Annotated in this window: 61 protein-coding genes (2 of these 61 running past the window's edge); 39 read left to right on the top strand and 22 right to left on the bottom strand. The window is 31.9% G+C overall.

Annotated features, from left to right (window positions below):
• A protein-coding gene (locus Q9969_RS06425) for a DUF5612 domain-containing protein (RefSeq protein WP_305515547.1) crosses the window boundary here: on the top strand, window positions 1–211 show its 3' portion. The gene continues 449 nt to the left of window position 1, outside the view; 211 of the gene's 660 nt are visible here — the last part of the coding sequence; the start codon falls outside the window, past its left edge; it ends in the stop codon at window positions 209–211.
• Window positions 212–257: 46 nt separating this feature from the next.
• Here the strand turns inward: Q9969_RS06425 and cas4 are convergent, their stop codons facing one another.
• Window positions 258–1055 (bottom strand): CRISPR-associated protein Cas4, encoded by a 798-nt coding sequence (cas4, locus tag Q9969_RS06420; RefSeq protein ID WP_305555553.1) that lies wholly within the window; start codon window positions 1053–1055, stop codon window positions 258–260.
• Window positions 1056–1183: 128 nt separating this feature from the next.
• Complete coding sequence (locus Q9969_RS06415) at window positions 1184–2668, bottom strand: sodium-dependent transporter (protein ID WP_305515542.1); 1485 nt, start codon at window positions 2666–2668, stop codon at window positions 1184–1186.
• A 584-nt stretch (window positions 2669–3252) separates the two neighbouring features.
• Between Q9969_RS06415 and Q9969_RS06410 the strand changes: the two genes are divergently transcribed.
• Complete coding sequence (locus Q9969_RS06410) at window positions 3253–3399, top strand: hypothetical protein (protein WP_305515538.1); 147 nt, start codon at window positions 3253–3255, stop codon at window positions 3397–3399.
• Window positions 3400–3829: 430 nt separating this feature from the next.
• Window positions 3830–4057 (top strand): DUF3800 domain-containing protein, encoded by a 228-nt coding sequence (locus Q9969_RS06405; protein WP_342765958.1) that lies wholly within the window; start codon window positions 3830–3832, stop codon window positions 4055–4057.
• 678 nt (window positions 4058–4735) lie between these two features.
• Here Q9969_RS06405 and Q9969_RS06400 read toward each other — a convergent pair.
• Window positions 4736–5809, bottom strand: a complete 1074-nt coding sequence (locus Q9969_RS06400) for a DNA polymerase subunit beta (RefSeq protein WP_305515028.1) — start codon at window positions 5807–5809, stop codon at window positions 4736–4738.
• A gap of 167 nt (window positions 5810–5976) precedes the next feature.
• Between Q9969_RS06400 and Q9969_RS06395 the strand changes: the two genes are divergently transcribed.
• The 11 genes from Q9969_RS06395 to Q9969_RS06345 all read left to right on the top strand — a co-directional run bounded on the left by Q9969_RS06395 (window position 5977) and on the right by Q9969_RS06345 (window position 14765).
• The gene (locus tag Q9969_RS06395; RefSeq protein WP_305515026.1) at window positions 5977–6570 is read left to right on the top strand and encodes a DUF366 family protein; all 594 of its coding nucleotides are present in this window, start codon (window positions 5977–5979) and stop codon (window positions 6568–6570) included.
• The gene (locus Q9969_RS06390; protein WP_305555550.1) at window positions 6567–7082 is read left to right on the top strand and encodes a 6-carboxytetrahydropterin synthase; all 516 of its coding nucleotides are present in this window, start codon (window positions 6567–6569) and stop codon (window positions 7080–7082) included. Before Q9969_RS06395 ends, Q9969_RS06390 begins: the two co-directional genes overlap by 4 nt.
• A complete protein-coding gene (locus tag Q9969_RS06385; RefSeq protein WP_305515024.1) occupies window positions 7082–7780 on the top strand; it encodes a 7-carboxy-7-deazaguanine synthase QueE in 699 nt (232 codons plus the stop codon). The genes Q9969_RS06390 and Q9969_RS06385 overlap by 1 nt, the downstream gene beginning before the upstream one ends.
• 67 nt (window positions 7781–7847) lie before the next feature.
• Window positions 7848–8783 carry a CBS domain-containing protein gene (locus tag Q9969_RS06380; RefSeq protein WP_305515022.1) on the top strand — a complete coding sequence of 312 codons (936 nt, stop codon included), beginning with the start codon at window positions 7848–7850 and terminating at the stop codon, window positions 8781–8783.
• A gap of 22 nt (window positions 8784–8805) precedes the next feature.
• Window positions 8806–9609: a CBS domain-containing protein gene (locus tag Q9969_RS06375; RefSeq protein ID WP_305515020.1), complete on the top strand. Its 804-nt coding sequence runs from the start codon at window positions 8806–8808 to the stop codon at window positions 9607–9609.
• Between the two features lie 32 nt (window positions 9610–9641).
• Window positions 9642–10448 (top strand): prephenate dehydratase, encoded by an 807-nt coding sequence (gene pheA, locus Q9969_RS06370; protein ID WP_305555743.1) that lies wholly within the window; start codon window positions 9642–9644, stop codon window positions 10446–10448.
• A gap of 59 nt (window positions 10449–10507) precedes the next feature.
• Window positions 10508–11230: an endoglucanase gene (locus tag Q9969_RS06365; RefSeq protein ID WP_305515018.1), complete on the top strand. Its 723-nt coding sequence runs from the start codon at window positions 10508–10510 to the stop codon at window positions 11228–11230.
• 24 nt (window positions 11231–11254) lie between these two features.
• Window positions 11255–11797 (top strand): hypothetical protein, encoded by a 543-nt coding sequence (locus tag Q9969_RS06360; RefSeq protein WP_305515016.1) that lies wholly within the window; start codon window positions 11255–11257, stop codon window positions 11795–11797.
• Between the two features lie 9 nt (window positions 11798–11806).
• Window positions 11807–12319: a flavoprotein gene (locus Q9969_RS06355; protein ID WP_305515014.1), complete on the top strand. Its 513-nt coding sequence runs from the start codon at window positions 11807–11809 to the stop codon at window positions 12317–12319.
• 61 nt (window positions 12320–12380) lie between these two features.
• On the top strand, window positions 12381–12965 hold the full coding sequence (locus Q9969_RS06350) for a phosphopantothenoylcysteine decarboxylase (RefSeq protein ID WP_305555547.1): 585 nt from the start codon (window positions 12381–12383) through the stop codon (window positions 12963–12965).
• A 1572-nt stretch (window positions 12966–14537) separates the two neighbouring features.
• Window positions 14538–14765 (top strand): hypothetical protein, encoded by a 228-nt coding sequence (locus Q9969_RS06345; RefSeq protein ID WP_305555543.1) that lies wholly within the window; start codon window positions 14538–14540, stop codon window positions 14763–14765.
• A gap of 6 nt (window positions 14766–14771) precedes the next feature.
• Here the strand turns inward: Q9969_RS06345 and Q9969_RS06340 are convergent, their stop codons facing one another.
• Window positions 14772–15413, bottom strand: a complete 642-nt coding sequence (locus Q9969_RS06340) for a fibrillarin-like rRNA/tRNA 2'-O-methyltransferase (protein ID WP_305555540.1) — start codon at window positions 15411–15413, stop codon at window positions 14772–14774.
• A 3-nt stretch (window positions 15414–15416) separates the two neighbouring features.
• A complete protein-coding gene (locus Q9969_RS06335; RefSeq protein WP_305555537.1) occupies window positions 15417–16568 on the bottom strand; it encodes an NOP5/NOP56 family protein in 1152 nt (383 codons plus the stop codon).
• A 73-nt stretch (window positions 16569–16641) separates the two neighbouring features.
• Here Q9969_RS06335 and Q9969_RS06330 point away from each other — a divergent pair, with 73 nt between their 5' ends.
• Genes Q9969_RS06330 through Q9969_RS06310 form a run of 5 tightly spaced genes read left to right on the top strand, consistent with a single transcriptional unit; the run spans window position 16642 to window position 21720 of the window.
• Complete coding sequence (locus Q9969_RS06330) at window positions 16642–17175, top strand: glycosyl transferase (RefSeq protein ID WP_305555534.1); 534 nt, start codon at window positions 16642–16644, stop codon at window positions 17173–17175.
• 28 nt (window positions 17176–17203) lie between these two features.
• Entirely contained in the window at window positions 17204–18109 is a 906-nt protein-coding gene (locus Q9969_RS06325) for a dihydroorotate dehydrogenase (RefSeq protein ID WP_305555531.1), read from the top strand.
• Window positions 18102–18899: a dihydroorotate dehydrogenase electron transfer subunit gene (locus Q9969_RS06320; RefSeq protein WP_305555528.1), complete on the top strand. Its 798-nt coding sequence runs from the start codon at window positions 18102–18104 to the stop codon at window positions 18897–18899. The genes Q9969_RS06325 and Q9969_RS06320 overlap by 8 nt, the downstream gene beginning before the upstream one ends.
• 16 nt (window positions 18900–18915) lie before the next feature.
• On the top strand, window positions 18916–19938 hold the full coding sequence (locus Q9969_RS06315; protein ID WP_305555525.1) for an AI-2E family transporter: 1023 nt from the start codon (window positions 18916–18918) through the stop codon (window positions 19936–19938).
• Window positions 19939–21720, top strand: coding sequence for a DNA-directed DNA polymerase (locus Q9969_RS06310; protein ID WP_305555522.1), 1782 nt, complete (start codon window positions 19939–19941; stop codon window positions 21718–21720). It abuts the gene before it with no gap.
• Between the two features lie 27 nt (window positions 21721–21747).
• Here Q9969_RS06310 and Q9969_RS06305 read toward each other — a convergent pair whose 3' ends face one another.
• The 5 genes from Q9969_RS06305 to psmB form a co-directional block, all read right to left on the bottom strand.
• Window positions 21748–24564, bottom strand: a complete 2817-nt coding sequence (locus Q9969_RS06305; protein ID WP_305555519.1) for a hypothetical protein — start codon at window positions 24562–24564, stop codon at window positions 21748–21750.
• 278 nt (window positions 24565–24842) lie between these two features.
• The gene (gene comC / locus Q9969_RS06300) at window positions 24843–25871 is read right to left on the bottom strand and encodes an L-sulfolactate dehydrogenase (RefSeq protein ID WP_305514994.1); all 1029 of its coding nucleotides are present in this window, start codon (window positions 25869–25871) and stop codon (window positions 24843–24845) included.
• 10 nt (window positions 25872–25881) lie between these two features.
• Complete coding sequence (gene purM, locus Q9969_RS06295) at window positions 25882–26901, bottom strand: phosphoribosylformylglycinamidine cyclo-ligase (RefSeq protein ID WP_305514992.1); 1020 nt, start codon at window positions 26899–26901, stop codon at window positions 25882–25884.
• Window positions 26902–26999: 98 nt separating this feature from the next.
• On the bottom strand, window positions 27000–28913 hold the full coding sequence (locus Q9969_RS06290) for a beta-CASP ribonuclease aCPSF1 (protein WP_305514990.1): 1914 nt from the start codon (window positions 28911–28913) through the stop codon (window positions 27000–27002).
• Window positions 28914–29042: 129 nt separating this feature from the next.
• On the bottom strand, window positions 29043–29657 hold the full coding sequence (psmB, locus tag Q9969_RS06285; protein WP_305514984.1) for an archaeal proteasome endopeptidase complex subunit beta: 615 nt from the start codon (window positions 29655–29657) through the stop codon (window positions 29043–29045).
• A gap of 183 nt (window positions 29658–29840) precedes the next feature.
• On the opposite strand from psmB, the gene Q9969_RS06280 reads away from it, so the two are divergent.
• Window positions 29841–30569, top strand: a complete 729-nt coding sequence (locus Q9969_RS06280) for a class I SAM-dependent methyltransferase family protein (RefSeq protein ID WP_305555516.1) — start codon at window positions 29841–29843, stop codon at window positions 30567–30569.
• Here Q9969_RS06280 and cofG read toward each other — a convergent pair.
• The 5 genes from cofG to Q9969_RS06255 form a co-directional block, all read right to left on the bottom strand.
• Entirely contained in the window at window positions 30547–31647 is a 1101-nt protein-coding gene (cofG, locus tag Q9969_RS06275) for a 7,8-didemethyl-8-hydroxy-5-deazariboflavin synthase subunit CofG (RefSeq protein WP_305514980.1), read from the bottom strand. The two genes, Q9969_RS06280 and cofG, sit on opposite strands and share 23 nt — an antisense overlap.
• A complete protein-coding gene (locus Q9969_RS06270) occupies window positions 31647–32087 on the bottom strand; it encodes a DUF2120 family protein (protein ID WP_305514978.1) in 441 nt (146 codons plus the stop codon). The genes cofG and Q9969_RS06270 overlap by 1 nt, the downstream gene beginning before the upstream one ends.
• A gap of 12 nt (window positions 32088–32099) precedes the next feature.
• Window positions 32100–33038, bottom strand: coding sequence for a GTP cyclohydrolase MptA (mptA, locus tag Q9969_RS06265; RefSeq protein WP_305514976.1), 939 nt, complete (start codon window positions 33036–33038; stop codon window positions 32100–32102).
• Between the two features lie 189 nt (window positions 33039–33227).
• Window positions 33228–33704 carry an Lrp/AsnC family transcriptional regulator gene (locus Q9969_RS06260; protein ID WP_305514973.1) on the bottom strand — a complete coding sequence of 159 codons (477 nt, stop codon included), beginning with the start codon at window positions 33702–33704 and terminating at the stop codon, window positions 33228–33230.
• Between the two features lie 229 nt (window positions 33705–33933).
• Window positions 33934–35097: a tRNA (guanine(10)-N(2))-dimethyltransferase gene (locus tag Q9969_RS06255; RefSeq protein ID WP_305514971.1), complete on the bottom strand. Its 1164-nt coding sequence runs from the start codon at window positions 35095–35097 to the stop codon at window positions 33934–33936.
• 88 nt (window positions 35098–35185) lie between these two features.
• On the opposite strand from Q9969_RS06255, the gene Q9969_RS06250 reads away from it, so the two are divergent.
• Window positions 35186–36292 carry a DegT/DnrJ/EryC1/StrS family aminotransferase gene (locus Q9969_RS06250; protein ID WP_305555513.1) on the top strand — a complete coding sequence of 369 codons (1107 nt, stop codon included), beginning with the start codon at window positions 35186–35188 and terminating at the stop codon, window positions 36290–36292.
• A 17-nt stretch (window positions 36293–36309) separates the two neighbouring features.
• Here the strand turns inward: Q9969_RS06250 and Q9969_RS06245 are convergent, their stop codons facing one another.
• A complete protein-coding gene (locus tag Q9969_RS06245) occupies window positions 36310–36615 on the bottom strand; it encodes an MTH1187 family thiamine-binding protein (RefSeq protein ID WP_305514966.1) in 306 nt (101 codons plus the stop codon).
• 52 nt (window positions 36616–36667) lie between these two features.
• Between Q9969_RS06245 and Q9969_RS06240 the strand changes: the two genes are divergently transcribed.
• The gene (locus Q9969_RS06240; protein WP_305514964.1) at window positions 36668–37534 is read left to right on the top strand and encodes a TIGR00269 family protein; all 867 of its coding nucleotides are present in this window, start codon (window positions 36668–36670) and stop codon (window positions 37532–37534) included.
• Between the two features lie 90 nt (window positions 37535–37624).
• On the opposite strand, the gene Q9969_RS06235 is transcribed toward Q9969_RS06240, so the two are convergent.
• From Q9969_RS06235 to comB, 5 genes are all read right to left on the bottom strand, one after another.
• Entirely contained in the window at window positions 37625–38569 is a 945-nt protein-coding gene (locus Q9969_RS06235; RefSeq protein WP_305514963.1) for a calcium/sodium antiporter, read from the bottom strand.
• Between the two features lie 4 nt (window positions 38570–38573).
• Window positions 38574–39896: a hemolysin family protein gene (locus Q9969_RS06230; protein WP_305514961.1), complete on the bottom strand. Its 1323-nt coding sequence runs from the start codon at window positions 39894–39896 to the stop codon at window positions 38574–38576.
• Window positions 39897–39920: 24 nt separating this feature from the next.
• Window positions 39921–40133, bottom strand: a complete 213-nt coding sequence (locus Q9969_RS06225; RefSeq protein WP_305514959.1) for a DUF1922 domain-containing protein — start codon at window positions 40131–40133, stop codon at window positions 39921–39923.
• Between the two features lie 66 nt (window positions 40134–40199).
• The gene (locus tag Q9969_RS06220) at window positions 40200–41378 is read right to left on the bottom strand and encodes a TraB/GumN family protein (protein WP_305514957.1); all 1179 of its coding nucleotides are present in this window, start codon (window positions 41376–41378) and stop codon (window positions 40200–40202) included.
• 148 nt (window positions 41379–41526) lie between these two features.
• Entirely contained in the window at window positions 41527–42207 is a 681-nt protein-coding gene (gene comB, locus Q9969_RS06215) for a 2-phosphosulfolactate phosphatase (protein WP_305514956.1), read from the bottom strand.
• Window positions 42208–42224: 17 nt separating this feature from the next.
• On the opposite strand from comB, the gene Q9969_RS06210 reads away from it, so the two are divergent.
• Both Q9969_RS06210 and Q9969_RS06205 read left to right on the top strand, forming a co-directional pair.
• Window positions 42225–42764 carry a hypothetical protein gene (locus tag Q9969_RS06210; protein WP_305555510.1) on the top strand — a complete coding sequence of 180 codons (540 nt, stop codon included), beginning with the start codon at window positions 42225–42227 and terminating at the stop codon, window positions 42762–42764.
• Window positions 42765–42819: 55 nt separating this feature from the next.
• Window positions 42820–43743: a methanogenesis marker 7 protein gene (locus Q9969_RS06205; RefSeq protein WP_305514951.1), complete on the top strand. Its 924-nt coding sequence runs from the start codon at window positions 42820–42822 to the stop codon at window positions 43741–43743.
• Between the two features lie 11 nt (window positions 43744–43754).
• Here Q9969_RS06205 and mmp10 read toward each other — a convergent pair whose 3' ends face one another.
• Window positions 43755–45005, bottom strand: a complete 1251-nt coding sequence (mmp10, locus tag Q9969_RS06200) for a methyl coenzyme M reductase-arginine methyltransferase Mmp10 (protein ID WP_305514949.1) — start codon at window positions 45003–45005, stop codon at window positions 43755–43757.
• Between the two features lie 484 nt (window positions 45006–45489).
• Between mmp10 and mcrB the strand changes: the two genes are divergently transcribed.
• The 15 genes from mcrB to Q9969_RS06125 all read left to right on the top strand — a co-directional run.
• Window positions 45490–46821, top strand: a complete 1332-nt coding sequence (gene mcrB / locus Q9969_RS06195) for a coenzyme-B sulfoethylthiotransferase subunit beta (RefSeq protein WP_305514947.1) — start codon at window positions 45490–45492, stop codon at window positions 46819–46821.
• A 34-nt stretch (window positions 46822–46855) separates the two neighbouring features.
• Window positions 46856–47311, top strand: coding sequence for a methyl-coenzyme M reductase operon protein D (gene mcrD, locus Q9969_RS06190; RefSeq protein ID WP_305514945.1), 456 nt, complete (start codon window positions 46856–46858; stop codon window positions 47309–47311).
• Window position 47312: 1 nt separating this feature from the next.
• Window positions 47313–47912: a methyl-coenzyme M reductase I operon protein C gene (gene mcrC / locus Q9969_RS06185; protein ID WP_305514943.1), complete on the top strand. Its 600-nt coding sequence runs from the start codon at window positions 47313–47315 to the stop codon at window positions 47910–47912.
• A 2-nt stretch (window positions 47913–47914) separates the two neighbouring features.
• Complete coding sequence (gene mcrG / locus Q9969_RS06180; protein ID WP_305514941.1) at window positions 47915–48673, top strand: coenzyme-B sulfoethylthiotransferase subunit gamma; 759 nt, start codon at window positions 47915–47917, stop codon at window positions 48671–48673.
• A 5-nt stretch (window positions 48674–48678) separates the two neighbouring features.
• On the top strand, window positions 48679–50334 hold the full coding sequence (gene mcrA / locus Q9969_RS06175) for a coenzyme-B sulfoethylthiotransferase subunit alpha (RefSeq protein ID WP_305514939.1): 1656 nt from the start codon (window positions 48679–48681) through the stop codon (window positions 50332–50334).
• Window positions 50335–50570: 236 nt separating this feature from the next.
• Window positions 50571–51449, top strand: coding sequence for a tetrahydromethanopterin S-methyltransferase subunit E (gene mtrE, locus Q9969_RS06170; protein ID WP_305514938.1), 879 nt, complete (start codon window positions 50571–50573; stop codon window positions 51447–51449).
• A 13-nt stretch (window positions 51450–51462) separates the two neighbouring features.
• Window positions 51463–52164 (top strand): tetrahydromethanopterin S-methyltransferase subunit D, encoded by a 702-nt coding sequence (gene mtrD / locus Q9969_RS06165; protein WP_305514936.1) that lies wholly within the window; start codon window positions 51463–51465, stop codon window positions 52162–52164.
• Window positions 52165–52980, top strand: a complete 816-nt coding sequence (gene mtrC, locus Q9969_RS06160) for a tetrahydromethanopterin S-methyltransferase subunit C (protein ID WP_305514934.1) — start codon at window positions 52165–52167, stop codon at window positions 52978–52980.
• 17 nt (window positions 52981–52997) lie between these two features.
• Window positions 52998–53327 carry a tetrahydromethanopterin S-methyltransferase subunit B gene (mtrB, locus tag Q9969_RS06155; protein WP_305514932.1) on the top strand — a complete coding sequence of 110 codons (330 nt, stop codon included), beginning with the start codon at window positions 52998–53000 and terminating at the stop codon, window positions 53325–53327.
• The gene (gene mtrA / locus Q9969_RS06150) at window positions 53328–54041 is read left to right on the top strand and encodes a tetrahydromethanopterin S-methyltransferase subunit A (protein ID WP_305514930.1); all 714 of its coding nucleotides are present in this window, start codon (window positions 53328–53330) and stop codon (window positions 54039–54041) included. It begins immediately after the preceding gene.
• A gap of 13 nt (window positions 54042–54054) precedes the next feature.
• Entirely contained in the window at window positions 54055–54261 is a 207-nt protein-coding gene (locus Q9969_RS06145) for a tetrahydromethanopterin S-methyltransferase subunit F (RefSeq protein WP_305514928.1), read from the top strand.
• Window positions 54262–54272: 11 nt separating this feature from the next.
• Window positions 54273–54512 (top strand): tetrahydromethanopterin S-methyltransferase subunit G, encoded by a 240-nt coding sequence (gene mtrG, locus Q9969_RS06140; protein ID WP_305514926.1) that lies wholly within the window; start codon window positions 54273–54275, stop codon window positions 54510–54512.
• 12 nt (window positions 54513–54524) lie between these two features.
• Window positions 54525–55457, top strand: a complete 933-nt coding sequence (gene mtrH / locus Q9969_RS06135; RefSeq protein WP_305514924.1) for a tetrahydromethanopterin S-methyltransferase subunit H — start codon at window positions 54525–54527, stop codon at window positions 55455–55457.
• A gap of 145 nt (window positions 55458–55602) precedes the next feature.
• Window positions 55603–57072 carry a methanogenesis marker 14 protein gene (locus tag Q9969_RS06130; RefSeq protein WP_305514922.1) on the top strand — a complete coding sequence of 490 codons (1470 nt, stop codon included), beginning with the start codon at window positions 55603–55605 and terminating at the stop codon, window positions 57070–57072.
• 15 nt (window positions 57073–57087) lie between these two features.
• Window positions 57088–57671: the 5' portion of an NTP transferase domain-containing protein gene (locus Q9969_RS06125; protein WP_305514920.1), read on the top strand. 25 nt of this gene lie beyond the right edge of the window; only the first 584 of its 609 coding nucleotides appear in the window; its start codon is at window positions 57088–57090; its stop codon lies beyond the right edge, outside the window.

Raw genomic sequence — 57671 nt, 5'->3', positions numbered from 1 at the left:
AATTATGGGTGGAGAAATCACAGAAGCCGTTCGTAAAGTAAAAGAACAAGGTAATTTAATTGTTATTTGTTTAAATATGCCTGGAAGCGTTACTGAATATGCTGATTTAATCATTACTGATCCTGTTCAGGCTGGTGTTTTAGCTGTAATGTCTATTGCTGATACAGCTGTCTTTGATATAACTCGCTTAGGGAATAATATTAAATTTTAAATTCATATTTATGGACATATAGGGGGATTATTTCTAATCCCCTATCTTATTCATTTTTGTCACAAATATCTTTGTATTTACATTTTTCACATTTTTTCAGATTTATTTTAGTCTTTGGAAGTTTTTTATTATTGATTATCTCTTTAACTTCACGAAGAATGTCAAAATAGCTTTTTCTCAGTTCAACATTCATTATCACCGGACGTCGGTCTCCTATTTTTTCATAATCCACAAAACCAACATATACATCTGTGTTAAATTCTTCTTCAATCAATATTGCATTACTTACGAGTTCAATCGCATCTTGATTCCAAACACCTTTAAGTGGAGGTTTACCGCTTTTTAAAAGTATTGGGTAATATTCGCCATCAATTATTTCTATTTTATCACACATTCCAATTATTCCAAGACTTGTGTTTTTAATTAAAAAGGAATACATGCAATTTGGAAAAAACATATCAATTATTTCATATGCATGTTTATCAAGAATGGTCATTGATTGTTTTACTCTTAGAGCCATTGTTTTAATTTTAAAATATGTATTGTCAATAATTTCATTAATCTGTGATGATTCAAGATTTAAATTCATTGATTTTATTGAAGTTGCAGTGCTTTTGATGTACGAATCAATATTTTCAGATAAAATGCTTTCAATTTCACTAATTGTCATGTCTTTTTTGATTTTGCGCATGTTTTTCTCAATTAAATCTTGAATATCAATTTTAAGCTTTTTAATTTCAATTATAAGGCGATAATCTTTGTTTTCTTTAGTATCTATGTGGTTTTGGTGGTATAACTTCAAAGGACAGTACATATATTGTTTTATTGAAGATACTTTTATCATTTTATAACCTCTTAAAATCTTTATAATTAGTATTACTATAATGATATTTAAAATAAGAAGTTATAAACGAAGTAAATTGTTTAAAATAAAATAAAAAAAGTAAATAGTTAATAATTTAACTATTTAAATCAATTTTCTGGATTAAAGAAATTTTTGTTACGGGCAGGTAATTTTGCAAAGACAATTGGCACAACAATTAATATAACAGACAATATTGCCATGATTGTCAAACTGCTACTATCTGCGGTAGTTATTGTTGAATAAACTCCTTGAATCCAAAGGCCTAATATACAAATAGGTAATATGTATTTAATTACAGCTTTCCAAGTTTTACCAACTTTAATTCTTGAATTATCATTTAAGGTTTTAATTAACTCATCAAACTTGTAAATCCAACCGAATATAATACATTCAATGAGTATTGCGAATAATAATGCGAAATTATTTAAGAATGCATCGAATACTCCTAAAATAAGACTTCCTGCTCCTGTTGCAAATATTGTTGAAATTAGAAATCCAATAATACAAACTATGGTTGCAGTCTTTTTACGTTCAATAAGGAATTTTTCTGAAACTGAGTAACATACTCCTTCAAGAAGTGCCATTGCAGAGGTAAGTCCTGCAAATAAAATGCATAAAAAGAATAATGGCCCAATTAAAGATGCCCATGGTCCCATAATATTGAATACTTGTGGGAAAACTACAAATGCAAGTCCGGTTCCTTCGGTAACAAGTTTATTAAATGGAATTCCAGTACTCATTGCCATGAATCCTAAAATTGAAAAGATTCCAATTGAATTAAATATTTCAAATCCGGAGTTTGAAAAGGCAACAACTACTGCATTATCAACTAATTTTGAGCCTGATGGCAAGTAACTAGCATAAGTTAGAGCTATTGCCATACCTAAACTTAAGGAAAATACAATTTGTCCAAATGCGGCCAACCATACATTCAGGTTAGTAAGGGCGGACCAGTCAGGTGTAAATATCTGAGTATAACCTATTGACGCTCCAGGCAATGTTAAAGAGAATGCTACAATTATAACTACAATTGCACATAAAATTGGAAGTAATATCTTACTTACATTGCCAATTCCTTCGTTCAAATCTCTTTTAAGAATAAACCATAATAAAAACCAAATAACAAATATTGAAGCTAACACAGTTGGAACAATAGTAGTTATTCCAGCAATTGTATCGGTTGCCTGCAATACATTACTTGAGAAGTATACATCAGGATTTGATCCCCATGCTTTTGTTAAACTTAATACAACATAAATTAAATCCCATCCCACTACACAAACGTAATAGGTGGTTATTAAAAACACAATTAATAAAACGAACCATGCTACTGGCTCTAATTTTTCTTTAATGAAATATAATATCTGTGCTAATGATTTTTTAAACTTGAATCCAACAGCGTATTCAACAAGAACGAATGAGATTCCTAAAAGGAATAATGATATGATATAAGGAATCATAAAGGATCCTCCACCATTGGAGTATAATACATTTGGGAAACGCCAAATGTTTCCAAGTCCAACAGCAGAGCCAATCATCGCCATGACAAATGTGATATTGCTATTCCATTCTGATTTTTTAGTTTCTGTCATTTTATCACATTAAATTAATACATTTATATTTACTTTTGAAGTTTATATATTATTTGTATTGATTTTGGCAATTTTGATTTGTATTTATTTAAAAATTATTGAATATTTTATTAATTGGATATTTTTTTAATTGGATAATATTCGTTTGAAAAAAATGGAATTAGCTAAATTGTAAACTGTTTAAAAAATAGAAATAAAATTAATGCTCCGACAATTTGGGAGGGGAATTTGGTTTTAAGCAGGAATTTCTTTAAGTCTAGATATGAACCGTATAATATTTAACTAATGATTTATATGTCTATATCGCCTTATCAGTTATGATATCTGGAAGGATCCTAAGTTTATACGATTTTGTATGGAGAATGGAATAAAAGAATCGACTCAACGAAGTATTTGGTATGTCTAAATCGATATGTTGGGTACCATCAAAAAACTCTTGAAACCTTGCTTGAAGAAGCTGAGCAAGAAATTGCAGATTAGATCTTAAGAGGATGATAGATTTTTCTAGTTATCTCTTCATGGTGTAGGTAATGCTTTTAACTTAATAGGATGAAATTACAAGATTTCTTTCTAATGTTAATGATATGAGAGCAGAAATTGATAATGTTTCTAGAATAAATGATATTGCTAAAATCCAAGATTATATTGTTGGTAATGAATTATTGAATGAATATGGTTTATCCTTGGACATCATTAGCTTATACAAAAAAATATTAGGAAAGATAATTTGAAGGGGTCACTAATGATTATATTGAAGATTTGATTAATGTTGCATATAATCGTACAGTTCATATGCTGAAACTAATTTTGTGCTGAAATTTATAATGGTGAGTTGTGGGATGAAATTAATCAAAAAATAGGCGGATATATGGATTTTTGTTGAATATTTCATTTAGATTCTCTGATTCTCAGAAAAAGAAACTTAATTTGGAGTTGTGAAATTATGCTGAAAAACTATGGTGGGATAATGATGATAATGTTGATGAAATTAAAGTTCATGTAGATAGATTAGTAAAAAAAGCTAGAACCATACATAAGAAAAGAATTGATAAATCCAAGGAACTCAATGGAAATAGAACGCCCAAACCATATAATAGCTAATAATATGATTATAAGTTTATGATACAATAGCTTCAGAATTATCAAAAGAATTAAAAATAAATAATAATCGTAGATAAGTGTAAATCAAAAGAAAAATATGTGGATAACTTCAACAACATGTTTTTACCTATCTTAGACAATGTTGATGGCTATAATGTTGATATTAAACATGAAGATTCTGTAAATCATAAGGGGCTTCAAATTGTAGATATTATTGTATGGCCTGTATTTCAAAGCATAGAATTTGATGATTTTTTATTTATTGATTTACTTGATGATGTATTATAAAAAGAGTATTTGAAGATTGAAGAACCTCCTTGCAGTATAATGTCGTCGCCTGTGGCGACGAAGCTAAAGGAGGCTAAACCTCTTGGAGGCTTTTACCTTCTGAATCTTTCACTTAATGTTTTATGTATGCATCACTATTTAAATGTTTCCACAATTTCTATTTTGTCTCTTTCAAAAACTTGTGGGATAAATAGTTTTTTCGATTAATCTATTCATTTAAAATTTTCAAAATAATTGGTTAATTAGCTTTAAATTATGAAAATAACTCCAAAGAAAAAGTTTTTAATAAAAAACTTGCAGATACTTAAATCACCTAGTTTTTGAAAGAGCCTCTATTTTTTTTGTAATAATAATAGAATTAACATTATAATCAATTTATAATAGCTTATTTAAAATTAAAGTAATCAATAGATATTATATATGATGAATATTGTTGATGATGAAATATGCCGTTAAATTAATCGATTAAGTGCCTTTAATAATAAAATAATTAGTTATAATTATTATTCACATCAGATGAAATCTTTAAGATAAATATAACTTCTATTTCACTATCCCTAGTATTTCTAAGCCTAACCAATTTTGAGTAGGAGTTTGGTTTTTTTTTTAGTTTGTTCGTATGCTCTTGATTTGCTTATTTGAATAATAGCATTAAAACTCAGTCAAATATTGCATGGTTCACTTTGGAATTTCCTTGAGTTTCAAATATTCATCAATAGCTTCTCTAGTAGTTCCAACAACTAATCTGTAATGGTCAAATTCACCATTGACAATTACTTTTTCTATTTTGCCTTCAGCTATTACATGCTCCCCATCTATTACTTCGCCTGCATAAGTGTGTGTAAATGATACTACTTCAGTTAAAGGTACATCTACACCATCAAGGATTTCTACATTGTCAATCGTGTAAAGTGAAGGATTGTCGAATGCTCCAAGAGCACTTACAATATCACATTCAATTTGAGATGTCCCTTGAGGTTCATATACAGTATCTCCCCAAGCACCTTCAATTTCATCATAATCTCTAGTGGCTAAAATGTCAAACAATGTTCCGTTTATGGTTCCACGATTTGCTTTTCTATTTTCATACCATCTAAATTCTTCTTTTGTAAGACTTTCATCGCTCATTCTTTTGTTATATACAAAATCCCAGTAATCATCAGTGATGCCTTGTACAGTAATGTACTTGTCAATTTCTTTGATATAAACTTCTTTTCCTCTATGTTCTTTAAAAGCAGTTATTGCACGTCTGTGGTTATCTAGACCGTATACAACAAAGTCCAGGTCACTCACATCACTTTTTTGAAGGCCTGGCAAAATGGAACCTGAAATTCCTAAATGGTCATATGGAATATCAGCCATAAAATGGAAAAAGTCAGCAACATCCATTAATTTGGCAATTAATTCAGGATTCTTAATTTCTCCTCCTTTTTCAAAAGTATCCTTAAGACCCAATAATCTCATTTCAGGTTTAATGATTCTTTCAACTTTATCCAATGGCACTCCCATCATTTCAACATTAGTTACATCACTGAAGTATAAATAATCAGGATGATTTTCTCTAAGATAAGTGTAAGCTTCAGCTGAGCCTACTTTTCTATATCTTTTACCGTTTTTTTCACGATCCCCTTCAGGGTCTGGAATATATCTTAGAAAGGATATTATTCTGTCTTCTGGGTGAAGGTAGTTAGTTGATGCGAAATATAAATCGTCGGCAGTATGGATAAAATCTCTTGTTCTTACTTGTTGCATAATATCTCCTATGTGTATAATTTATAATATCTATTAAATTTAGTTTTTGATTTGGGGATAAAGGGATTTTTTATTTCAAAGGTACAAGTTACATACATAATTTTTTAATATCTTTAAATAAATATTAATAAGTAATTAAGTAAATTAAAAATCATAAAGGTATTATTATGACTATTAACCATAAACATATTGATGAAATATTTGAATATGATGGAAGCCAAATTGATCCGTCCTGGGCATTTCAGGAGTTTGGAATATATGGATCTTCAATCATAACCTGGATTGGTCCGGTTAATATTGCCCCTGATAATTTAAAGGACTTTGCTGATGTAGGTCTTGAAATCAAATCAAATTACATGGTCAATTTCATTTGCGAATTCTTTGACCAGCAACCAACTAACATGAGGGTTGCTTATTTAAGACAAAGGCTTCTTGTATTGATTTTCAGAGAGATATTAACTGAATATGGTGTTCCAACCAAAAGAGAAGGTGATGATATTTTCGTGGACAACAGAAAGCTGTCTATTTCAATAGCCAGTGTTTCTCTAAGCTCCGCCAAAATCCATTTTGCCTTAAACCTAGAAGATAAAGGAACTCCAGATGATGTAGATACAATCGGGCTTTATGATATTAAAGTTAATGGCAAACAAATATTCACAAAAGAAAATGTTAAAGAATTAATCGATACTACAGTAAATAGATTCATTGATGAATTGGAAACAATTGAAAATGATATAAGTAAAACAAAGGTGTTAGTATGAAAATTTTAGTCAATGGTGTTCAGTCAAATTTAAGATTTTCCTCAGCTCATGTAATTCCAGGGCATGAATCCTGCGGATTTATTCATGGACACTCTTATTTTGTTGATGTTGAAATAGAAGGTGAAAGAACAGGAAAATTCGAATTTGTAGTTGATTTTAAAGATGTTAAAAGTTATACAAAAGCTATTTGTGATGAACTAGATCACAGATTACTAATTCCAGTTTACAATGATTTAATAGAATTCAAAGATTTTGATAAGAAAAAAGATTCAATTTTTAATTTGAAAAAGCAGAACTCTGTTTCTTTTAAAATTGATGGTAAGGGATATACTATTCCTTGTGAGGATTGTGTGTTTTTACCTCTTCCATATTCTTCTGCTGAAGAATTATCTAAGTTTTTCGCTGAATCCTTAGCTAAAAAACTAGCTGAAAGCTATGATAATCTTGAATATATAGCAATCTGTGTAAATGAAGGAATTGGACAAGGTGCTGAATATAGGAAAGAGTTATAATGAAAGCTCCAATCATTGAAATATTTTCATCCTTTCAAGGTGAAGGTCTTTTAATAGGTGAAAGGCAAATTTTTGTTAGATTTGCAGGATGTAATTTGAACTGCAACTACTGTGATACTGAAGATAGTAAATCGGAGTCTGTTGGTAAATTAATGACTCCTGATGAAGTGGTTTCACAAATTAATAAGATTTTAACTCCTGACTGTAAGACTATTTCATTTACAGGAGGGGAACCTGCACTTTATGCAGAATTTATAAATGCCGTATCACATAGGACTGATTTGAATATTATGCTTGAAACTAATGGAACAATGTCAGATAAAATTGACTCTATTGAAAAATTGGACGTAGTTTCATTAGATATTAAGCTACCTGAGCATTTTGATGGGGATTTTGATGAAAGTATTTTTTTAAATGAAATTAAATCACTAAATTTATTAATTTCAAAATCTATAAGTGTATATTGTAAAGTAGTTATATTGCCATCAACAAAAATAAAGTCATTTGAAGAGGTAGTTGAAAAATTATCGCAAAATATTTCAAACAAAAACAATCTTAAAATAATTATCCAACCTTCTAGTCCTATAGGGGAATGGAAAGACATTAATTCTAAATTATTTGTTTTTTCCGAAGTTGTTGGGCAATATTTTGAAGTTTCCACCATTCCTCAAATTCATAAAATTTTGAATATTGAGTAATTTTGTTTTTAATATTATTGAGATTTTATTTTATTGATGTGTAATTGTAAATAATAGAGGTGTGCAAATGAAAGATAAAACATCTATTAATAGAAAATCAAACACAGGCGCAGTTGAACGTGAAACTAAAGTTCATGATAGGGAAGGGGACATCATGGCTATTGCAACTAGGGAGGTAATTTCCATTCCTCCTTCAAAAAGTATCAAAGATACTGCTAAAGTAATGATGGAACATGAATTTAGAAGATTGCCAATCACTGACCCAGGTTCTGGCAAATTATTAGGTATTGTGACTGTAATGGATATATTAGATTTCTTTGGTGGAGGGAAAAAATTTAACATTATTGAGAAAAAATACGAAGATAACTTCTTGGCAGCAATTAATGAACCTGTTAAAGAAATTATGACTCGTGATTTAATAACAGTATCTAGTAAAGCTTCACTTGGTGAAACTTTAGATGTAATGTTAGATAATCAATTAGGAGCCATTCCTATTTTAGACCATGAGGAAAAACTTGCAGGTATTGTAACCGAAAGAGATATTGCATTATCCTTGGCAGGTGTTGCAGGTAAAGAAACTGTACAGGACTATATGAGTCCTAAAGTTTTCACAACAACTCCAGGAACACCTTTGGAAGGTGCATGTAAAATCATGGTAAGAAATGGTTTAAGAAGAATTCCTGTTGTTGGTGGTGAAGCAGATATTTCTAAAGCAGCTAAAAAATTATTAGGAATCTTGACTTCTACCGATGTTATAAAATTCTTAAATGCAAAAGAATTATTTGATCATTTGAATTCCAATTTAGCAACTGATGTATTAGAAACCGTAATTTCAGACATCATGGTTAAAGATCCAATTACTGTAGAACCTACTATGAGTATTGGCGAGTTATGTGAACTTTTTGCTGAAAAAAATATAGGTGGAGTTCCTGTTGTTAAAAATGACCAAATCATGGGAATTATTACTGAAAGAGATATATTAAACGCAGTTAAAAGATATTAAACTTATAATAGGAGATGATAATATGCAAATTAAGAATTTGATGTCTGAGGATATTATTACCATAGACAAAGATCAAAATCTTTCTGATGCTTTGAAGTTATTACGTAAACATAATATTTCACGTTTGCCGGTAACCAATAATAAAGAATTAGTAGGTATTATTTCTGAAAGGGATATTGCTAATAGTCTTGGTTCCTCAAAATATGAAAGTATGCCTGCATCAAGACTTCATATTTCATCCATAATGGTTAAAGAAGTATTTACAGTTCCTCAAACAATGAAATTAGACGAAGTAGCAAGATTAATGTTAGATAATGGTATTGGTTCTGTTCCAGTCATTGATGAAGATGACAAAATGGTTGGAATCGTATCCAAGGCGGATTTTGTTACTCTTGCAGTGGGAATCGCTTTTGATAAAATTGTTGTTAAAGAAATCATGACTAAAGATTTGGTTGAGGTTTCATCAACTGAAAGACTTGTTCATGCCAGAAGACAAATGATTGAATCCCATGTAGGCAGACTCCCAGTTGTCGATGATGGAGGGCTTGTAGGTATTGTCACATCTAAAGATTTAATGAGAGCATTCATTGACTTTAGAAAGAAAGTACCTGAAAAATATCAAAAATCTCAAATTAAAGAGGTTTTGGTAGGCGATGTCATGTCATCTAATCCAAAATTCACTTCAAAAGAAGCTACAATTTCTGAAGTGGCTAAAATCATGATTGAAACTGGTTTCAATGGTTTACCGGTTGTTGATGATGACGAAATCGTTGGTATTATAACACAGACTGATATTTTAAGACTGATTGAAAAATTAGAATCTTAAACTATCTTTTTTTTTTAAAATGGGGGGGAGTGATTATTACATTAATTTCATTTCTAGGTCCCAAAGGAACATTTACCCATCAAGCGGCTAATATGCTAAGCGATGATTTAATTCCCTATTGCACTATTTCTGCGGTGATGGAAAGTGTTTCAAATAATGAAACTAAATATGGTGTTGTTCCTATTGAAAACTCTATTGAAGGTCCAGTTGGAGAAACTTTAGATTCATTGGCTCATAAATTTGATTTAAAAATATGTGGGGAACTTATTATTCCCATTAATCAAAACTTAATTGTTAATCCTGGTTGCAGTATGGAAGATATTGAAAATATTTATTCTCATGCACAAGCAATAGCCCAATGCAGGGAATTTATCCGGGAAAGTAAAATACGACCTCATTATGCAGTCAGCACGGCAAATGCTGCAAAAAGTATTATTGGAGATATATCTAAAGCGGCCATTGGGAATGTAAAAGCTGCAGAGTTGTATGATTTAGAAATTCTTAAAACAAATATTCAAGATACAGATAATAATGAAACAAGATTCATTGTTGTTTCAAATGATGATCATGAGCCTACAGGCAGAGATAAGACATCAATAATCTTTTCCATATATGAAGACCGTCCTGGCGGATTATATAATATTTTAGGAATTTTCCAAAAAAATAATATTAACTTAACAAAAATTGAATCTAGGCCATCTAGAAAAGGTTTAGGCAAATATTTATTTTTTGTTGACTTTATAGGTCATAAGAATGAGGATTTGATTAAAGGTATTTTTGAAGAAATTGAGGATAATACTTATTTTTTAAAAGTTTTAGGTTCATATCCGGAATTTTAAGTAACATTTAAATTGATGTTTAAATATAACTTACAGTATAATAATTCAGGGGGGTAGGCATGTCAGATGATAGAGATAAACTTCTTCAAATAATGAGCAGTTTGGATGCAGATTATAAATCTGGTAAGCTTTCTGGTGAAAAATATAGATATTTCCGTTCTAAATATGAAGATAAACTTAATTCTATTGATGCAGTCGAAGCTACTAAAAGAATAAGGTCTATGCAAGGAAAATCTGCTCCTAAAACTAATAAAAGAAGAAATAAAAAACCTACCACAGATAAAAAAAAGCAAGAGCAAGATTTAGTTCAAAAATATATTATAAATCCTAAAAAAGATGATGTTAAATATAATAAGAAGAAATCATCAAGAAATAGTAGCACTTTTAAATTAATAGCGGTAATTGTACTTGTTGTTGCATTTACTGCAGGCGTTGCTTATGGTATTTTTAATTTAGATACTGAATCAGTGTCTAATACTAGTGTCGTTGCTGTTGTTGAAGATACAGCATTCCCTGAAATTGTATCTGTTGTAAATACTACAAATGTCACTGATACTTCAAATTATTCTTATGTAGACGATACGAATGATGAGAATACTAATGGAGATGTTGAAACCACGACAGAACAACCAACCGAAAAAACTACTGATAATACTCAAGGAACAGATGGCAGTGGAAGTTCTGAGTCTGGAGGTAGTTCCTCTAATGGTGGAGGTTCTGAGTCTGGAGGTAGTTCCTCTAATGGTGGAGGTTCTGAGTCTGAAGGAGGTAATGGGGAATAATTCTCAATGTAACAGGTGATTTTTATGAATGATAAAATTTTAAAAGGAAGTATCATAGCAGTAATCCTTATATTGTTTTTAATTGCTAGTGTTAGTGCTGGTAATAATTCTAATAGTAAAACTACTATTCAAACATTATCTAAAGGAGGTTTAACTATAAATTATCCTTCAGATTGGGGTTATTCTCAAGCAAATTCAAATTATACTATCATGTCTATTTCAAAATTAAACTCAATTGACTCTGCAGGTGTTGGCCAAGTCAATATTAATTTTGAGAAAAAACCACTTGATGAGGATTTTAATCAATTTATTAACTCAACTTATAAATCTATGGAGTCTGATTCATCGTTTACTTTAGTTTCATCTGGAAGCTCTGTTATTGGAGATAGGCAATCTTATGAATATGTTTACATTTCCAATGAGAATGGTGTTGAAAGAGAACATAAAGCAGTCTGGTTTGAAAAAGGGGGCCAAGCTTATGCCATCTTATACAGTGCACCAACAGATCAATTTGAAGCTAGTTTATATGTATTTGATTATATTTTATCAGATATTAAAATAACTTAAGGTGGTTTAATGATTATTTTATGTGTTACTGGCAGTATTGCAGCTACCGAATCAATTAAATTGGCACGCGAGTTTAGAAGAAATGATATTGATGTTAAATGTTTCATGAGTGAATCTGCATGTGAAATCATCCATCCCAATGCAATGGAATTTGCAACAGGGCATGGTGTAGTTACTAAATTAACTGGCAAAATTGAGCATGTTAAATATTCTCAGGAAGATTTAATATTAGTTGCTCCAGCTACAGCAAACACTATTTCTAAATTTGCTCACAAAATTGCTGACAATCCCATATCTACTCTTTTAATCACTGCTCAGGGACACGACACCCCAATTCTATTTGTACCATCAATGCATGATTCAATGTATGAGGCAATTAAAGAAAATATTGATAAAATCAAACAAGAGGGTTCTGCATCTTTTATAAATCCCAGAATGGATGAAGGAAAAGCTAAATTCCCATTAAAAGATGATATTGTTCTTGAATCATTAAGAACTATTAATTTAAACAAAAAGGATTGATATTATTAAAGGTAAAAAGATTTTAATAAGTTTTGGAGGGACTTATGAACCTATTGATTCTGTGAGGGGCATTACAAATAAATCCTCTGGCAAAATGGGTTTGGCTCTTGCTCGTGAAGCGTATATTCGTGGAGCGGATTTAACCTTGGTTGTAGCTCATGTTAGCGTCGACATTCCTTCTGTTTTTAATGTTATTCAAGTTGAAACCAGCAGTGAAATGAATGATGAGATTTTGAAATTGATACCTTCTCATGATATTTTCATATCTGCTGCTGCAGTTTCCGATTTTGAATTTAGACAAGAGTCTGATAAAAAAATTGATTCTTCAAGTTCGTTATTTTTAAATTTAAAGCCAACAACTAAAATTATCCGCCAAATTAAAAAGATTAATCCTGATATATTTTTAGTTGGATTTAAGGCGGAGTTTAATATCTCACGGGAGGAAATTATTGAGTGCGCTAGAAGACAAATGGTTAATGCTGGAACTGACTTAGTAATAGCTAATGACATTTCAAAAGATAATTGTCAGTTCGGATCAGATAATAATGAGGTTTTAATTGTTGATGATGAGGTTTTAACAATACCTTTGGCTTCTAAAATGGAGATTGCAAAAAGTATTTTTGATGTAATCTCGCAAAAGATCTAAGTTTACATGCATGTCATGGTTAAAACTTATTTTTTATAATCGATAATTTTATAATTAGTATTTTTCAACTCATTATTTTATAATTAACAATGTTTCTATTAAAATTATGCATCATTATTTTTATATTATTGATGCAAATTTAAATCGTTTTGAGATTATATGAGATAATTTTGGTATAACTAAATTGATTTGTGAAAGGTTTATTTTTTGATTATATTTTTATATCAATTTGATTTTTAAAATGTAATTTTATATTTTGTTTAAAAGTATGACTGTCAACTATTTTCTAACATTTTAATCTTTTGATAAATTCAACAAATATGTAGGCAATAATAAGCATGTTAAAGTAATACTTTTTAGATTGAAAACATAAAATCAGTTCTTTGAAAAAAAGTTTTTTTAAAATAAGTATTTTTTTAAAATAAGTTCATTCCTTTAGGTATTAGTTAAATGGAGTGATTAATAGAGTGAATTAACCTAAAGGACTTTTTAATGAACTTTTATGTAATTTGCATTAGCATTTATTATGTTTAATTTTATAGTATAAAAAGCTATTGGAGTAATAATTATTAGTTTATATAATTCATTGATTGTAAAGTATTTTTAATAAAATTCTTGCCAAAAAATCTATCACAAACCTATTATAAAATCAAAAATATAAATGTGAAATTATAAATGACGAGCAAATATCTGATGAAATTCACTGTGGGAATAATTATTCAAAGGCAACATGAAAATAATACAAAAAGAAGTGAAGATTTACACTTCCTACATGGAGAAATCTTTATATGAATTCGTCCTAAAATCCGAGGGGGAGGAAAATAAAAGAATAAAATGGAAGTCATGTTCATTAAGAAGAATACTAATATGTTATAGAGGATATATATTAAATAACTATTATTATATTTCATTTTGAACCTTCTCCAGTCCTATCTTAAATATCTATAAATATTAGAATATTGGGTTTTACAATATTCCTAAATTAAACCACAAATCTATTAAAAAATTCAAATAATTGAATTTTTGTGATTTGCCAGATAAAGAAATTATCAGAGAATTAATAAACATTTAATGTCCTTTAATTAGGACTGTAATTCTTTTTATAGCTTCTAATGGTTACGCCATTCAGAGGACTGCCAATTTAATCATAGGTGATTATATTAATAGTATTCGGGATTTTACTGATAAGACAAACGTATCTGAAGCAATAAACGATATTATTAAAAGAAACTGATATTGTTCCAACTTGGAATATCTGAAAAAAAAAAGACTAATAAATATTATACAACTTATTCAAGTTCCAAATCAGTAACAACAATTAATTCTTACTTAATATTAATATATGGAGATTTTATTAATGAATTAAGGTTATTTAAGTACAGTATGGACTATATTCAATTAAGATTCATAGGGTAAATAATGTATTAAATTTAGGTAAAGTTGAAGGTAATAACTATAAAATCCATATGCTTCGTAAATTACATGCATATGCATTATAATGGTGGCATGAGTTTAAATAATGTAAATGATTTGTAAGGTAAAGCAAAGAGCGAAACAAATCAGGTTTGCTTCATGTTAAATCCTGATGATTTAAAATACGAATATGTCAAACATTTGCCTGCTGTTACAATAAAGATGCTGAAAAGTTTCAGTCAAGTCTCCCAAGTTCCTTCAATGGAAAATGAAAATCAAATATTAAAATCTGAATTAGATAATTTTAAATCACAGGTAGCAGACTTTGCATGCTCAAGTGTCCCATCCGACTTCTATCAGGATCTAATTCACTTGAAAATTAAGTAGTTTTTATTAAAAATTTTTTTCTACCAATAATGCGATATGGTCTTTTTCATAAGGTTCCAATTTTACTTTTTCAATAATTTTAAAACCTTTCTCTTTTAATTTCTTTTCTTCTTCTTTAAAGATCTTTTTAGGCTTTTGCACTACATCAATACTTCTAGCTTTAATGGTAATAATGCCCATTCCATTATCTTTTAAAAATAAATTCATGTTTTTCATAAACAAGTCAGTTTGTGTAGGTTGAGCAACATCACAATACACTAAATCAACATTTTCCACATAGTTCAGATATCCTTTAGGTTTTGTTGCATCTCCTAAAATTGGAGCAATATTAGGTCGTTGACGTGAAAGCCGAACTAATTTTTTAGCTGTATTGGGTGAAAATTCGATTGCATATATTTTTCCAGTAATTGCAAGATCTGAAATATGCGATACGGTTGTTCCAGTTGAAGCACCAAGGTATAAGACTTTTGAAGTATCCTCAAGCTCTAAATTTGATAATCCATTTAGAAGTGCCGCTGCCAATTTGGAACGTCTAGGATTCCAAATTCTATATTCTTCCTCTTCTTTAATCAATTCTTCTCCATAAACGGATATTCCTGGAGTTAAATTTTTAGTTGCAACATTTCCATCTTTAAAATAAACTTGCATGCTCTACCTCCTATTCCTTTTCTTTTTACCTTTTCTCTTCATATTTTTAGATTTTGACTTTTCTTCTTTTCTTTTTTTAGTAGTTTTAGTTGGAAATGGATTATCTTTTTCTATTTGTTCACTTTTGTTTTTAAATTCTTCTGCAGCATTTTCATCAAATGTTTTAGTGAAAACATCACGTCTGACAGCTAAGGATATCATGCCTGCAAGTGTTCTTGCGATTTTCCCACGATTCCACCATTTGGCTCCACGAACTTGGGGGTGCTGATAGATTAAACCATATTTTGGAGGATTGTCACCACTCTTTAAGTGTCTGAATAATGCTTTTTCAGCACCCATTATTTGAACAGTACTTGATGGATAAATTGCAAGACGTTTTATCCCTCCTGCATGTGAAATTAACTTTGCACCTAGTGTGGATCCAACTAACAATCTTAAATTCGGTGCAATTGACTCCATTTTGCTGTCAATATAATTTTCAATATTTTTCCTTGATTTTTGAAGTTCAAAAATGGAGTTGGCATAATTGTTCATTATATCCAAATCAATTGGATTAATATCCTCTTCTAAATCAATAATGTCTTGTGGGAATGCATCAGGTTTTGTTTTTATGATTTCTTCTTTTGTTTTATTTTGTGAAATTAATTTAATGTAAGTTTCATTATTTTTAACAACGTCCATTTCAGGGAAGTATAGTGCATACCATTCTCTTATTGTTTCAGTTAACTTGGAGATGGCATCATCAATTTCTTCAATAGAGTTAACCGCTTGAATTAAATGTTTGTCTCCCCCTGCGGATTCTTTTTTAATTTTATAAATCGCAAATTTTCGGTAAATCTTACTTATATCATCACTATTTAATCCAAATTTATCATAATTGCTTCTTAGATAATTTCCAGCCTGATTTGGTGTTTTAATAGTAACTTTATCATTGTTATAATCAGATAACCTTTTATTTGACTCGATGATTATTCCATCATAATCGCCGCTGACTTCGTCAATAATCTCCAATTCCTCAGTTACAATTTGTTTGTCATTAATTTCAGCTAATTTATTAATTATTTCATCTTCTTGAAATAATTTCTCAGAAATCAATTCATTTTCGCTATTAAAAGCAAAATATCCTTTAACACAGTAAGTTATATAGCATTCCATAAGGTAATTTATTCATTTTATTTTTAATAAGTATTTTTATAATGAATTGTAAAGTATTAATTAGGTTATAATTATGTCAAAAGAAAGTTTTAGAGATTTAAAAAATGAAATTGAACTTCAAAATGCAGAAATTGATGAGATGTCAATGGAGCTAGAAAGCAAAAATGAGGAAATCAACAAATTAAAATTATATTCTACTAAATTGAAATATGAGAACAAAAACTTGGAGGATAAACTCGATTCAAAAATTGACTATGATAAAGCAAGATTTAAAGAACTTGATGATTTAAATGAAAAAATCCTGGAAAAGGAAGCTAACATTGAAGAAAAACAGGAACAGGTTAGATATCTCAGATCTTTAATTGATGATTATAAATCCCAAATCAAGTCAAATTCCGAAGAGTTTGAAATGCAACTTAGAAAAATCTCTAAACATTATGAAGTCCTACTGGCTCAAAAAGACTTAATTGTTGAAAAACAAGACAAAATAATCAATAACCTTTCAAAAACAAATGATGAATTATTTAAATCCAATAAAACTAATGCTGTTGGTTTGAAGTTACAAAATGAGAAATATCAAGAAATCATTGATAGATTAACAAAATAGTTAAGTAATTAATTACAAAGTTGATAGTATGTTAAAAACAAATATTTGTGGAGTGGAATTTCAAAATCCGTTGATGTTGGCAGCAGGAATTATGGGCAGTAATGCCTCATCAATGAATTGGATTTTAAAATCCGGTGCTGGAGGAGTAGTATCTAAATCATTTTCCCTAAATCCTCATCCAGGTTATGTCAATCCTACTACTGTTGCAGTTGAAGGAGGAATAATAAATGCTATCGGACTTTCAAATCCGGGAGTTGAAAATTTTAAAGAGGAATTGCTCAAAATCGAAAGGGAAGGCAATGTTTTGATTGCATCAATTTATGGTGCAACTCCTGATGAATTTTCCCAACTTGTATGTGAAGTTCAAGGTCTTGTTGACATGATCGAGTTAAATATTTCATGTCCTCATGCAATGGAAGGTTATGGAGCTTCTATTGGTCAAAGTTGTGATTTGTCTCATACTATTGTTGCAGCAGCAAAAGATGTGGCTGAAGTGCCAATCATTGCAAAATTAACTCCTAATGTAACGGATATAACAGAAATTGCAAAGACTTGTGAAGATGCAGGTGCAGATTGCCTGTCATTAATCAATACCTTAGGTCCTGGAATGAAAATCAATATTGATGTTGCAAAACCGGTATTGTCTAATAAATTTGGGGGAATGAGCGGCAAAGCAATAAAACCTATAGCTATTAGAAATGTTTATTCGGTTTATGAATCAGTTGACATACCGCTGATTGGTGTTGGTGGTGCATATACTTTTGAAGATGTTGTAGAATTTATATTTGCAGGTGCAAGTGCAGTTCAAATCGGTACTGCAATTATGGATGAAGGTGTAGATGTATTTAGCAAAATAAATATTGGTTTGGAGAAATTCATGGAAGATGGGGGTTACTCTTCTATTGATGAAATGGTGGGGATTGCACATGATTAATGAACCAAAGATAGTTGAAATAATCGAGATTATCACTGAAACTCCTACAATTAAAACTTTTAAATTTAACTGGGACTTTGAAACACTTGGCCGCCCAAATCCTGGTGAATTCTTAATGATTTGGAATTTTAATAATGAAAAACCAATGTCTATCTCACAAATTAATAATGATGAACTGTTTATAACTGTAAAAAACATTGGAAAATTCACATCCCAATTACATGACCTTGATGTGGGTGATAAAATAGGTGTTAGGGGCAGCTACGGTAGCGGTTTTAACAATTCACTTATAGGAAAAAAAATAATAGCTATTGGGGGAGGTGTTGGAATGGCTCCAATCAATGCTATTGTTCGTAATTTGGCTCAAAATAATGATGTTGATGTAATTTCAGCTGCTCAAACCAAAGAGGAATTATTATTCGTTGATTCATTAGCTGAATTAGGAGTTAATGTTCATCCATGTACTGATGATGGAAGTTTCGGATTTAAAGGATTTGCAACTGATTGCCTTAGTGATTTACTTGAAGATGCAACTTATGATTTTGCATTTGTTTGTGGGCCTGAGGTCATGATGAAAGGGATATTTGATATTCTTGAAGCATCTAACATACCTGGGCAATATTCTCTTGAAAGATATATGAAATGTGCACTAGGTGTTTGTGGCCAATGCTGTGTTGATAGTGAAGGTTGGAGAATTTGCGTAGAAGGACCGGTTTTCAATCAAAATCAACTAAAACAAATCACTGAATTTGGAAAATATAGAAGAGACGCCTCTGGTGTAAAATACTAATTTGGGATTTGATAAAATGGGAATAAATATTAAAGATAACCTAACTCCACCAATACTTTTGGTAATATTTCTGTTGACTATTTCGCTGATATTTATATTTCCTGTTTTAAACATGATTGTATTGGGTATGATTCTTGCTTATGGGGTGCGCCATGTAGCTCGTAAAATTCAATCGAAGATAAGATTTGAATCTGTTTCAATTTTACTTTCAATGGTTCTTATTTTAATGCCGCTGATACTGTTAATCATATATATTTCTATGGAATTGTCTGGCATAATCTCTGGATTTTTAGCATCTAACTCATATTCAGATATTAATTCGTCTTTAACTTCTATTGCCTCATATATTCCTTTAGAATTTGATGTTAATTCAATGTCTGCCTCAATCAACTCCTCATTACACGAAATTGGAAGTTATATTTTAAATCATCTTGTTAATTTCTTAAGTAGTTTAATGAACATTACATTGAATTTGTTCATATTGGTATGTTCAGTATTTTACTTTGCTCGTGATGGGGATAAATGCTTAAAATTCGTCCGATCCTTTGTTCCAGCAGATTCAATTCACTTTTTCGACAGAACTGTAGATGCTATTAAAGGTGTTTTAAGAAGTATATTCTATGGACACTTTTTAACTTCTGTAATTATAGGAATATTTGGAGCTATTGGTTATTCAATTCTCGGCTATCCATATGGGATATTTTTAGGAGTGATTACTGGTATTTTACAACTCATTCCAGTTTTTGGACCATGGCCGATTTATTGGGGATTGTTTTTTGCAGATATCCTTGGCGGAAATTATCCAAGAGCACTAACTGTCTTATTGTTCGGATTTTTCTTAAGTACCGTAGATATGTATATCAGACCTGCTCTATCAAGTCGTTATGCTGATATTCACCCATTAATTCTACTTATTGGATTTTTATCAGGTCCGTTAGTATATGGAATTGTCGGATTCATTGTCGGGCCTTTAGTTTTAGGAATTACATATGCCGTTTTAGATAATTATAGGCATGAATATCTCATGGAGGATGAATAAATGCAGAGAAATGTTGTAATTTTAGATATTGATTATGTTACTTATGAAGGCAAACCTGTAATACGATTATTTTCAAAAGAAGGGGATAAAAACATAATTTTGATTGATGATACGTTTGAACCATATTTGTATGTTGTATCAGATAATATTGAAGATTGCATATCTGAAATTAAAGAAAATTTAGATGTTGTCAATGTTGAGAAAGTTGTTAAAAAAGATTTTCAAGTCGAATCTGAATTTGTAAAAGTTATATTCAAACATCCTCAGGAATTAGCTAAAAACAGGGATGCCTTAAGAGATTTGAATAATGTAATCCAAATTAGAGAATTTGATATTCCATTTTATAGAAGATATCTTATGGACAGAGATGTAATACCAATGACAGAGGTAATTGCAATTGGAGATAAAATTGATACTTTCCTCGACCTTGATTCTACAAAACAAGATTTTGAAATAATCAAATTGACTGAAAAATTGGAACGTATGCCGGATTATCCTCAAAATTTCAGAATATTGAGTTTTGATTTGGAAGTTAGAAACCCTCACGGCATGCCTGATTCAGCCAAAGATGAAATCATCATGATTGGTGTGGCTAGTAATTTTGGCATAAATCAGGTAATATCCACTAAAACAAACTCTAAAGTTAGGGGGGACTTTGTAAACCAAAAAAATTCTGAAAAGGAAATGATTGAAGAGTTTGTTAAAATAATTAAAGAGAATAATGTTGATATTATTGTGGGGTATAACTCAGATAATTTTGATTTTCCATACTTAAAAGATCGTGCAAAGATATTAAATGTTGATTTGGACATCGGAATGAATGATTCTGAAGTTAAATTTATTAGAAGAGGATATGCAAATGCAGCTTCATTTAAAGGTTTGATTCATGTAGATTTATATCTTGTAATGAGAAGGTACATGACTCTTGATAGATACACTTTAGAAAGAGTTTATTATGAGTTATTTGGGGTGGAGAAAATCGATGTTCCAGGAGACCGTATTTGGGAGTTCTGGGACAATGGTGGTGAAAAACTAGACACGCTATTTGATTACTCTTTAGATGATGTTGTATCAACTTTAAAAATAGCGGAACAGACATTACCTCTTAATTTAGAACTTACTCGTATTATTGGACAACCTTTATTTGATGTATCTCGTATGGCAACCGGTCAGCAGGCAGAATGGTTTTTAGTAAAACAGGCTTATTTTGATGATGAGGTGGTTCCAAACAAACAAGGATCTAACTTTGCAGACCGTGCTTCAGCTGAGGATAATGAAGGTGGATATGTAAGGGAACCTGAAAAGGGTTTGCATGAAAATCTTGTTCAATTTGATTTTAGAAGCCTATATCCAAGTATTATTATTTCAAAAAACATTTCTCCCGATGTTATGACTTTAGGGGAAGTTGAAAACGAAGAAGATTATAATATTTCTCCCGAACATGGAGTTAAATTTAAAAAATCACCACAGGGATTTATTCCATCAGTCATTGATAAAATCCTGCAAGAAAGATTCCGTATTAAACGTGAAATGAAGGCATCTGATGATGAAACTGAAAGAAAAGCGTTAAATGTACAACAACAAGCTATTAAAAGATTGGCAAATACTATGTATGGTATTTATGGGTTTCCAAGATTTAGATGGTATTCATTTGATTGTGCAAAAGCTATTACTTCTTGGGGAAGGCAATATATTAAATCATCAATAAAAAAAGCAGAAGATTATGGTTTTTATGCAATATATGCGGATACTGATGGTTTTTATGCGAAATATAAAAAATAAAAAAAGTTTAAGAGAAATTTAATTCTCTTATTTTTTGATTTTAATGGTTGATTTTGCTGTTTTGGCAACACAATACTTGTTAGCGGAATTAACTACAACTTTATGTTTACCAACTTTTAATTTTCCAACATTAAGGTTAGCAATTCCTTTTGCGTTAGTTTTTAGAGTGTAAGTTTTATATTTTTTACCAGTATAAACTTTAACTTTAACTGCAACCTTGGAAATTACTTTTTTAGTCTTTTTATTGATAACTTTTACTTTAAAGTATTTTTCACTACCCTTTTTAGCGCTTATTTTTTTAACAACTAATTTAGTTGGTGCCTTTTTAATTACTATTTTGGAAATAATTTTTTTAGCTTTATAATTTTTGTTATCAGCGCCACTTATAACAACATAATAGGTTCCCGGTCTTAAATTATCAAGGGATAATTTAATTTTACCATTGGCTCCGGTGTAACCGTTATAGTTGTAATATTTAGATGAAGTAATAAAGACTTTAATGTTAACCTTTGCATTATAGATTCCTTTTTTATTTTTAGTGTTACTTAATTTAATGTTAAAGTATTTGCCACCTTTATAGTAATCTGTTACTTTTGGTGCTTTGATTTTTGCACTAGCTTTTTTAACTGTAATAGTTTTAGTAATTTGATTACTTTGGTATCTAGCATCTGCTGATGTTACAATAATTTTATGGTTTCCAACATCTAAAGATGCACTAAATAAAATTTGACCATTACTATTAGTTTTGAAAAGATAATCAGTGTAGTTTTTAGAAGTTGAGTATAATCTAACAAATACGTAAGCTCCACTTATGCCTTTGCCGTTTTTAGTAACTTTAATTGTATAAGTAGGGCCACTGTTATAGTAAATTTTAACATTTTTACCACTAATTACAACCGGAATCTTTTTAATGGTCATGGTGGATTTTATAGAAGCATTTACAACATTTTTAGTGTCATTTGTAGATGCAGTTAAACTATAAGTTCCTCCAACAACTCCTTTAACAGAAATATGTGCCTTTCCATTTACATTAGTTGAAACATAGAAGTAGTTTTTACTAATTTTAGGGAAGTGTAATTTGAGGATTATTCCGTTCATTGCTTCTCCACTTTCTGAATTAGTTACAGTAAAGGTTAAGTTTTTATTACTTCCATAATACTCATTATAGTTATCCATTTTTATGGTAACCTTAGCTTTAGTAATAGTTAAATTAGTTGTTACTTTTGTTGATACTAAACTGTCGGATGTAGTTAACTCAACAGTATGATTTCCAACATTTAATCTATTCATAGCTAAATTGTTATTATTTTGATCAAACTCATATAAGTTGCTATTTTTAAAGGAAGCAGTATTGTTTTCATCAATAGTTGCACTGAATCCGGCTTTAATCCTTCCAGTTGTGGTTAAACTTAATTTTTTTCCTTTAAGGGATATGGTACTATTGTCAAGGTCTACTAATTTGAAAGTGAAATTACCGGATAAGTACTGGTTTTCAGCTTTGATTATTTCAATTTTAACATTGTAGATTCTTTTCATAGTAATTTTTTTAGTTGCATTCACGTCTCCATTATTATAAATAATGGTTAGGTTTCCACTAGTAATATTGTCTCCATCGTATGTAAATGTGATAGTTCCATTTTCAACACTTAAAATTGTTGCGTTGACAGTTTTTGTTAAATTGCCGTCTTTATAGGTAATTGTTAAATTAATATTGGTTTTATTAATTTCAAAAATATCTACACCATTGGTAATATTAAGCACAATTGTACCATTTTTGGTGGAGTTGACTTTAACAGTTTTATCTTTTGTATTTATTACAACACTGCCACGAACATTAATATTAATAGTTTTTGTAGATGCGTTATAGTTTTCATTACCAGTATAAATAATTGTTACGGGATAAATTCCTTTAGTCAATTTAGTAATTGTTAAAATATTTGTTGTACTATTATAACTATAATTTTTCACACCAGTTATTGTAAAATTATTTTTAGTAATGTTGCTAATAGGAGCATTATTCACATCTAAAACAACAACACTAATGTTTATTACTTCATTTTCATTAGCATCAACATCTGAAGCATTAATTAAAGTGGTGTATTTTATTGCAACTTCTTTAATAATGCTTTTATTTCCTTCAGTATAATTAACGATTAAGGTAGAAGGAATCTTATTTTCAAGGTTGCTAATACTGATTATATGATTTGTTGCTACCTCGTTCCAATCAATTGGAACTGTGGCATTAATATCATTATATTTTAAGATAACTTTAGTATTTGAGTCATTTAAAAGATGGGTGTTGTCATGAACTCCATCAGTTAGGTTAATTGGAACATCTACACTATTTCCATCACTATTGATGCCTGAAGGCATAATTAAAGTATTATTTCCAAATATGGAAAGAATTATTTTACTTGTAGAATTGTTATATACAGCATTACCTAAATACCATATATCTAAAGTATGATTTCCAATAGCTAATTTGTCAATAAGGGTTATTCCTGTCGTATTATTATATGTGAATTTTATTGATTTTCCGTTTTCAAGAACAGTTAAGTTACTTGCAGAAATATTCAAGGTATTAGATTCATTATATTTTACTTCTACAGGAATCACTACACTCTCGTTGTCTTTATATTCTTGATTTTCACAAACAACTTCAGTATTTATTTTTTCTTGCGTGGATCCATTGCCATTATCGGCAAGGACAACACTATCGTCTGCACTAGCTAGTTGACTGTCGCTATCTGCAGTGACATTTTCACTAGCACAAACAGATCCGATACTTATTAATAGGAAGATTGTCATCGCTATTAATAACAGATAAGAGTTTTTAAATTTCATAAATTTATTATCCTCCTTTTAATGAAAATCATATTATTTGAAAAGTTTACGATTTTCAATACTAAATTATTATTATTTTTTTACATTTATACTTTTGGCTTTTTTCATCATTTTTTTAATATTTTTAAATTTAATTTTAGTTTTAAAATAGTTAAGATAAAGGGTATAACAAGTATTTAACTGTTTTAAAAAAAGAATTTTTGAAGATTTAAAATAGTTAAGATGAAGTGCATAATAAGTATTTATTTGTTTTAAAAAAGAATTTTTGAAGAATAATCTTATTCTTCAACATATGAATCTATGTCAATATCTAACTTGTCACAGATTCCTTTTAATTGATTGTATAAATTTTCATCAATTGCAACGCCATTAGCTTCAGCTTCAGCAATTCTTTTAACTTCTAAATCTCCTGGAATAGCTACACTTTCCCCAGTTTCTCTAACTTGTGATATAAAGTCTTCGGTGTTTGCTTTAAATTCATCAAAGTCACCAAATTTAGAAGGATCAATTACAATATATAAATCTCCTTTAGTACAGTCTTTATCCGGTGAAGCAGTACCTGTAACTCCACGACCGTAACCTGCCTGTACTAATGGGCCGGTTAAAATTTCAATTAATAGTGATAATGCATATCCTTTGAATCCGCCAAATGGTAAGATAGATCCTTCAAGTGCAGCTTCAGGGTCATTTGTTGGGTTTCCATCTTTATCCAATGCCCAGCCATCAGGCAAATCAAGGCCTTTTCTTTTTGATTCAATTATTTTTCCACGGGCAGTAATTGAAGTTGCCATATCTACAGTGATGTAGGAATCAGATGGAATGCCTAATGCAATCGGATTGGTTCCAATTAATGCTTCCTTACCGCCTAATGGTGCAATAGCAGGATCAGTATTTGCAATAACTATTCCAATACAGTTTTCACGTAATGCTAAATCGGAGTAAAATCCAGTAACGCCAAAGTGGTTAGAATTGTGAACTCCAACACAAGCAATACCTACTTCTTTAGCTTTTTTAATAGCTATTTGCATTGCTTTATAAGATACTGCTTGTCCAAATCCACAATTTCCATTAATTAATGCCATGGCAGGAGTTTCTTTTTCAATAGTAATATTGTCTTTCAAGTTAATTGTGTTTGCTTTAATGCTGGTAAGATATTGTGGAAATCTTCCAAGTCCATGTGATGTAAATCCTTTTAAGTCAGCATCCAATGTCGCTTCTGCCACTAATTCTTGATCTTCCTTGCTAGCTCCAAGCTTAGCTAATATTTCTTTTACAAGAGCCATTTCATTATCTTTCATTATCTTCATTTACACACCTTCAGTACTCAATAACAGATTTCTCAAAAGCTTTAACTGTAATTTTTTCATCATCAGTTACTTTACCGATAATTTGACATTTACAGTGTTCTCTTAAAGTTTCCATAATTTTATCAGCTTCTGTCTCATCACTAATTACAACAAAACCCACACCCATGTTGAAAACTTTGTACATTTCTTTGATGTCCACGTTTTGTTCATAAATAAGTTTAAATATTTCCGGAACTTCTGGAAGGTTGGTAATTTCATATCCCACACCTTTTTTCAAACGTCTAAGGTTGGTGAAACCTCCTCCGGTAATATGGGCAAGCCCATTAATATTATATTCTTTTTCAAATAATGCAACAATAGGTTTAACATATAATTCAGTTGGCCTTATTAATTCTTCACCAATTGTAGTTTCGCCATTTGGCATTTCATCGTCTATGCTAAATTTAGCATCATCAAATAATGCTTTTCTTGCAAGACTATATCCATTAGAATGAATTCCATTACTTTCAATGCCAATTAAAACATTTCCTGGTTCAATATTTTCACCGGTAATGATTTTATCGATATCAACAAATCCGATACCAGTTCCTGCAAGGTCGAAATCTTTGATTATTTCTGGAAGTGAAGCTGTTTCACCACCAATAATTGCGATTTTAGATTCCTTAGCGCCTGTTACTAAACCTTCAGCGATTTCAGCGGCTCTTTCAGGGTCTGGTTTTTCAACAGCAAGGTAATCTACTAAAGCTATAGGTTCAGCTCCAACACATAAAATATCGTTAACAACCATAGCAATACAATCAATACCTACTGTATCATATTTGTTCATCATTTCAGCAATTAAAATTTTACTTCCAACACCATCAGTACTCATAGCGATAGCTTTATCTCCTAATTTTACTAAAGCTGCATAATGACCACTGTCAGTAATAATATCTCTGCATTCTAATGTTGATTTAAGTTTGTCTGCTAATTTTGAAACAGTAACTGCTTCCAAATCAATATCAACACCAGATTCTGAATAAGTAACCATGATTACACCAATTTAAAAATAAAATTAAATGTTGCAATGTTATTACAACACATTAATGTTAATAATAATACTTTGTTTTATTTAGTATTTAATAATTTTTAATGAATTCTTACACAATCTAAATTAATTGGGGTTTTAGTTTCAATCTTATAACTTCTATGGATTGAAGATGCCAAGTCCACTGCTTTATAGGGGTCTCCATGACAAGTAATGACTTTTTCAGGTCTTGGATTGAGTCTTTTAACATATTCCATTAATTGTCTTCTGTTGGAGTGACCACTGAATCCATTAATAGTTTTAACTTCCATTTTAACACAGAATTGCCTAGTTCTTCCATCATCATCTTCAAGAGGAATTTCCTTCCAACCTTTTTGAACTCTTCTACCCATTGATCCTTCAGACTGGTATCCTACGAAGATTATTGAATTTTTTTCATCTTCACATAACCACTTGAAGTATTCTACTGAGTTTCCTCCAGTTAACATACCTGAAGTTGATAGGATAATCGCAGGCTGTTTTGATTCAACAATTTCTTTTCTTTGATTATGATTTTGAACTTTTTCAAACATGTCTGAGACAAATGGATTTCTTCCCATGTGGAAAATTTGGTCTCTTAAATCTTTGCTTAAGTATTCTGGTCTTGCAGTATGGATTGCTGTAGCTTCCCAAATCATTCCATCAATGTAAATTGGTACTTCATCAATCATTCCATGTCTCATGTACTCTTCAAGCACGACCATTAATTCCTGTGCTCTTCCCACAGCAAATACTGGAACTAATATTTTTCCGCCACGTTTAAGGGTTTTGTAGATGGTTTTCATCATTTCTTTTTCAGCATTGTTTCTGGAAGGTTGCACATCTTCTTTTCCACCATATGTACTTTCCATAATGACAGTTTCAGCACGTGGGAAACGGATATTTGCAGGTTCAAGTAATCTTGATGGTTCATATTTGAAATCTCCAGTATATACTAAATTGTGAGCTCCATCTCCAATGTGCATATGGGACATTGCTGAACCTAAGATGTGTCCTGCATTATGCAATGTTAATCTTATGTCTGGTGAAATGTCGGTTACTTCACCATAATCTAAGGTAATTGTATTTTTAATTTGTTGTTTTACATGTTTTGATGTAAATGGAAGTGGATTACCTTCTCTGTGGGCAATATCCAAGTGATCAAATTGTAAAAGTGTAGTCAAGTCTCTTGTTGGTGTTGTACAGTAAACCGGTCCATCATATCCATAATGGAAAAGATATGGTACAAAACCACAGTGATCTAAGTGAGCGTGAGATATAATAACCGCATCCAATTCTTCAATTGAAAATTCAGGAGCATTCAAATAGGGGAATGCATTTTTATTATCTGATGCGGCAACATTAACACCACAATCAAGTAAAACTCGACTGTTGGGTGTTTGTAATAACATTGAAGAACGTCCTACTTCTTTAAATCCTCCCATGGAAGTTACTCTTGCCCAATCATTAGGGAACTTACTTCCTTGGTGGATTTGACGTCCTAATTTTTGTAATAATTTTTTTCTTTCTTTACTGCTATTCTTTTTAATAGTTCTAATTTTTCCAATAATGTCTGAACTAATTGGAGGGGTTCTTAATATTTTAGGTGCCCATCCAGTATTTTTAACGATATTTCTTGAAGTAGCTCCGTATTTTCCAATGACAAGCCCTGGTTTTTTAGCAGTAATAACAACCTCACCAGTTACTGTATCAAAGTAAACATCAGTAATTTCAGCTCCATCTGGAACTATTTCATGAATTTTATTTATAGTTGGTTCTGGTTCAAGTAAAGCACTTTTGTCAGATCTAATAATAATTCTTTTTCTTAGTTCTTTTGCAAGTGATCTTATAAGATCACCATTTTCAGTAATAATTTCTGGATTCTTAGTGTAAACTACTACTTCAGGTCCTTCAAATTCCACTTTCGAGACCTGAATTTCATCGGGTAGTTTTGATAAAATCTCTTTTTTAATATCATCTAAAATATCTGAAGTCATATAATCCCTTCAAAAAAAAGTTTGTGTAGAAAAATAGTTTATGGAAGCATTTAAGTCATAATCAGTTAAATTCCATAAACTATCTACACTATTATATAAAAAATAGTTAGTTATGAAAAATTAGTTTACTTATATTTTTTCAAGAATTTCATTAATTTTTTCATTATCTAACATTTCAAAGCCGTTTTTATCCACTTTAGCGACTAGATATCCGTTTCCAGAATAAGTGTCACGTTCAGCAGCAGCTCTAATAGCTCTTATGGCTATTTCTATTCCTTCATCAGTTGTTAAGTCATCTCTAAATCTGTCTTCAAGAACTCCGTAAGCTACGATAGAACCTGATCCAGTTGAGATATAATCATCTTTAATCATACCGCCTGCTGGGTCAAGTGAGTAAAGAGATGGTTCTTCCTCATCCATTCCACCAAGTAATGTTTGAACATACATTGGTCCTGAACGTAAGATATTTGCAGTTAATGATGCAGCTGCTTTAACACTGATAGTGTCATTGTTTCTCATTTGATATAATGATACTTCTGCTTCAATAACTTTCATTAAACTTTGTGCATCTCCAACAGAACCAGCTATGGTTGTTACAATGTGATCATCAATTTTAAATATTTTTTCTGCTACTTTGTGAGCTACAAGGTTTCCCATACTAGCTCTTCTTTCACTTGCAAATACAACCCCATCGTTACAAGTAATTCCAACGGTTGTTGTACCTTCCAGTATTTTATCATCCATTTAAATACACCTCGTATAAGTATTTAAAATATTTTATTTCAACTACTCATAGGTTAATATAACAAAATATAAATTAATTTTTCTAAATTAATTTTATTTAAAATCAGAATCAATAATTAGTATAAACTAACAATACTATATTAGTTATTTCAATATATAAAGTTTTCTTTTTAGGTGGAGTTAATGAAGTATAAAAAAATTGGAGATATCTTAATTTTGGATAATAATTATTCGGATAATAATTTTGATGAATTATCAAAAAAATATAACGTTAAAACTATAATGAAGATTAATCATATTCAAGGAACTAAAAGAGAACCAGTTCATCAAATTCTTTATGGTAGTAGCACTGAAACAATTAATAAAGAAAATGGATGTCTTTTCAAACTGGATTTGTCAGAAGTAATGTGGTCAAAAGGAAATAATAATGAACGTTTAAGAATTGCTAAATTAGTGGAGGATAATGAAAAAGTAATTGACATGTTTGCTGGTATTGGATACTTTACTATTCCAATTGGTGTTCATGCAAATGCATCTAGTGTAATTGCAATTGAAATAAACCCTAATTCCTATCAGTTTTTATGTGAAAACATTAAGTTAAATAAACTAAATAATGTAATTCCTGTTCTTGGGGATTGTAAGGATATTGCTCCAGAATTTAAGGCGGATCGAATTATCATGGGTTATGTAAAAACAACTCATCATTACTTAAAAGTGGCTATTGATAGTTTGAATGAAGGTGGAATCCTGCATTATCATGAAACTGTTCCTGAAAAATTAATTAAAACAAGGCCGATTGAAAGGATAATTTCAAAGGCTAATGGTCGGGAAGTAGAGTTATTAAAAATAAACAAAATTAAAAAGTATGCTCCTGGAGTGGAACATGTGGTTATTGATGCTCGGATATATTGACGATCTTTTCCAAGATAAAATTGTTTAACCATTCGGAATTGATGTATTTTTCATAAACGCATAATCTTTCGGTTAATTTAAATCCTGCATCTTCAGTTAAGTTTTGAAGTTCATCAATTCCTGGCCATGGGGATGTGATATTTACAAAGTCAGGACTTACAGGTGAAATCCCTCCCCAATCATCAGCACCGCATAATAGGAAGATTTGTGCAGTATAATTGTTTAAATTGGGAGGAACTTGTATGCTGACATTGGTATTGCTAAATACTAATGTTCCTGCAATCACAGTTCTAATCATATCTAAAAAGCTTGGTTCTGGCCAATTTTCCATTTCAATGCCTGATATCGGTGTGAAATTTTGAATAATGACCTCTTGAATATGGCCATATTTGTCATATAACTCTCTAATTGCAATTAAAGAGTCAGCTATTTCTTCAGCGGTTTCTCCAATTCCAATTAAAATCCCTGTGGTATATGGAATTTTAAGTTTTCCTGCATTTTCAATGGTTTTTAATCTAATTTTCGGATTTTTTCCAGGACTTTTATTATGTGCAGGCAATTCCAATAATCTAGAAGATGCATTTTCAAGCATCAAACCCATGGAAGCATTAACATCTTTAAGCTTTTTCAAATCTTCATAACTGTAATTTCCGCCATTGGTATGGGGGAGTAATGTTGTTTCATCTAAAGTCATTTGACAGATGTCAACAACATAATCAACCATGTTCTCATAGCCATATTCAGTTAATTTGATTTTAACAATTTCTTCTTCATCTGCATCTTCACCAAAAGCAAACATTGCCTCTTTACAACCATATTGTTCAGCTTCTTTTAAACTTTTCAACACTTCTTCTTTGCTTTTAAGGATAATGGCATTTGAATCAGCAGGATTCTTTTTAAAATTACAATATCCGCAATCATTTCTGCAGATTTCAGTTAATGGTATAAAAATATTTTTAGAATAAGTAATGAGATTATTCTCCCTATATTTCACAGTTTCAGCCATATATCTTATAATATCACTGTCTGTTGCGGTCAATACTTGGAGAATATCTTCTTTAGTTAAATTTGATTTCATTAGTCTTCACGTTCGGAAACAGTTACTTCCACATAAAGCGGAGGTATCTCATTTTTATCTTCCCAAATTGCAATGACTACATCAAAATTTGGAAGTTCAAATACTTTATATTCAACAACAAGGCCCATTGATTCAAACTGCTCTTTCATTTTAATGAATCCCTTGTTGTCTATATCATTTGTGGTTGCCTCGTTTGAAGTAATGTTTTTATCACTAACTTTAAGAATTTCCGATATTTCTTCTGAATTTGCATCTAATTCAGTTCCACCAATGATTTTACCGATTTCACTGAGTTTTGATTCAAATTTATCAAGAGGTATGACTTTTCTAGATTTCCCTCTAACAATCAATATCCTTTCATTATCAATTGCCGGTCTTGATCCTTTAAATGAATCAAAAAATCCCATCACTTCTCCTGCAATTTCATAAGTTTTTTTCATTAAATCAAATCCTTAGATGTTCAATTCTTCTTTTAGTTCTCCAAGGGTTGTTACCTTTTCTGCAAATGCATTATGTCTGTGAATACTTTCTTGATTTTCTTGACGTGCAGTAATTAATGTATCATCTGGGAAGTCATCATATTTTTTAACAATTTTTTCCATCATGTTTCTAACACAGTCTTCAACAAAAACAGGTTTTTTATGTGCATTGATTACAGTTGCGTTTTCGTCAGGTCTTTTAAGTAATTCACATACTTGGGAACTCATTGAATTTTCAATAATTTCAATTAAATCTTCTGCTTTAACAGTTTTATCTTCAGGAACTTCAATTAATAAGGTGCCTATTCCTCTTTGATTGTGAGAAGCGAAAGTAACTGTGTCTAATACTTTTTGAGTAGTTTCTTCATCTAAAAATTCTAATAATTTATTTTTGTCTGATTCTTTCACAGATTCTTGTGCACATGGACAAACGGTCATTCCAATAAGTTCGGCACCAACACTTTTTCTAATCTCTATGTTGCCTTTATTGTCCCTATATCCTACAGCTTTTGCTTTTAATTGAGCCATTTCCTGGGTTTTATTTTTGGTAACTGGTGATTCTTTCATGAACATGAAATCGGTTGTCATTGAAATTTCAACACGTTTTGCATATTCGTGTTTTGACATCATTTTACCTACTATTTTTGCACATAATGATTCAACATCAACTGAGGAGTCTTTAGATACAGTTTCTAGAACTTCACTAATGGCTTCCGGGTTTCTAGACATATGTACTCCTTTTTGATTACTTGGTAAGTCTACAAAAGCATCAAAGGTAGGTAATAAAATTATAGGTCTTTTATTTGTTCTTTTTAGTTGTAACAATTTTTTAACTCCAGTTACACCTACTCTGGTTAATTTTATAGGTATGTTAGGAGTGTCGTCTTGAGTATCGGGTAAGCAAACTGCCAATTTAATAACCTCATTTCTTAATTAAGTATTAATAAATTTAGTTCTTTTTATTTATATAGTTGCATGATTTGGTATATGCATTGTAACAATTAATATAATATTGTAATATATTTTAAGTAGTATTCTTTTAGAAATTTGAAAATAAAAATAATAAAAAAAGTAAAATTAGTTAACTAATTTTTTAAGAATTTATAAAATATTGGAAGATCCCATATCTTCTTTGATTACATCAAGAACAGTTTGAGTGTAGGTTCTTTCTATAATCGGATCTTTTAATAACTCCTTAATAAATGAATTTAATTCATTTGTGTTTCTGAATTTTGCAATTAAAAATGCATCATATTCTCCAGTAACATCATAAATTCCAACCACATTTTTATTAAAGAAAGTTTTTTCTTCCCAGTTTTTAAGTTTTCCACCTTTAACTCTAACTCCGATAATGGTGGTTAAAACAAAACCTAATTTCTCATGGTCAATAACTGGTGAGAACTTTTTAATTACTCCAGATTTAACCATTTTATCAATACGATTGTGGACAGTGCCTACAGAAACATCTAAACTGCGAGATATTTGTCTATAGGAAGTTCTTACATCTTCATTAATGATTTTTAATATGTTAACATCAGTTTTGTCAAGTTTTACAATATTATCTTTAGTTTTCACCATTCGATATCTCCTTATATTATTTTTAAAATGATTGGTTAATTTTAACCTATATTATAATACTAACTTTTTTATTATATTTAAAAGTTTTTGTATTTTATTTATTTTTTTAATTAATTTTTTAATAAATCTAATTATAAATGGGGTTATATCTTTTGTTTTTATAATATTTGAGTAATATGTAGTTTAGGTTTATTTTTTTAGCTTTTTCTATTTGATTTTTATAATACTGTTATATATTATTTAATTTAATTAAAATATTTTTTATATCTTCAATGCTACATTCACTTTTAATTCCTAATGGGTTATAATGAGTTTTTATAGCTTTAAACCCATGTTTTTCAAGTTCTTCTAAAATCAAATCAAATTTGGGCGCGCTAACTTTTAAATTTTTACATATTTTGTGCACATCATAAAAAGTCACAGGAGCACCGGCTTCACCAATGCATTTATTTAATAATTTCAATGTTTCTTTTTCAGTATTGATCTTTTTATTTTCAACTTCATCAATCATTTCTTGAATAAATTTTAGATTTTGAATGTCCCCTAGCCATAATGGGCCTGCTTGAGTTAATTTTTCACCACAAATTGGACAAACATCATCAATAGGGCTGGCCAATCCATTGCTGGTTTGTCTGTAAAGGCAATGTTTACAATGGACAATGTATCCGATATTTTTAAGAGATTCATCAGTTTTTTTAGAACCTTTTTTAACTTCAATGTATAGTCTCATATAATGTTCGGTACTATGGGACATTTTAACTTCAATAAATTTGGCGTATTTTGAAAGGGTTAAAGCCACAAACCCTGCTAAGATTCTAATTCCAGTTTCATGACAATATTCACTTTTGTAAGGCTTTGAATTATATTTACGAATGCAAGGTTCTTCATATGTTCCGCATAATGCAGAGGTGTCAGTTGCGGTGATACATAACAATGAATTTCTACGGGCACAGTACCCTGCTGAGTCTAGAAAAGGAGAAGGAGTTCCAAAAGGATCAATATCTATAACATCGAATTCGCCGCGTTTCATTCTTAAAAACATGCTAGCATCGTGCTGATAAATTTTAACATCCTCTAAATTATTCAATTCGATGTTATGCCTTTCATAATGATTTGCGGTTTCACTTATGTCATTTATAGAAACCTCGCCGACGCCATCAATTTCATTTTTATATCTAATGCCTCTAATTCCGCTTCCTCCAAATAAATCACATATATTTATTTCCCTTTGTTGCTCTTTTTGAAATACTTGGAGTGCAAGGATAGATAAATCTCTATTTAATTCCATATGAGGATTATAAAAAACTGGTGCAGCTGATGAAACTTTATCAAATTCTGGAAATTCAATTGTGGTAAATCCTTCTTCAATGCGTCTTGTTTTATATTCGTCCATTACTTCTCACTCATAATTTTTTTATTAAGTAATATTTTAAATATTATTAAATTTAAACATTAGTATAGTAAATCTATTGGTGATAAAATTGTCAGATATTAGAGTTCCTATTGCTAAACCAATAATCGGAGAAGAAGAAATAGAAAATGTAGTTGAAGTTTTAAAATCAGGTATGATTGCTCAAGGTCCAAAAGTTGAAGAATTTGAGCAAAAATTTGCTGATTGGGTAGGTGCAGAGTATGGAATTGCTGTTAACTCAGGAACTGCTGCTTTACACACTGCATTACTAGCATGCGATATTGGAGAAGGCGATGAGGTTATTACAACACCATTTACATTTATTGCAAGTGGTAATTCCATAGTGTATACTGGGGCAAAACCGGTATTTGCCGATATTGATTTAAAAAATTATACAATAAATCCTGATGAAATTGAAAAATCAATAACAGAGAATACTAAAGCTATTTTGCCAGTTCAATTATATGGTCAATCTGCAAACATGGATAGAATTAATGAAATAGCTGAAAAATATGGATTAATTGTTATTGAAGATGCTGCCCAAGCTCATGGAGCAACTTGCAACGGTAAAAAAATAGGCAGTCTGGGGGATATGTCTTGCTTTAGTTTTTACCCAACAAAAAACATGACCACTTCCGAAGGCGGAATAATTACAACAGATGATGAAGATTTAGCAGAAAATGCAAGAATATACAGGGCACACGGAGCTAGTGTTAGATATCATCATGATGCAATAGGATACAATTTTAGAATGACTGATATTTCCGCAGCGATAGGTCTTGCACAATTGGAAAAAATAGATGATTTTAATGATAAAAGAATTGCCAATGCGGCATATTTAAATGAAGGTTTAAAAGATGTTGATGGAATAGTTACTCCATACTGTGCTTATGATTCTAAACATGTATATCATCAATACACAATTAGGGTTGAAAAAGGAGACCGTGATGATTGGGTTGATATAATCAATGATTGTGGTGTCGGAACGGGTATTCATTATCCAATTCCATTATACAATCAGCCAATTTACAAAGCATTAGGTTATACTGGGCATTGTCCAAATGCAGAACTTGCAGCAGACAATGTAATTTCACTTCCAGTACATCCATCATTAACAAAGGAAGATTTGGATCTTGTAATTGGAGCTGTTAAAACAGCTTCTAAGGAGTTAGATTGAATTCTAACTTTATTTTTTTATTTTAACATTTCATTAACGGTATCAACTTTAGCATCTAAAGTTCTATTTTCTAAGTCTCTTCTATCGTCTACTTTTATAACGGTATATACTCTGCCAATGTCTAATTCAAAGATGGCTTCTTGAGCATTAGCTATTGCTTCATATAATTGGGTTAAATTTTCTGCTTCTATTTGTGTTCCCATTCCAGTTAATTGATAACTTAAACCGGAATCTTTTATTGATTGAACAGCTGCAGTTACATAATCTTTACATTCAGTAGTTTCAGTGCCTACAGGCAATATTGCAAAATCGCATGTAATCATTTTTTTCACCTAGTAAAATTATTTATTTATCTTTGTATAAATTAATTTAGTAATGGTGAAATTAGACAAAGATGAATTTAATGAATATATTTTCACAAGAATTAATAATTTAATCCGTGATCATGAATTAATTAAAGAGGACGAGTTAATCGCTGTGGCATTATCTGGTGGTAAAGATAGTGTATTAACATTACACGCACTTAAAAATTATCAAAACTTTTTAGATTTTGATTTAGTGGCTATTAGTGTCGATGAGGGTATTAAAGGTTATCGCCAACACGGCATCAATTCAGCTATTCAAAATGCCAGGGAGTTGGATGTTAAGCTTGTTCAAAAATCATTTAAGGATGAGGAGGGGTTTGCGCTTGATGATATTTATGCTGATTTTAAAAGCGCATGTATTCCCTGTGGAGTGTTTAGAAGAAATATTTTAAATAAAACCGCTTATGAAATAGGTGCTTGTAAAATAGCAACTGGACATAATTTAGATGATGAAATTCAATCTTTTTTAATGAGCTTTGCTCGTGGTGATACAATTAAATTCTCAAAATTCGGTCCTGAACTTGATGTAATTCATCCAAAGCTTATTCCAAGAATTAAACCTTTGTGGAATACTCCTGAAAAAGAAGTTGGGATGTGGGCGGTAATGAACAACATTGATATTCATCTTGATGAATGTCCTTATTCGCATTTATCTCTAAGAGCTAAAATTAAGGCATTTTTAAACGAAAGTGAAGATAAATGCCCAGGCATTAAGAATAATGTGATGGAGTCATTTAAACAGATTTTAACATTTGAAAATGATATCAGCACAAAGCTCAATGAATGCGAAGTTTGTGGGGAGCCTACTTCTTCTAATGTTTGTAAAGCTTGTGAACTAAAAGATTTAATAAATAATGCATATTCTACTAATGATTAAATGCACATAGTTTTATGAATAAATAGAATGCGGTGGTTTTAAGTTACTTTTTTTAAGTAACTTTCGAGTCCTTTTTCCACATATTAAAATTCAATTTCTTATTATAGAAAATGCCATGTATATAACAAATAATGCAACTAAAATAATACCTTCTTTTTTGTCGTATTTTTCCTGAGTTTTACCAAATATGAAACATAATATGGTTACTGCAATCATAAACCCGATATCTGTTAACATGCTCTGATCTACGGGTATGTTGGTTATAGCACTACTTGCACCAAGTATGAATAGGATATTAAATGTGTTTGAACCTATAACATTGCCGATTACTAATTGGTTTTCCCCTTTCTTTAAAGCAGTAACTGATGTGACAAGTTCAGGTAAAGATGTACCGATAGCTACAATAGTTAAACCTACTAGTGTTTCACTCATTCCAAATGCCATTGCTATGGTTGAAGCATTATCTACAACCAAATCTCCACCAAGAACAATACCTACAAGTCCAATAATTATAAAAATTATACTTTTTTGAAGTGTTAATTTAGGTTTTTCCACAACATTGGCTTCCGCTGACTGTCTTGCTACATGAACGGTGTGGGTAAGATAAACAATTAAGATAATGAGCAATACAATTCCTTCAAGATGTGTAAGATTTCCGCCGATAAATATTAATGCTTCAAGTAATAATGTTATGCCTATAAGGAAAGGCAAATCTTTATTTAAAACACTTCTTTCCATTAACAAGTCGCCAAGTAATGCACATATTCCAATGACGATTAAAATATTAAATATATTGCTTCCAACAATGTTGCTCACAGCCATTGCATTATTTCCAGTTAGGGAGGAAGTAATGGAAACTGCAGCTTCAGGAGTACTGGTTCCAAATGCCACGATGGTCAAACCAACAATGATGGCAGGGATTTTTAAAATAGAAGCAATGCTGCTTGCTCCATCAACGAAAATATCGGAACCTTTAATTAAAAATATGAATCCCGCAAGTAACAGTAGGATATTGACAATAATAAATGCATCCATTTTTTCACTCCTCAGTTTCAGTTACTTCTTTGGATCCAAGATCGGTTACAAGAACTTTATCAATTTGGTGTCCATCAATGTCTATAATTTCAAAGATAAACCTTTCACATTCATATTTGTCCTCTTCATTAGGAACGGTACCGCTAATACTTAAAATAAAACCTGCTAAAGTGGTATAGTTGTCTTCTTCTTCATCAGGCAATTTATCTTTAAATTCAAATAATTCTTTAAATTTATCAATAGGGTATCTTCCATCGATTAACCAAGTTCCATCCTCCCTTTGGATTGCTTCAGGTTCATCTTCTTCATCAATACTTGGAATGTCTCCAACAATGCCTTCAAGTAAATCGTTTAAAGTAATTAAACCTTCTACACTGCCGAATTCATCAATAACAAGGGACATATGAACATATTCTTGGTTTTCTTTAAATTCCTTTAATAATTCTAATGTTTGCAAATGCTCAGAAACTACTAATGGTTCTTTAACGATTTTTTCCACATCAAATTCTTCTTCACTAAACATTACTGAGAGAATATCCTTTGCCTGAACAACTCCAATGAAATCGTCTAATTCCCCTTTGGCAATTGGAAAAATTGATCTTTTACTTTCAATAATTTTGACTTTATTCACGTCATGGTCATCTTCAAGATCAATCCAAATAATCTCATTACGTGGGGTCATTATACTTTCAACTTTCTGGTCATCAAGTTTGAAAACTCTTTTGATGATGTCCTCTTCCGCCTCTTCAATTGTACCATCTTCTCTTCCTTCTTTAATCATTAATTCGATTTCTTCTTCAGTAACAATGTCATCATTTCTATTTTCAATTCTCATTAACCATAATAGAAAACTACTTGACTTTGCAAGAATAAAACTTATTGGTCTTGAAACTTCTGTAAGAACTAACATAGATTTAGCAACTTTTAGAGAAACCTTTTCGGGATCATTTAATGCTATAACCTTTGGTACAATTTCCCCAATAACTAATGTTAAATATGTGCTCACTATTACCACTACAATTACACTTATGGCTTCGCTATATGGTATAAATGAAATTGCAGCTGCAAGTGGTTCTGATAAAGTTGCTCCACCAAATGCTCCTGTTAAAACAGCAGTAAGGGATATTCCTATTTGAACAGTGGATAAAAATTCGTTGGCATCTTCACCTAATTCTGCAACAATTTTTGCATTTTTATTTCCTTCATCGATATATTTTTGTAATTTTGCTTTTCTAACTGATACAACAGCAAGTTCCGCCATTGATAAGTATCCGTTAATTATTATTAAAATTAATATGACAATTATTTCGAGTGTCGTCCCAATCATTTTTAACAAACCATTAAAACTAATTTATAAATCACTGGCACGTTTAAAACCAGTGTTTCCATATATTTTATCTTGCATTTCCTGAACTGCAAGTGAAGCTTCTTCTCTTGTAGCTACTTTTTGAAAAATACGTCTGGATTTAATATTTAGGGTTTTTCCACAAATACATTTGCGTGTAGCCACTCCTTCTTTAGCATATAATGCTCTTCCACAGTCGCAACGAAATATAAAATACATGATTTTTTCCTTAAAAAGTAATAGTAATTATAAATATCTTTAAATATATGTTATATATATTTTCACCTAGAGTCCGAAGATTTTCATAAATAGTGGTATGAAAACCTTTGATGGTAAAATCACTAATGTAGCAATACTGACTCCTAAGTTAGTTCCAACAACAACAAGCAATATTCTAAATATATTGTTATCCCATAAATCTCTGAAACTTTCCACGCGGGCTAAATTCTTCACGTCCCTTTGTCTGACTTTTCTAAATTTTGCTTCACATAGTCCTGAAAACCAACCTGCTGCAAGTAACGGGTGGATAATTGTTAATGGCGCTACAAGCCCTCCAACAATTGCAGATTGAATTTTTGAACCTGAAAGGATTGATCCTATAAATCCCATAATCATACTGATAATTATAAAGTCATATATATTCCAAGTGATATTTATCCCGCTAAAATATGCCAGAAAAAATATCACAACAAATAGTAAAGGAATCATTGCTAATAGTATTTTTCCCCATGGAATTCCTTTTTTGTTTTCAATAACCTCTAGGTCTTTTAGATTAGGTAATGTTTCAGGATTATCTAAATATCTTTCAATTCCAGGTTTATGCCCTGCTCCAACAACTGCAATAACATGGTCCTGAGGTATTCTCATTATGCTACCTGCAAGATATGCGTCTCTTTCATGAACAAGAACTTCGTGAACACTAGGAGCTTCATCTTTGAATACCTCCATTAATTCATCTAAATTGTCCGGATTTTTCAACTCTTCAATATCAATGTCTTCCTCTTCGCCATGTCCAAAAACTGAAGCAATTAAGCTAAATAAGAATTTAGCTTTTTCAACAAAACTCATTCTGTTTAAAGCTCTCTGTAATGTAACGTTAACGTCTCTATCAATTAAAGCTATTGGAATTCCTAAATCTTCACCGGCTTCAATAGCACCAATCATTTCAGAACCTGGAGCGACATCTACATCTGCCCCTATTTTTGATTGGAAGTAACTTAAAAGTGCACTTGTGAAAAATAATGAGACTTTATTTTCCTTGATGATTTTAGTCACGGGAATTGTATCATCATGTTCAATACCCATCATTTCTTGTTTTAATCTAGTGTATCGACCTTTATCAAGTTCAATTGCCACTACATCAGGATGGTGCTCATAGATAGCATCTTTCACTTCATTGACACTTTCTTCAGATACATGAGCAGTACCTATTATTTTTAAACATTCTCTTTTCAAAAAAAACACTTCTTTATAATCTTATCTTAATATTATTATGAAGTTTATATATATAAACTTAATTAGTTGCATTGAATCAGATATCTTTTGACATATTTCAATAAATATTACTGCTATAATTCCAATTCTATTAGCGCATTGATTTTTAACTTGGCATCTATAAGATTAATTCGTTATTATCATATATTGCAACATTATTACTTATATTTCTCAAACAACAAAGTTCAACATCATATTTATAATTTAACTCAATTAATCTTTTGCCTGATCTGGAATTAAAAAATGCTTCTTTTACAGATTCATAATCTCTACTAGCTAAAATTGCAGCTTTTGCATATTCACTTAGCTCACTATCATCTAAATTTTTGCTTATCCAGCATAATATTTCACCAGATGCAAGAAAATCTTCAATTGCAAAGTCTCCTTTAACTCCTGCCATAACCACATCAATATGGTCACAAGCAAGCTCAGTACTTTTCAGAGCAACTGCTTTTGCATTAATCATACATCCGACTAATACTTTTGAGGTCATATTCTCAAGTATTCGAGTTCCATTGCTTGTTGTTAAAATAAGAGTATCTTGCGGTGTTTTCAAATCTTTAATTCCCCAAGGTGTATTTCCAATATCGAAACCTTCAATTTTAGCTCCGTCACGTTCTCCAGCTAAGACTCCGCCCAGTTTATCTTTCAAATTAAAAGCTTCATCTGGGCTGAAACACGGAATCACTCTTTTAAAATTATTTAAAGCAAGGGTAATTGTTGTACTGGCACGTAAAACATCAACCATAATTGAAATATCGCTGCTGATGCTTTCCTCAAAACTTAATGTCACTTTCATGAAGTAATTTATATTGAATGTTATTAATAATATGTATTATGAGAATTGTCACAACACCGATGTGTGAAGAAATTGTAAGATTGGCAGGCATTTCAGATTATGTTATCAATAAATTTCCATCTAAAGAAGATGGGGATTTGGCGATTTTACTTTCTGAGAGTAAAGTGGATATGGAATCATTGCCGATTAAGATCAATACCTCTTCACAAATTTTTGACAGCATTAAAAAAGTTTCTAAACTAACAGATTGTGAATTAAGCAATGAGGATATACTTAAGTTTTTTAAAAACTATGAACTGTGCAATAAATATTTATTTTCTAGTTTTAAAAGAGATATTAATGTTAAAGTTTATTCTGAATTTTTAAAAGATATTGTTTTAGATGTAGGGTTTTGTATAGTTTCAGTTGATTATGATTATGTAATCTATCCGGATTATTTAAAAAATAAGGTAATTGAAAGTGAAAATTTAGTTGAAATTCCCTCTCACAATGATATTTCAAAAAATCCATTTAAAAAAGCGGAATCACGGTATGCTATTTTAGAAAATTTAATATAATATATTAATTAAAGTCTATTATATCATATAATTGCATTTTTTGAGAGTTGTTAGGATGTATGAAACATTAACATTCACTGGTGGAATTCACAAAAGTGAAGAAATAAAAGAATTAATCGAAGACTTAGGAGGATTTATTCTTCAAGACAATATTCAACAAATGGAATTGGTCTTAAACATGGCTGTTCCTTTAGGTGATGTTGATAAAATTGAGGAAAAATCAAATGAATTATTAGCAAAACTATCTGTCGCCCCTATGGCAGGTTCCGAGATTGCTATTGTTTCACCAACTTTAGCTAGACATCATTTGCCTCATGCAGCATGTGATATTTCTGAATATTTACGGGAATTCGGTGCTAAAGATAATATGATTGGTCTTGCTCGTGGTGATGGTAAAGGAACATCAGGCATTACTGAAGAGGAAAAAGAATTGATTGGTGAACATGATATTGCTGTTTTCGCATTAGGCAGTTTTGAAAATTGCATTAAAGAAAAATCGTTTTTATATGATGATATTGATGTTCCGGTGATTGTAACTGGAGCGCCGGATATTGATGTCAATGAACTTCCAGGTGCTGATGCATATGTTGGTGGTCTTGGTAGAATTCCAAGGAGACTTAGAAGAGGGTCAGATGTACGTGCACTTGATAATTTAGTGGAGACTATCGAAAGAATACTAAATGAAAAAAAACGTGAAATGGCTCTTGATGCGCCATTAGTGCCATCTATTGTTGTTAAAAATGCAATTGAAAATCAAGTTAGAGAAATTGAGGATGTTATTTCTCCAACACCGGTAACTTCACAATTAGATGGTGTTCGTGTAAAATTAGATTATGATACCTATGCTGATGTAATTGCTAATGTGGTGATTGATGGTAAAAAGTTATCTGAATTTGCTGAGATTAAAAAATCAAAAATGTATGATTATATTTTAGTAAAGATCAACAGTGAGAGTTCTATTGTAGAGAATTCTAACTAATTTTTCTTTTTTTAAAATATCCTTCTCATTCCAAAGAAGTTAATTGCATCTACTAAATCATTAAAAGATTCTAATTCTCTCTCAATGACATTTTCGTCAGTCATATCAATACTTAATTCTCCATCAGCACTTAATGTATCCGGACCACGACCGACAATCCTATCCACGCCATCGGCACTTAAAATTCTCTCAGCATCAAGTTGATGTACAAATGATCTTCCGGGCAATATGACTGCATTTTTTATTTCGCTTAAATCTAGTTTTTCTAAATCTTCTTTTGTAATTAAACATGCAATTTCCTTTTCAACCGCAACAATATTGACATTGTCCGATTCAAGTTTGTCAAATATTTTAGTAATAAACGGTTCGGCTATTTTTGAAGTTATTAATGTTGCATCTCCAGTAATGGGTTTTATGAATTGTAAAAAGACTTCATTTTCATCTTTTGCAATTGCAAATGGACCTCCAGTTTCAGGGTCGCACAATGGTGTTCCACTAACTCTAAATTTATATTCTGAGTTAATTTGTTTAACAAGTTCTGCAAAATCTTCAACAGGTTGTGATTCAATTCCTTTTATAATAGGTTCATTGCCTAATATTAATCCTTCATTGAATGTATTTGCAAATCTCATTAAAAGCATTCCTTTTGCACCCCATTCTTCTAAAGAATTACAGGTTTCTCTTAAAACATCTCCATCATTAACGCCAGGAATTATTACTGATGCTCCAGTCAAATCAATGTTTTCACAAAATATTCGGCATGCTTTAAGTGCTTCTTGAGGACTTGGATCTTTAACCCATTGTTTTCTAAGCTGTGGGTTAGATGAAAAGATAGTAAATGAAACTTCATTTACACCATTATTAATTAATCTGGTAGCTACTTCGCAGTCAGTTATTCCTTTTCCACATGTGTATCCCAAAACAGAGGGGATTGAAATTTGATTTAAACTAGAGGTTAAACTTTCAAGATAGGGATAACAACTTATATCTCCTCCACCGCTAATATATGCACTTATATCTCCATCCCTAACCATATTCATCATTAATGCTGTTTGAACTTCGTTCATAACTTCAAATGGTGCTTTAAATGCTCCCTGGGATTCTGCAACTCCTTTGGTGCAACGTTCACAACCTATTTTATTGGGGGGACAATGTGCACAGCCAAAAGTTTTCATTTCTTTTACCTTTCTGAAGTAACAGTATTTGCAAAATCCGTTACAATCTCTTCCAGGTATGCCCCCAACATCTGCTACGATTTGCATATTTGTTTATTTGTAATTTCATTTTATTTATAAATTAATGATTTTTTTTAACCTAAATTTTGTATTACTTTTAGTAATATTTATTACTAAAAATTTTGAAAGTAATAATCGATATTTTTAATTTATTTTAAATAATAATGTTTATATATGCTTATTATTTTTAAAAAATAGTTTATTTTAATTTATTTTAACTTTTTCAGTTAAATATATCTCTCAACTGATTTTAACTAACTTTAATTATTAGTGAAAATTATTACTTTTATAGTAATTTATCTTAAAACTAAAATGTTTTATTATACTTAATAAACTTTTCTAAAATATCTTATAAGCAATCTTTATATTATATCTTTGATAAAATAAAATTTGTATACCATATGGCTGGCTATTGCAAAAACTTGCTTTGTGGCTCAAACTCAATTTGGTAAAAAAGATTACCATTGAGAGTGGTATATTAGTTAAACTCTATTTATTTAGGAGGGAAAAAATGGCAAAGTTTGATGATAAAATCGATTTATTCGATGATAGAGGCAATGAAATTGCATCTGACATACCAATCGAAGCTATCAGTCCATTAAGAAACCCTGCAATTCAAAGCATCGTTAAAGGTGTAAAAAGAACTGTTGCAGTAAACTTAGAAGGACTAGAAAAATCTGTTAAAACAGCATCTGTTGGTGGAGACAAATCTAGAATTTTAGGAAGAGAATTAGATCTCACTATTGTAGAAAACGCAGAAGCAATTGCAGACAAAATTAAAGAAATTATTCAAATTTCTGAAGACGATGACACTACTGTAGAACCTATTTCCGGAGGAAAAAGGTTATTAGTACAAGTACCAACTCAAAGAATTGATGTTGCTGCTGAATACTCTGTAGCTCCATTATCCACTGCTTCCGCTTTAGTACAATCTGTTATTGATGTTTGTGATGTAAGCATTTATGATGCTAACTTTGTAAAAGCTGCAGTATTAGGTAGATATCCACAATCTGTAGACTACAAAGGATCTAACATTGCAACCATGTTGGATATTCCACAAAAACTTGAAGGTGCAGGTTATGCTTTAAGAGGTGTAAAAGCAAATGATTTCGCTGCTGCTACTTTGAAAAACACTTTCCAAGCTACCGCATTAGCATCCATTTTTGAACAAACTGCTATGTTTGAAATGGCTGATGCTTTAGGTTCTTATGAAAGATTACATTTATTAGGTTTAGCTTACCAAGGTTTAAACGCAGACAATTTAGTAATGGATTTAGTTAAAGATAATGCAGTTGACGGTACTGTTGGTAGTATTGTACATGAAACCATCTCACGTGCCGAAGCAGACGGCATTATTGCTCCTCAAACTGAATTAACTGACTTTAATATCTACAACACTGGTGATGCAGCTAAATGGAACGCTTATGTTGCTGCTGGTGCTGTTGCAGCTACTATGGTTAATGTAGGTGCTGCTCGTGCTGCTCAAGGTATCCCATCTACTTTATTATACTTCAATGATAACATTGAATTCGCTACTGGGTTACCTGGTCTCGATTATGGTAGGGCAGAAGGTGTAGCTGTAGGATTCTCCTTCTTCAGTCACTCTATTTATGGTGGTGGAGGCCCTGGTCTCTTCAACGGTAACCACGTTGTAACTAGACACAGTAAAGGATTTACAATTCCATGTGTAGCTGCTGCTATGTCCTTAGATGCAGGAACACAACTCTTTTCACCAGAAGCAACTTCTGGTTTAATTAAAGAAGTATACAGTCAAATTGATGAATTTAGAGAACCTATTAACGCTGTTGCAATTGCAGCTGAAGAAATTAAAGGTGACATCTAATTAATTTAAATAAATCTAATTTGAAGGTCTTATAATGGATATTGAAATCTTTCCTCACAGAGTTTTAGGAAGTGACACAACTGAAAAGTTGTTAAATGACTTAGAATCCCTCGAAGATGTTAAAAGAACTGTTATTCATGGTCCTAGATTTCCAAAAGGTGAAGCAACTTTACCTGAAAAATATAGGGAACGTAGGGTCATCACAGTCAATGGTGAGGATGTAGTTCTACAAGTTAAAACAGCTAGAATATTTATTGAATTAACATTGGAATCTACAATAGATGAAATTGAGGAAATCTGTAAAAAACACATCCCATATGGATTTGATATTAATCAAGATAGGATTAATTATATTAGAAAAGAAAAAACAGTTTCTGATAGAATCAAGTATGGTAATGCAGAGTTGCCAGATGAATTAGTTGGAATGACAGATCAATATTCAACTTTTGAAGATCATGTGAATATTATAAAAAAGGATGACTTAGATTAATATGATAGGAAGATGTACTCACGTAGTGGATTGTAGGGAAGCAAGCGGAATGGGTAAAGGTGGAAGCCTCGCTCAAAGAGGTACTTTTGCTGAATGTGGTACTGATGTATGTGCAGTTGCTATGTCCCCTGGACGTAGACACATTACCAAACCTGTTTGTGAAATCACTTTTGGATTGCGTGAATCAAATGTTTTAACAAGCACTATGGTTTTAAATGCTGGTGCTGGTGTTCCGCATGATGCTCCTGCAACTGGTGGAACTTTGTTCGGACTTACTGATAAGGAAGTAGAACAAATGTACAATTTTAAATTGCTTGTTATCCACTTAGGCGGAGTTGCAAATCATATTACTTACAAAGCAAGATTAATCCTAAGGAACGTCAATAAACATTGTGTTATTATATGTGAATCACCAGTCGATTGTGAAGATTTTGCTAAAATTGGAGTAAAGACTTCTAAAGTCATGCCAAAAGATGGTGAAATTAAAACTGAAGGCATTATTGATGATATTGTTACTGGAGTTATCCGAGGTGAAACAATTTCACAAGAAAAATTAGATGAAATTATTAGAAAAGTTAAATTAGCATTAGGAGATGCATAATTATGGTACAAATTTATCCAGGTACTTCTCAGGTTGCTCAGAATAGAAGAAATTTCTGTAACCCAGAACATGAATTAGAAAAATTAAGAGAAATCTCTGATGAAGACGTAGTAAAAATATTAGGTCACAGAGCTCCAGGTGAAGAATACAAATCTGTTCACCCACCATTAGATGAAATGGATGAGCCTGACGACATTGTAAGAGAATTAGTAACCCCTATCGATGGTGCAAAAGCAGGAGACAGAATTAGGTACATTCAATTCGTAGACTCCATGTACTTTGCTCCAGCTCAACCTTTCTTAAGAGCAAGATCCTACTTATCCAGATTTAGAGGAATCGATACAGGTACATTATCCGGAAGACAAGTAGTTGAAGCAAGAGAAAGAGATATTGAAAGAATCTCCAAATACCTCTTAGAAACTGAATACTTTGATACTGCAAGAACTGGTATTAGAGGTGCAGGTGTACACGGTCACTCTTTAAGATTAGATGAAAACGGTTTGATGTTTGATATGCTCAGAAGACAAGTATTCAACAAAGAAACTGGTAATGTTGAAATGGTTAAAGACCAAATCGGTGTTGAATTGGATGAACCTGTTGTCTTAGGGGAACCATTAGATGAAGAAACATTAAAAGGAAAAACCACTATTTACAGAATAGATGGTGAAGCATACAAAGAGGATGTAGAAGCTGTTAAAGTTTGTCAAAACATTCACGTTTCCAGATCCTTTGGTGCATTTGATCCAAACGCAGGATGGTAATTAACATGGCTGATAAAAAATTCTTAGATGCAATGAAACAAAAATTCAGTGAAGATCCAACTGAAAAAACTACTCAATTCTATAATATGGGTGGTTGGACTCAATCTGAAAGAAAAACTGCATTTGTAAATGAAGGTAAAGAAATCGCTGAAAAAAGAGGAATTCCAATGTACAATCCAGACATTGGTACTCCTTTAGGTCAAAGAGCTTTAATGTCTTACCAATTATCCACTACTGATACCTTCGTTGAAGGTGATGATTTACATTTCATAAACAACGCAGCTATCCAACAAGCTTGGGATGACATTAGAAGAACTGTAATTGTAGGTTTAAACACTGCTCATAATGTTCTTGAAAAAAGATTAGGTATTGAAGTAACTCCTGAAACTATTACAAACTACTTAGAAATTGTTAACCATGCTATGCCTGGTGCAGCAGTAGTTCAAGAACACATGGTGGAAACTGATCCATTAGTAGTTCAAGATTCCTATGTAAAAGTATTTACTGGTGATGATGAATTAGCTGATGAAATAGATTCCGCATTTGTTTTAGATATTAACAAAGAGTTCCCAGAAGAACAAGCTGAAGCTTTAAAAGCTGAAGTAGGTGGAGCTGTATGGCAAGCTGTAAGAATTCCTTCTATCGTAGGAAGAGTTTGTGATGGAGGTACTACTTCCAGATGGTCTGCTATGCAAATCGGTATGTCAATGATTTCTGCATACAACCAATGTGCTGGTGAAGGAGCTACTGGTGACTTCGCTTACGCATCTAAACACGCAGAAGTTGTTCACATGGGTACTTACTTACCTGTAAGAAGAGCAAGAGCAGAAAATGAACTTGGTGGAGTTCCATTCGGATTCATGGCTGATATTTGTCAAGGTTCCAGAGTTTACTCTGACGACCCAGTAAGAACTTCCTTAGAAGTAGTAGCTTTAGGTGCTGCTTTATACGACCAAATTTGGTTAGGTTCTTACATGTCTGGTGGTGTAGGATTCACTCAATATGCTACTGCAGCATATACTGATAATGTATTAGATGACTTTACTTATTATGGTAAAGATTATGTCGAAGATAAATATGGAGAGTTATGTGCAGCACCTAACAACATGGATACTGTACTTGATGTAGGTACTGAAGTAGCATTCTACGCATTAGAACAATATGAAGAATATCCGGCATTACTCGAAACTCACTTTGGCGGATCTCAAAGATCTTCAGTTATTTCAGCAGCAGCTGGCTGTTCCACTGCATTCGCTACTGGTAATGCTCAAACTGGTTTGAGTGCATGGTACTTGTCCATGTACTTGCACAAAGAACAACATTCCAGATTAGGATTCTATGGTTTCGATTTACAAGATCAATGTGGTGCAGCTAACGTATTCTCCATCAGAAACGATGAAGGATTGCCACTTGAAATGAGAGGGCCAAACTATCCTAACTACGCAATGAATGTAGGTCACCAAGGTGAATATGCTGGTATATCACAAGCTCCTCACGCAGCTCGTGGAGACGCTTGGGCTTTCAACCCATTAATTAAAATAGCATTTGCTGACAAAAACTTAGCATTCGACTTCAGTAAAGTTCGTTCTGAATTTGCTAAAGGAGCATTAAGAGAATTCGAACCAGCTGGTGAAAGAACTGCTATTACTCCAGCAAAATAGCTAGTTAAATACATGGATAGGTGATTTTTCACCTATCTAACCCTTAATAAAAATTTAAGCATGCCTAAATTAGTTTAGCAAAGCTTTTATATTAATAATTTAAAAAAATATGTATTAAGCAATAATTAGTTGACATTTATTGCAAGTTTAGATGATTTTTGTATGGAACAAAAATCAAGTTTATTTCACGTTTATTAAATGATCAATTTAATAATAAAATATGGAGGAAAAAAATTATGGACCCTGTAACATTAGGTGTAGTTGCATTAATGGGTGCAGTTGCTACTATTGGGGGGGCTGCAGAGGACTTAGAATCTGATATTGGTTCTCAAAGTAACCCTAACTCTCAAGTTCAACTTGCTCCACAAATGGGACATTTGCACCGTATGATAAACAAGGCGGCTTCTGGTGAACCAGTCGCTTATGGTGTTTGGTGTGGTGTTGCTGGTGCTATTGCATATATAGTAATATCTTTAGGTTTAATGCCGGTAGTTGCTATTGCAATGGGTGCTTGTGTCGCTGCTTTTGTTCACGCTATTTATACTGTTACATCCCACATGGGAAGAATTGTTGGACAATCACAATTTGAACAACCCTTATTTATGGATGTATTAACTCAATCTTTAGGACCTATTGTAGGTCACGGATTTATAACTAGTTTTTGTATTGTTGGAATTTCTTACTTAATGACCATTCCATTGAATGGTAATGCATTACATGTATTCCCACTACCACTCTTAGCAATGCTTTGGGGTGTTGCTTTAGGTGCTATCGGTTCTTCAACTGGGGATGTACACTATGGTGCTGAAAGTGAGTATCAAAAATTTGAATTTGGTGGAGGTACCCCTGTAGCTATTCAAGGAGATATTGTTACTAAAGCTCCATTAGGTGCTAAAAACTCAATGGATGTAGTAAACTTCTGTGCTAAATTCGGAGGACCATTAACTGGTTTTTGTTTCGGTCTTGTTGTATTCTTTAGTTTCTGGAATACAGTAGTATTTGGAGTATATGGTGGTATTATTGTTGGTGTCATAATCATCATTTTGTTAATTGTTATTGATGATAGATTAGAAGTATTTGCAAGAAACCAATATGGACCATATGAGGAAGATTAAGGAGGTTTCGATTATGGATCCGATTAGTTTAATTTTATTCATCGCAATAGGCGGTATTATGATTGGTGCAGGTGTGCACTTTATTCCTGTAGGAGGTGCTCCTGCAGCTATGGCAACAGCTACTGGTGTAGGTACTGGTACTGCTATGTTAGCTGCTGGTGCTGGTTTAACAGGATTAATTACTGCTGCAACTATGACAGGTGAACCATTTTACATAATAGGTATTGGTGGTGCAATTGGTGCTATGATTATGATGGGTATTACCATGCTCATTGCTAACTTAATTTATGTCTTTGGTATTGGTATTGTACCAGCAGCGTCTAAAGTAAATGTAGACTGGATTACAAAACGTAACCAAGAAAAGTATAAAACTCCTGGTACTGAAGGTCATGGTGTACCTTTAACTTCTTTTATTAGTGGCCTTATCGGAGGACTTCTGGGTGGTTTCGGTGGTGGATTAGTGTACTACGGGATTAACACTGCTGTAAATGAAAGTTCTTTTGTAACTGATCCGACTATAAGTATTGGTTTAGCTGCTATTTTAGGTGTCGGTGTGTTCTTTATTAACTCTGTAATTGCTTCTTATAATATTGGTGGTACTATTGAAGGTATGCACGATCCAAAATTCAAAAGGATTGGAACTGGAGCTCTTGCATGTGCTATCGCATCTGTCGTTGTCGGAATATTTTGTATTATTTTAACTGGAGGTTTATAAATGTCTGCTGGTGGAAGTGCTGACGGTGCAGCTGCAGGTGCTGTAGATTCAATGCACTTGTTAATTTTAGGTATCGTTGGCGGATTACTTTGTATTTACATTTCTGGATTCTTAGGAGATGTAATCGGACCGGTTATTGCAGGTATTGGTGCAGTATTAGCTATTATTTGGGGATCAGATGCTATTCGTAGAGTAGCTAGTTACGGTTTAGGTACTGGTGTACCATCTATCGGATACATGTCCCTTTCTGTTGGTGTAATTGCTGCTTTATCCGGTATTAGTTTAGCAGCTATCTTAAAAATAAATCTTGTGGGACCTATTGCTGCTTTTGTTATTGCAGTTATTATTGGAGCTGTTATTGCTCTTATTGCAACTAAAATTGTAGGTATGAAAATTCCTATTATGGTTCAGTGTACTATTGAGATTGCAGGTGCTTCAGCTTTATCTATTTTGGGATTTTCTGTTGCTATTGCCGGTAGTTATGAAATGATGGTAATTTATGAACACGTTGTTGCAACTGGTTTTATTGCTGTATTATTTATTATGTGTACTATGGCTATTCAACACCCATTCAATGCATGTTTAGGACCTAATGAAGATCAATTAAGAACTCTTAAATGCGCATGTTCTACTGCATTTTTATCAATGACTCTTACTGGTCTCATGTCTGTTACTACTGGTGGAATCGGTTGGTTCGTTGTATTTGTCGTTGGATTGATTGGTTGGATTATTTCATTCAGATCATTTGTATTAGCTTCATGTAATGATGCAGCATCAACCAAATGGGCTGGTTTATGGCCTAAAGTGGAGAATTAGATTAGGAGGAATCAAATATGGCTCAAATGTTACCTATGGTACAAATTGTACCTGAAATGAATTTTGCATATGACCCAGTTAATGGGGTTATTGGTTCATCTTTAGGTTCAGGAATTGTGCTCCTATCTATGGATGATGTAAATGAACAAATAGCAAAAGTTGAATTAGCTGCTGATGAATTAATGGCTTCATTAGACCCATATACAAGTCCTGTCGGATCTTTCCCTGGAAGAGAAGGTTCTTATGTAACTGCAGGATTATTAACAAATATGGTATATGGATTCTTATTAGCTACATTCATTATCTTTGCTGCATTGCCTATATTAATGAGAATGGGGGTTTTATAGATGGCTGATAAAAAAGCTCCTGCAGATGGTTGGCCGGTTATCAGTGGGGATTACATTGTTGGTGATCCAGAAAGCCCAGTTGCAGTAACCACTTTAGCTTCTCACATTGAAGCTGAACTTTCTGGCGCGGCTATTGCAGGTCCATGTAAAACAGAAAACTTAGGAATTGAAAAAGTTGTTGCGAATATTATCTCAAACCCTAATATCCGTTTTTTAATATTAGCGGGTGCTGAAGTGCAAGGTCACATTACTGGTCAGAGTTTTAAAGCTTTACACTCAAATGGTGCTGACCCTGATAAAAAGAAAATTATTGGTGCAACCGGTGCAATTCCATTCGTAGAAAATGTTCCTCTTGAAGGTGTTGAAAGATTCCAACAACAATTAGAAATTGTTGATTTAATTGACACAGAAGATATTGGAGCAATACAATCAAAAATCAATGAATGTGTAGAAAAAGATCCTGGTGCTTTTGAAGAAGAAGCTATGGTTATTTCCGTTGAAGGAGATGATGCTGAAGAAGAAGAAGGTGAAGCAATTAGAGTTGTTTCTGCTGAAACTGCACTCATTGAAGCAAGAATTAGAGATATTAACACTAAAATCGACATGGTGGGTGCTGTCCAAAGAAATATGGCAGGAAACTATGCTGGTAAAGTTCAGGGCATAATGATTGGATTGGCTTTTACTTTAGTGGTTGGAGTTTTATTCTTGATTTAAGGAGGAGATGAATATGGTACAAATTTCAAATAAACCAAATATAAATGGGATGAAAACTGCAGCTGATGATGCTGAATACAGTTCAAAACTCCTTGCAAGAGAAGGTAAACTTTTTGCAGGTTTACTTGCAACTAGAGTTAAAGGATTTGCTTTAGGTGCTTGCATAGCAATACTTTTAATTGTAATCATTCCTGTAATTGCAAAATTATTAGGGTTCTAAGGGGTGTTATTATGAGTGAAGAAAATTCAATACCTCAAGTCATGGTTTCCACAGATGAAGTTAAAGATATTGTCGAAAGATTAGATGATGCTGAAGAAAAAGTTGATTTCACTGTTGGGGAATATTATCAACGTTTAGGTCAACAAAACGGTAGAGATGTTGGTATTTTATATGGTATTATAATTGGATTAATTATTTTAATTGTAGCTATAAAATTCGGTATAGCTTCAATGTTATCTACCTTAATTTAAGGAGGTTTACTTATGTTTAGATTTGATAAAGAACAACTCGTCGTTGATATTGCTGGTATGAAAATGGGGGGACAACCTGGTGAATACCCTACTGTTTTAGCAGGAACAATCTTCTACGGCGGACACAATATTATTAGTGATGAAAAAGAAGGTATCTTTGATAAAGATGCTGCGGAAGAAAGAATTAAAACAATGGAAGAAATGTCTGATGTAACTGGAAATCCTTGTATTGTACAAACTTTTGGTGCTACTCCAGAAGCGATGGTAAAATACTTAGAATTTGTTGGTGATATTTGTGACAAACCTTTCCTTATAGATTCAACTGCAGCAGCAGCAAAAATTGCAGGTGTAGAATACGTTCAAGAAGTAGGATTATCTGAAAGGGCTGTTTACAACTCTTTAAGTATGGCTGCAGAACCTGGTGAAATTGAAGCAGTTAAAACCTCTGATATTGATGCATCTATCCTTTTAGGTTTCAACCCAATGAACCCTGGTGTTGAAGGCAAACTCCAAATTTGGGAAACTGGTGGTGATGTAATTGATCAAGGTATCCTTGAAATGGCTGAAGAATGCGGCATTACTAAACCGTTCATGGATGTAGCAGTTACTCCATTAGGTCAAGGTGCAGGACCTGCTGTAAGAACTTCTTTCGCGGTTAAATCCAAATGGGGTTATCCGGTAGGATCTGGTATTCACAACGTTCCATCTGCATGGGACTGGTTAAGAGGATACAAAAAAGAACACAAAGAAGCATGGCCTGTTTGCGATATTGGTTCTAACATTGTTCAACAAATGGCTGGTGGAGACTTTGTTCTCTTCGGACCAATTGAAAATGCAAGACTTGCTTTCCCTGCCTGTGGTATGGCGGATATTATGATTGCTGAAGCAGCAAAAGATATCGGTACCGAACCTGTAGAAGAACACCCAATTAACAATTTATTATAAATAAAATGGGGTCCTGATTAGATGATTAATTTCATCTAATCTTTAATTTTTTTAACTACTTTTCAACTATTTAAAACTTTTTAATAAAATTTATATTGCTATAAAAAGAGATTATTAATTAACTTTATATTTGGAGAGGTTAATTATGTCATTTTTAAGTAAAATTTTTAAGAAGGGGCCTAAGCCTATTATCGCTCATTCAAAAGAGGGTAATTTAGCTACTTTAAAGGCTCAAATGGCAGGTCCTGCAAATCCGGGCACTGTTAAAAAACCAGACACATTTTATGTAACTGCTTCCGTTGAATTGGGTAACACTACTACTAAATCTATTGTGATGGCTACTAATTTAAACACTAGTGAATCTTATTTATTAAATAAAACTGTTAAAATGACTCGTGATATCAGGAAACCTAAACCTTCAGAGGAAGTTTTTGGTAAAACAGTTTGGGGCATTGAACTTTCTAAGGAAGCCGTTACTGATTTGATCAAGGATACTGTTTTAGAATCTCTTAAAAAATGTCAAGTTGATAAAGATGAGGATTTGGATTTTGTTGTAAGGTCAACTGGAGTAACTGCTGGTTTTGCAACTGCTGAAGAAGCAGGTCAGCTTATTATTGCTTTAGCTGATGGCTGTCTTGAAGCAGATATCCCTCCTCGTAAAATGTCTCCTGCAATGAGTATTTCTCAACTTCCAGAAAGATTGCAAAGGCATTCACTTTTAGAAAATGTAATGTTTGATGGGGCTGTTGTAAGTGTTGTGCCTCCTAAAGGAAAAGAAACTGTTGCAAATGAAATGGAGGGAGAGCTTGTTACGGCCGGAATTAAATTGGGTGCAAAATGGACTGATGTTGATTTTAGAAATCCGTGTGTTTCTCTTGATTTCGGTTCTACTTTGGCAGGCCGTATTGTTAATGATAATGAACCTTATGCAAATACCATAGGCAACTTCTTAGGTCTCGCAGGTGTTGTAAGCGACTCTTTAGTAAAGGGCTCTGGCCAAATTGATAAGAAAAATGGAGCTGCTTTAGATTTATACTCTAAAAAGGCGATGAAAAAAGCTAATCATAAAATAGCTGAAGCTAATGCACTTGAAGCTCATAAATTAATTAATATTTCTAAAGTACCGATGGATGTTGATAGATTTGGTACTGTACCTGTAGATCCTGTGGCTGCTGAAAAAGCAGGCACTACTTTAATTGGTTGTGATGTTGGTTTTAATGGGGACAAATTAGATGAACTAATGGAATTGGGTGCACAATTCTATGATAAGGATGGCCTTCCAACTTTACTTTCAACTCTTGATTATGTAAGTACAAATATTGTAAAAAGGGTGCTTGATGTTGCATTTGAAGAAAATGTTATCATTCCAGGTTCTGCATTGGGCATTACTGGAAGAGCAGGTATTACCGGACGTAAACCTGAACTTATTTTAGAAGCGGTTCAAGATAAATTTGAGAGTGTTGTTTTTGTTGAAGATGGCCTTGCTCTTGGATCTGCAATCATGGCTCGTTGTATGAATTCCATGGGAACACCTAAAGTGCCTATTGGAGGTAAACAAGGTGGAAGATGTATTCTTAAAGACCGTATGAAAATGATGGGCGGCAAATTCGCTTAAACATTTGGGTTTTTCATGATTTATGCAATTTTGATGGCTGGAGGTATGGGAACTAGACTGAAAGTTCCGCAGGAAAAACCTATTTTCAAATTACATGATAAACCTTTAATTAAGTATGTACTTGATAATTTGGAATCTTCTAGATTAGTTGACAAAGTTGTTATTGCAGTTAGTCCAAACACCGTTGAAACTACCCAATATTTGAAATCATTAAATGGTGATTTTGAAATTTTGCCTACTTCTGGTGAAGACTATCTTAAAGATTTGTCTTATGTCTTAGATTATTTTGAAAATAAATCTAAAAATGATATTCTACTTTTTATTAATGCTGATTTGCCTTTTATATCAACTGAAACCATTGATCAGGTTTTAGATTACTATCTGAAATCCGATAAAGATGCATTATCTGTTGTTGTTCCTGTTGAGGTTTTTCAGGATTTGGGACTTGATTATTCTTATGAGTTTAATGGTTGCGTTCCGTCTGGATTAAATGTCTTGAGAAGTGAAAATATTCTCCAGGATGAAAATCAGCTAGTTCTTAGAAAAGTCGAATTGGCATTAAACATTAATACCATTCCAGATAGTAAAATTGCAGAAAA

The sequence above is a fragment of the Methanobrevibacter sp. V74 genome, assembly GCF_963082495.1.
Lineage (GTDB): Archaea > Methanobacteriota > Methanobacteria > Methanobacteriales > Methanobacteriaceae > Methanocatella.
This window is presented reverse-complemented; position numbering and strand designations above follow the sequence as displayed.

Excerpts from the sequence above, each read along its gene's own strand:
- Q9969_RS06230 (WP_305514961.1), bottom strand. The coding sequence starts at position 39,896 with ATGATTGGGACGACACTCGAAATAATTGTCATATTAATTTTAATAATA.
- Q9969_RS06240 (WP_305514964.1), top strand. The coding sequence starts at position 36,668 with ATGGTGAAATTAGACAAAGATGAATTTAATGAATATATTTTCACAAGA.
- Q9969_RS06385 (WP_305515024.1), top strand. The coding sequence starts at position 7,082 with ATGAAAGCTCCAATCATTGAAATATTTTCATCCTTTCAAGGTGAAGGT.
- mtrC (WP_305514934.1), top strand. The coding sequence starts at position 52,165 with ATGTCTGCTGGTGGAAGTGCTGACGGTGCAGCTGCAGGTGCTGTAGAT.
- mtrE (WP_305514938.1), top strand. The coding sequence starts at position 50,571 with ATGGACCCTGTAACATTAGGTGTAGTTGCATTAATGGGTGCAGTTGCT.
- psmB (WP_305514984.1), bottom strand. The coding sequence starts at position 29,657 with ATGGATGATAAAATACTGGAAGGTACAACAACCGTTGGAATTACTTGT.
- Q9969_RS06390 (WP_305555550.1), top strand. The coding sequence starts at position 6,567 with ATGAAAATTTTAGTCAATGGTGTTCAGTCAAATTTAAGATTTTCCTCA.
- Q9969_RS06345 (WP_305555543.1), top strand. The coding sequence starts at position 14,538 with ATGTTAAATCCTGATGATTTAAAATACGAATATGTCAAACATTTGCCT.
- mmp10 (WP_305514949.1), bottom strand. The coding sequence starts at position 45,005 with ATGCAAATCGTAGCAGATGTTGGGGGCATACCTGGAAGAGATTGTAAC.
- cas4 (WP_305555553.1), bottom strand. The coding sequence starts at position 1,055 with ATGATAAAAGTATCTTCAATAAAACAATATATGTACTGTCCTTTGAAG.
- mcrD (WP_305514945.1), top strand. The coding sequence starts at position 46,856 with ATGGATATTGAAATCTTTCCTCACAGAGTTTTAGGAAGTGACACAACT.
- mtrA (WP_305514930.1), top strand. The coding sequence starts at position 53,328 with ATGGCTGATAAAAAAGCTCCTGCAGATGGTTGGCCGGTTATCAGTGGG.
- comB (WP_305514956.1), bottom strand. The coding sequence starts at position 42,207 with ATGAAAGTGACATTAAGTTTTGAGGAAAGCATCAGCAGCGATATTTCA.
- Q9969_RS06330 (WP_305555534.1), top strand. The coding sequence starts at position 16,642 with ATGTCAAAAGAAAGTTTTAGAGATTTAAAAAATGAAATTGAACTTCAA.
- Q9969_RS06355 (WP_305515014.1), top strand. The coding sequence starts at position 11,807 with ATGATTATTTTATGTGTTACTGGCAGTATTGCAGCTACCGAATCAATT.
- Q9969_RS06375 (WP_305515020.1), top strand. The coding sequence starts at position 8,806 with ATGCAAATTAAGAATTTGATGTCTGAGGATATTATTACCATAGACAAA.
- Q9969_RS06260 (WP_305514973.1), bottom strand. The coding sequence starts at position 33,704 with ATGGTGAAAACTAAAGATAATATTGTAAAACTTGACAAAACTGATGTT.
- Q9969_RS06205 (WP_305514951.1), top strand. The coding sequence starts at position 42,820 with ATGTATGAAACATTAACATTCACTGGTGGAATTCACAAAAGTGAAGAA.
- Q9969_RS06145 (WP_305514928.1), top strand. The coding sequence starts at position 54,055 with ATGGTACAAATTTCAAATAAACCAAATATAAATGGGATGAAAACTGCA.
- Q9969_RS06245 (WP_305514966.1), bottom strand. The coding sequence starts at position 36,615 with ATGATTACATGCGATTTTGCAATATTGCCTGTAGGCACTGAAACTACT.
- mtrB (WP_305514932.1), top strand. The coding sequence starts at position 52,998 with ATGGCTCAAATGTTACCTATGGTACAAATTGTACCTGAAATGAATTTT.
- Q9969_RS06340 (WP_305555540.1), bottom strand. The coding sequence starts at position 15,413 with ATGCAAGTTTATTTTAAAGATGGAAATGTTGCAACTAAAAATTTAACT.
- Q9969_RS06380 (WP_305515022.1), top strand. The coding sequence starts at position 7,848 with ATGAAAGATAAAACATCTATTAATAGAAAATCAAACACAGGCGCAGTT.
- Q9969_RS06325 (WP_305555531.1), top strand. The coding sequence starts at position 17,204 with ATGTTAAAAACAAATATTTGTGGAGTGGAATTTCAAAATCCGTTGATG.
- mtrG (WP_305514926.1), top strand. The coding sequence starts at position 54,273 with ATGAGTGAAGAAAATTCAATACCTCAAGTCATGGTTTCCACAGATGAA.
- comC (WP_305514994.1), bottom strand. The coding sequence starts at position 25,871 with ATGAAGATAATGAAAGATAATGAAATGGCTCTTGTAAAAGAAATATTA.
- Q9969_RS06225 (WP_305514959.1), bottom strand. The coding sequence starts at position 40,133 with ATGTATTTTATATTTCGTTGCGACTGTGGAAGAGCATTATATGCTAAA.
- Q9969_RS06400 (WP_305515028.1), bottom strand. The coding sequence starts at position 5,809 with ATGCAACAAGTAAGAACAAGAGATTTTATCCATACTGCCGACGATTTA.
- Q9969_RS06290 (WP_305514990.1), bottom strand. The coding sequence starts at position 28,913 with ATGACTTCAGATATTTTAGATGATATTAAAAAAGAGATTTTATCAAAA.
- mtrD (WP_305514936.1), top strand. The coding sequence starts at position 51,463 with ATGGATCCGATTAGTTTAATTTTATTCATCGCAATAGGCGGTATTATG.
- Q9969_RS06335 (WP_305555537.1), bottom strand. The coding sequence starts at position 16,568 with ATGGAATGCTATATAACTTACTGTGTTAAAGGATATTTTGCTTTTAAT.
- mtrH (WP_305514924.1), top strand. The coding sequence starts at position 54,525 with ATGTTTAGATTTGATAAAGAACAACTCGTCGTTGATATTGCTGGTATG.
- Q9969_RS06315 (WP_305555525.1), top strand. The coding sequence starts at position 18,916 with ATGGGAATAAATATTAAAGATAACCTAACTCCACCAATACTTTTGGTA.
- Q9969_RS06360 (WP_305515016.1), top strand. The coding sequence starts at position 11,255 with ATGAATGATAAAATTTTAAAAGGAAGTATCATAGCAGTAATCCTTATA.
- Q9969_RS06270 (WP_305514978.1), bottom strand. The coding sequence starts at position 32,087 with ATGAAAAAAACTTATGAAATTGCAGGAGAAGTGATGGGATTTTTTGAT.
- Q9969_RS06395 (WP_305515026.1), top strand. The coding sequence starts at position 5,977 with ATGACTATTAACCATAAACATATTGATGAAATATTTGAATATGATGGA.
- Q9969_RS06235 (WP_305514963.1), bottom strand. The coding sequence starts at position 38,569 with ATGGATGCATTTATTATTGTCAATATCCTACTGTTACTTGCGGGATTC.
- Q9969_RS06320 (WP_305555528.1), top strand. The coding sequence starts at position 18,102 with ATGATTAATGAACCAAAGATAGTTGAAATAATCGAGATTATCACTGAA.
- purM (WP_305514992.1), bottom strand. The coding sequence starts at position 26,901 with ATGGTTACTTATTCAGAATCTGGTGTTGATATTGATTTGGAAGCAGTT.
- Q9969_RS06305 (WP_305555519.1), bottom strand. The coding sequence starts at position 24,564 with ATGAAATTTAAAAACTCTTATCTGTTATTAATAGCGATGACAATCTTC.
- Q9969_RS06280 (WP_305555516.1), top strand. The coding sequence starts at position 29,841 with ATGAAGTATAAAAAAATTGGAGATATCTTAATTTTGGATAATAATTAT.
- Q9969_RS06410 (WP_305515538.1), top strand. The coding sequence starts at position 3,253 with ATGAGAGCAGAAATTGATAATGTTTCTAGAATAAATGATATTGCTAAA.
- mcrC (WP_305514943.1), top strand. The coding sequence starts at position 47,313 with ATGATAGGAAGATGTACTCACGTAGTGGATTGTAGGGAAGCAAGCGGA.
- mcrA (WP_305514939.1), top strand. The coding sequence starts at position 48,679 with ATGGCTGATAAAAAATTCTTAGATGCAATGAAACAAAAATTCAGTGAA.
- mcrG (WP_305514941.1), top strand. The coding sequence starts at position 47,915 with ATGGTACAAATTTATCCAGGTACTTCTCAGGTTGCTCAGAATAGAAGA.
- mcrB (WP_305514947.1), top strand. The coding sequence starts at position 45,490 with ATGGCAAAGTTTGATGATAAAATCGATTTATTCGATGATAGAGGCAAT.
- Q9969_RS06415 (WP_305515542.1), bottom strand. The coding sequence starts at position 2,668 with ATGACAGAAACTAAAAAATCAGAATGGAATAGCAATATCACATTTGTC.
- Q9969_RS06210 (WP_305555510.1), top strand. The coding sequence starts at position 42,225 with ATGTTATTAATAATATGTATTATGAGAATTGTCACAACACCGATGTGT.
- Q9969_RS06310 (WP_305555522.1), top strand. The coding sequence starts at position 19,939 with ATGCAGAGAAATGTTGTAATTTTAGATATTGATTATGTTACTTATGAA.
- Q9969_RS06365 (WP_305515018.1), top strand. The coding sequence starts at position 10,508 with ATGTCAGATGATAGAGATAAACTTCTTCAAATAATGAGCAGTTTGGAT.
- Q9969_RS06255 (WP_305514971.1), bottom strand. The coding sequence starts at position 35,097 with ATGGACGAATATAAAACAAGACGCATTGAAGAAGGATTTACCACAATT.
- cofG (WP_305514980.1), bottom strand. The coding sequence starts at position 31,647 with ATGAAATCAAATTTAACTAAAGAAGATATTCTCCAAGTATTGACCGCA.
- Q9969_RS06130 (WP_305514922.1), top strand. The coding sequence starts at position 55,603 with ATGTCATTTTTAAGTAAAATTTTTAAGAAGGGGCCTAAGCCTATTATC.